The following is a 57,671-nucleotide window of genomic DNA, read 5'->3' on the forward strand; positions in this document are numbered from 1 at the left end:
CATCACGACGTAGTCCTTGTCCTTCTTGAACAGGGCGTTCGCCTTGATCGCGTTGTTCAGGAACGAGATCAGCGGGGTGTTCGCCGATTCGTAGAGGTTGTCGATGCCGAGGTAGTCCTCGACCTTTTCGATGCCGGGTTCGAGCACGCCGACGGTGCGCTTCTTCTCGTCGACCTCGAAGTCGACCTCGGGGACGAGCCGTTTGGTCAGGCTCGCGAACTCGGTGAACCAGCGGTTCGCCTCGCCAGATGCCTGACCGGAAATGATCAGCGGCGTACGCGCTTCATCGATCAGGATCGAGTCGACTTCGTCGATTACAGCGAAGTTAAGCTCGCGCTGGAACTTGTCTTCCATGCTGAAAGCCATGTTGTCGCGCAGGTAATCGAAACCAAATTCGTTGTTGGTGCCGTAGGTGATATCCGACGAGGTACTGGTCATGGCGCTGCGCGGGGGTCTGGCCGGACAGGATGCACCCGGTGGTCATGCCGAGGGCACGGAACACGCGGCCCATCAGCTCGCTCTGGTAGCTCGCGAGGTAGTCGTTCACGGTGATGATGTGCACACCGCGGCTTGTGATGGCGTTGAGGTACGCCGCGGTCGTCGCGACGAGCGTCTTGCCCTCACCGGTCTTCATCTCGGCGATGTTGCCGAGGTGCAGGGCCGCCCCGCCCATGAGCTGCACGTCGAAGTGCCGCAAGCCCAGGGTGCGGGTCGAGGCCTCGCGTACGGCGGCGAACGCCTCTGGCAGCAAGTCGTCGAGCGACTCGCCGTTCGAGTAGCGTTCCCGCAGCACGACGGTTTCGTTCTTCAGCTCCTCGTCGGTGAGCTGGCTGAAGTCTTCTTCCAGCGCATTGATGGCTTTCGCATACTGCTCGAGACGACGCAGGACGCGTCCTTCACCAACACGAAGAACCTTTTCAAGGATTGAGGCCACGAATGCACTCCACTAGTCACGGCGCCGTTACGCCTGTCGTCTCGGTGAGATGAACCAGGGTCTGGCTGCTCACGCGACGGATTGAACCACGCCGGCACTGTTGTGCGCCGGTGTGCGGCAACTATAACAATGCTAGTTGGTCAGGGAGTGCACTCGACGGCCTACCGGACGCCTTACTCGGCGGCGACCCGCAACTCCTCGCTGTTCTCGGCCAGTTCGATGACCCCGTAGTCCCAGCCCTTGCGGCGGTAGACCACACTCGGCCGGTTCGTCTCGGAGTCCTGGAACAGGTAGAAGTCGTGCCCGACGAGTTCCATGAAGTACAGGGCGTCGTCGACGGTCATCGGGGCGGCGGAGAAGACCTTGCGGCGGATGACGACCGGCGTGTACACCTCGTCCGCTTCCTCCTCGGCGGCGGTGGCCGCGGCGGCCGCCTCCGACTCGGTGGGGCGGATCACCCGAATGACTCCGGTGCGCACCTCGTCGAGGGTTTCGGCGTCGGCCGGCTTGATGTCGACGACGCTGAAGTCAACGGATGCCGCGTCGTGCAGCGAGGTGGGGCGGTGCGCTCCGCCACGGTGCAGCTTCTGGCGGTCCTTGGCGCGGCGCACGCGCTCGAGGAGCCGTCCGAGTGCCACGTCGAAGGCTGCGTACTTGTCCGAACCGTCCGCTTCAGCGCGGACGATGGGACCCTTCCCGATCAGGGTCAGCTCGACCCTGTCATTGCCGGTGGCTGAACCCTTTTCGCGGTTCCGGCTGAGCTTGACTTCGAGGGCGAGGGCCTTGTCGGCAAGGCCGGCGATCTTCTCAGCCTTTTCCGACGCATATGACCGGAAACGATCAGTGATCCCCAGGTTTCGTCCGACGATGTTCGTTTCCATGACGACCTCCAGATCTGGCGAACCGCCCGGTCCCGGGCGATTGGTGCGCGCCTTTAGCTCCACCGTAGCCCTGCCGGCGGGAGAAGTCACCGCAATTTGTCAATCGGTTTCTGATGAACGATGTGTGACAGGTAGGCGTCTCCGGGTTTCCGCGAGGGCGGCCACGCCCACGACCTCTCCCCCGGCGGCGAGGATGGCGCGGCGGGCTTCGAGAACGGTGGCGCCCGTCGTCACGATGTCGTCGACGAGCAGGCAGCGCACCCCGGTCAGGGAACGAAGGGCGCGCAGCGAACCGTCCCGGTTCCTGGACCTGGCGGCACGGTCGAGCCCGACCTGGTCGGCGGTCTCCCGGCCGGTGAGGACCCGGTGCGGTGCGAGTCCGGCCCGGCGGAGCAGCAGCTCGACCGGGAGGAAACCGCGCGCCCGCCAGGCCCGTCGCGACGAGGGAATCGTGACCAGGCGGATGCCGGTCTCCGCAGCGCCGCGGGACTCCACTGGTCCGCCGGACTCCACTGCGGCGAGCGCGGCCACGACCGCGGCCAGGAGCGCAGGGGCGAGCGCGGCGGCGGCATCCGTTCGCCCTCCGTCCTTGAAACTCGCGATCACGCGTCGCGGAACGCCGGCATAGTCGAGCCCCGCCCAGACCCGCAGGCCGCCGCGCTCGGTCACGCGCACGGCAGGCACCAGGAGGGCGCGGCAGGCCGCGCAGAGGGCGCGGTCCGGCGCCCCGCAACCGCTGCACGCCGTGGGCAGGAGAACGGCCCACGCGTCCAGGACGGCCCGCCACGCCTCCCGTGCCGTTCGTGCCGTTCGTGCCGCGCCGGTCCCGGTCATGCCGCCAGACTGCCCGACCTGACGCGAGCGCATGATCGCGAGCGCACGGCGGTGCGCGCGCGGCCGTGCGCCGGCGCTGTGGAGGACAGGCCCGCGCCTACCCGCCGATTCCCTGCTGGGTGGCCACGAGAGTCACGTCGTCGATGCGCTCCTGCCAGCCGACTCCGCGCTGCATCATCAGGCCGCCCGTTGTGGCGAGTGCGCGCACGTCCCTCAGGGTGTTGCTTCCCGTGATCGTCGCACTGCCCGGCGCTGACTCGATGCTGGAACTGACGCCGCCGAGCTGCTGGGTCACGATGCGGTCCTCTCCGGTCGGGAGCGCGACGAGGTAGGCGACCGTGAGCTCGTCGATCCAGGTGGCGTCGAGGGGGATGCCCGGAACGGACTGGAGCTGGACTTCGTCTCCGAGGGCGACCGGAACGGACTTGTCCCGCTTGATCGAGACGACCACGAAGCGGGTCTCCGTTCCAGAGGTGAGCAGCGCGATCAGCCGGGTACCGTCCCGGGACACCCGCAACGCCACGATTCCGGAGGCCTCCGGCCAGGAGGTCGGCACGGCCGTCGCATCCCCGTTCGGGCTGTAGACGAACAGCTCACCGGGACGGTTCGAGGGCACGGACCAGACGTAGCCGAAGTTGTCGACGGCCGGTGCGATGAGGCCGGGCCGCGGATCGAGCAGCTTTGCGACCTCGCCGACCCGGACGGAGGAGACCCCGGTCGCGGCCCGCGCCGCCGCGACGGTCTGCCCCGGTGAGAGGGTGACCGCCGTCGGGCCGAGCGCGACGACCTGGTCGGAGAGCCCGGGGATCGGGGTGACCGTCTTCCCTGCTGCGGACAGGAACCCGAAGGCGCCCTGACGGAGTACGAGCGCCCGGGCGTCCACCCGCGGGTTGACGATCGGGGCGTTGGCGCCGAGGTCCCCGATGTCCTGGGAGTTCTGGTTGATCGAGATCGTGACGGTGATGCCCGTGGGGAGGCTGTTCGTGAGCTGCGCCCGCATCCGCTGCAGGGTGACCCTGTCTGCGTTCAGGGCTTCGCCGTTGAGGTCGACCTTCGCGTCGCGCGAGACGACCTGCACGGCATCCGCGGTGAGCTTGGTTCCATCGGGGAACGCGCTGACAACGGCCCCGCCCAGCCACGGGCTCGGCCCGTGCAGCACTCCGTTGACGATCTTGGTCAGGGTGGCGCCCCCGCGCGGGAACCAGCGCAGGTCTGGCACCAGGAACGCGAAGCTCGAATCGAAGAAGTAGAGCGCCTGGGAGCTGAACACGTCGCTGAACGTGGTCTGGTCGACGACGGTGCCGTTCGGCGCAGCGCTGATCCGCCACTGGTCACCGACCTTCTGGAACTGGTAGCGCAGCACGACGGGCGAGGGAGACTCGACCTCGTGGTATTCACCGATCCCGTCGACGTCGGCGATGGGATTCACCGAGAACTGCATGGTCTGGCCGTCGACGGGGATGATGGTGCGCGCCGTCCCGTCGTCGACCGTCACCCCGGCATCCGCCGCCCAGGCGCCGCTGAAACCGGGGGCGAGGAATTCGCGGGCGATCGCGTAGTCGTTCTCCGGGCTGGTCTGGGCGTCGATGAAACCGCGCAGGATGCTTTCCTGGCTGGCATCGGCCTGCGGGTGCGACGGCAGGAAGACGGGTGCGGGGTTGTCCCCGGCTGCGACCGCCTGCCCGGTGCGCACGCTGCCGCTCCGGGGAATCCCCGAGCATCCGCTGAGCAGGACCGCGAGCACGAGGAGGGCTGCCAGCGTGCCCCCTGCGCGCCAGGGTCCGCCTCCACGGGTTTCCCGGGTCGCATGGATTGCACGGCGGATGCCGTCGGTCCGGTCAGTCATGGATCGCTCCCTCACCGTGTTGGGCGCCCTTGACCCCGGCCCGGCCGACCTCGCCGACCGTGAGGCGCGGCAGGGTTCCGTCGGACCCGGCGTCCTCCGGCGGCAGCGGGCTCGGCGAGCTCGTGATCTCGCCGCGCGCGGTCCGGGGCAGGGTCAGCCGGAAGCACGAGCCCTTCCCGGGGCTCGACCAGACCTGGAGCCAGCCGCGGTGCACGGTCGCGTCCTCGAGTGAGATCGAGAGGCCGAGGCCCGTGCCGCCGATGGTGCGCTTGCGGGAGGGGTCTGCCCGCCAGAACCGGTCGAAGACGTGGTTGACGTCGACCTGGCTCATGCCGAGGCCGTAGTCGCGCACCGAGAGGGCAACGGCGGACTCGTTGCTGTCGACCGAGACGATGACGGGCTTGCCCTCGCCGTGCTCGATCGCGTTGCCGATCAGGTTGTGCATGATCCGGCGGATGCGACGGGGATCGACCTCCGCGTCGAGGTGTCCTCCCGGGGCGACGAGGTTGAGCCGGGTGCCCTTGGATTCGGCGAGCGACCGCAGGCCCTCGACGGCATCTGCGGCGAGGTGCACGAGGTTCGTCGGCTCGGCCTCGAGTTCGACCGACCCGGCGTCGTACTTGCTGATCTCGAGCAGGTCCGCGAGCAGGAGTTCGAATCGCTCGACCTGGGTGTGCAGGAGTTCCGCAGTACGACCCGTCGCAGGGGGAAGGCGGCCCGCTGGTCGTAGAGCATGTCGCCGGCCAGCCGGATCGTCGTCAGCGGGGTGCGCAGCTCGTGCGACACGTCGGAGACGAAGCGCTGCTGCACCTCGGAGAGGTCGGCGAGCTCCTTGATCTGGCTCTGCAGGCTGTCCGCCATCCCATTGAACGACCGGGCGAGGGTCGTGATGACGTCGTCGCCCTTGACGGGCAGCCGCACACCGAGGTCCCCGGAGGCCAGCCGCTGGCTGGTCTCGGCCGCGACCCGGATCGGCGTCACCACGAAGCGCACCACGATCCAGGTCACCGCACCGATCAGGATGATGAGCAGGAGCCCGGCGATGCCGAGGGTTCGCTGCACGAACTGCAGTGTCGTTTCCGCCTCGCCGAGGTTGTAGCCGATGTAGAGCTCGTACCGGCCGGCGACGGGGACGGTGATCTGCGAACCGACGACGATCCCGGCGACCTGGCCGTCGTCATCCGTCGCCAGGGCCACCGACTGCCAGAACTGGGTGCCCGGCGAGCCCTGGACGGCGGTGCGCAGCTCGGGCGAGATGACCTCGGTCGAGTCGCCGAATGTCGAGAAGTCCTGGGGCACGGACGTCGACGGGTCCTGACCGGGAACCCGGAACACGGCGACAAGCCGGCTCGAGGACGCCGCGGAAATGGCGCTCCGCGCCGAGGCAAGCAGGCTCTGCACCTGGACCCGGTCGGCCGCGTCCGAGGAATCCAGGATCCCCTGGGCCGCGCTCGTCGCCCGGTTCGAGTCGAGCTCGACCTGGCTGAGCCGGGACTGGAAGAGATCGTTGCCGACGCTCACCGAGACATACACGCCGACCATGACGATGGCGATGCCGGACAGCACGACCGTGATGGTCACGGTGCGGAACTGCAGGGAGGACCGCCAGGTGCGAAGCAGGCGGGCACGCCAGGATCTCCAGTCGCGCCAGTCCCGCCACCCCCTGCGCCATGTTCGGGCAAACCCGGTCGGTTCGGCCATGCGGAGCCTAGATGGCCGCGCCGGCCCGGTACCCGACACCGCGGACCGTCATCACGATGCGGGGGTTGTCCGGATCGTCCTCGACCTTGGCGCGGAGGCGTTGCACGTGCACGTTCACGAGCCGGGTGTCGGCCTTGTAGTGGTAGCCCCACACCTGCTCGAGCAGCATCTCCCGGGTGAACACCTGCTGGGGACGGGACGCGAGGGTGAGGAGGAGGTCGAATTCGAGTGGGGTCAGGCCGATCTGCCGGTCGCCGCGGCGCACCTCGTGCCCGGCGGCGTCGACGGTGAGGTCGCCGATCGAGAGGTTCGCGGGAGAATCCGTTGACACCGGCCGCAGCCGCGTGCGGATCCTGGCGACGAGTTCCTTCGGGTTGAACGGTTTGACCATGTAGTCGTCCGCGCCGGATTCGAGGCCCTTGACCACATCCGTCGTATCGGTGCGAGCGGTGAGCATGATGATGGGCGTTCCCGATTCGGCGCGGATCAGGGTGCACACCTCGATGCCGTCAAGGCCGGGCAGCATCAGGTCGAGAATCACCAGATCCGGGTTTGATCGTCCGGAATGCGTCGAGCGCGAGTGAGCCGTCTTCGCAGAAGTGCGGGTCGAAACCTTCACCCTGCAAGACAATGCCGATCATTTCCGCCAGCGCGGTGTCGTCGTCGACGACCAAAATGCGTGCGTTCATCCAACCGTTTTCTGCTTAGGTCACCGGAGGGAATACTCCCGGTGAGTCATGCAATCACTGACACCAGAGTAGTCGAGGGGGCTGGCATTGCCCGTCGCGCCCGTTTCGATGCCGAGTATGCCAGCATAGGTCTCGTGACGGACCCGCAGAACTGGCACGCACCGACAGGTGACGCGTACGATCGACCGCGCTACGGCGAATACGCGCCGCCGCCGGCGTCCGGTGCACCCCAGGCCTGGGGTCCTCCTCCCGCGTGGACCCCGCCGCCGCGCCCCGGCCTCCTCCCGTTGCGGCCGCTCGGTTTCGGCTCCCTGCTCTGGGCGCCCTTCCAGGTGCTGCGGCGCAATCCCAAGGCCACGTTCGGAAGCGCACTCCTCGTGCAGGGCGCGATCCTCCTGGTCACCCTGCTGATCGTCGGCCCGGTGACGGTGCTCGCCCTCGGCAGGGTCGACAGCGCCCCGCTCGCGGACAGGGACGCGGTCCAGGCCGGCGCCAACCTCACCATCGTGTTGTCGGCGATCGTGCCGATCCTCCTCTCCGTGATCGCCTCCGCGATGCTCCAGGGCGTCATCGTCGTCGAGGTCTCCCGTGCCATGCTCGGCCAGAAGCTCCGGCTCGGCCAGCTCTGGCGGGCGGCCGGCCGACGCCTCTGGCCGCTCGCACTCTGGTCCGCGATCCTCAGCGGAGCCCTTCTCCTCGGCCTGGCCATCGTCGCGGGGGTCGTCGTCGTGTTCGTGTTGCTCGGAGGAGCCGGCGTCGTCTTCGGGATCGTCTTCGGCATCCTCGGCGCACTCGGCATCCTCGCGCTCTCGGCCTGGCTGGCCACGAAGACGTCCCTCGTCCCGAGCCTGATCGTGCTCGAACGCCTCGGCATCGGGGCGGCCATCGCCCGATCGTGGTCGCTCACGAGGGGCTATTTCTGGCGCACGCTCGGAGTGCAGTTCCTTGTCGCCGCGATTGTGAACATCGTCTCGCAGATCGTCTCGACACCGCTGTCGCTGCTCGGCGGCGTCGCGGTCTCCCTCATCGACCCGACCGGCGCCATCGACTCCTGGATCCCCGTGATCGTGCTGTACGTGCTGACCATTCTCCTGAGCCTCGTACTCGGGGCCGTCGCCGCGGTGGTCCAGTCCGGCACGACAGCGCTGATCTACATCGACCTGCGGATGCGCAAGGAAGGCCTCGACCTCGACCTGCAGCGCTTCGTCGAGTCTTCCCCGGCAACGACGCTGCCGACCCGTACCTGATCCCTGCCGGGCGGATGCCGGCGGCCCCGCAGTCATGACCGGTGCGGGGGGCACGTGGTCTGGTCCGTTCCTGGGGGCATCCCTGTCGATCCCGATGCCCCGACGGCCACGGCCTGGTTGCGGGATGAGCTCGCCAAGCCGCCGTACCAGGCCGCGCGGCCGACCTGGTTCGACCTGGTCAGCAAGGCCTTCTTTGACTGGTTCGCTTCACTGGGCGTGCCGTCTGGCGCGGGCCTCGGACCCTGGGTCCCGCTCGTCGTGACGCTTGTCGTCGTCGCCGTCGTCGTGGTCGCCGTGCTCGTCTTCGGGTTGCCTCGGTGGAACAGGCGCAGCGCCCTGCAGCACGAGATGTTCGGCAGGAACGACGCCCGGTCCTCAGACGAGTTGCGCCGGGCGGCGCTGTCGGCAGCATCGCACAAGGACTGGAACCTCGCGATCAGCGAGATGTTCCGGGCCCTGGCACGGTCGCTCATCGAACGCACGGTGCTCTTCATCACGCCCGGCACGACCGCGCACAACTTCGCCGACCGGGCGGCAACGGCGTTCCCGGAGGAGCGGGTCAGCCTCCGGACGGCGGCTGACCTCTTCGACGGCGTGCGCTACCTCAACGCCGAGGGCACCGAGTCCGGCTTCCTGTCCCTCGCCGCGCTCGAAAGCGCCCTGCGCACGCGGACGCCGACGACCCGCGAAGACCCGGCCCCGACGGCAATGCGGTGACCACTCTCGCGGGCGCCGATGCCGTAGCGACGACCCCGACCCTGCGCGCCGCCGCACGGCGCTCGCGGTTCTGGGTGCTCGCCGGCGTCGGCGCCCTGCTCGTCGCCATCGCGGCGACGCTGCTCGCGGGCGCCGGTTCAAGCGGAGGGACCCCGCTCGCCGCCGACAACGCCGCACCGGCGGGCGCCCGCGCCCTCGTCGAGGTGCTGCGCCAGCAGGGGTGCGCGTCACGACAGCGGACTCCCTGGACGAGGCCCGCACGATCGCCGCGGCGAGCACGGATCCGACCCTGTTCTTCAGTGACCCGAACGGCTATCTGACGAACGACCGGATCTCGGCCATGGCGGCCCTCGCACCCCGGACCGTCGTGGTCTCCCCCGATTTCCTCCTGCTGCAGACGCTGACCCCCGCAGTCGGCTTCGGCGGGGTCGCCGACAGCCTGGACGGCCCTGGCGATCGCTGCGACCTGCCCGCTGCGATCAGGGCAGGCGGCGTCGCCCCCGGCGGGAAGACGCTCAGCCTCCCCGCCGACTCCGCGGAAAGCGGTTGCTTCCCGTCCGGTCGGAACTCATTCGCCGTCGTCGGCGCGACCCTGCCGTCCACAGAGCTGACCCTCGTCGCCGATGGCGCCATCTTCAGCAACGACGAGATCACCGCCTCCGGTCACGCGGCGCTCGCACTCGGGCTGCTCGGGCCGAGCGCCGACCTGATCTGGTACCTGCCGACCCTGACGGATGTCGCGGTCACCGGCCCGCCGAGCCTCGGCGAGTTGACGCCGGGCTGGGTCACGCCCTCGATCCTGCTGCTCGCGGTCGTCTTCCTCGCCGCGGCCGTGTGGCAGGGCAGGCGACTCGGACCGCTCGTCGCCGAGAACCTGCCGGTGACCGTACGCGCGAGCGAGACGATGGAAGGCAGGGCCCGCCTCTATGCCCGCGGCAACGCGCGCCTCCGCGCCCTCGACTCCCTGCGGGTCGCCACCGTGCAGCGCCTCGCGACCCGGGTCGGGCTGTCCAGGCTCGCGAGCCTCGACGACGTCGTGCTCGCGGTGTCCGCACTGACCGGTCGGGCACCGGCCGACGGTGCGCTTCGTCCTCGTCGACGGAGTCCCGGCGACGGACCGCGACCTCATTGCCCAGTCCGACCTCCTCCAGGACCTGGAGCGAGCCGTGATCGCCGCGAGCGGCCTGCCCGCTGATCCGCCGGCATCCGCCCCACCCACCGCAACCACCCCCGGAAGAATGGACCCATGAGCACACCGACCGATACCATCGTTTCCCTTCGGGAATCGCTCGCGCAGGTTCGCACCGAGGTCGGCAAGGCCGTCGTCGGCCAGGACGGCGCAGTGACGGGACTCATCATCGCCCTGCTCGCGCGCGGCCACGTGCTGCTCGAGGGCGTGCCCGGTGTCGCCAAGACCCTCCTGGTGCGCTCGCTCAGCCACGCGCTCAGCCTCGAGACGAAACGGGTTCAGTTCACGCCCGACCTGATGCCGGGCGACGTCACAGGGTCGCTCATCTACGACGCGCGGGCCGGCGAGTTCGAGTTCCGGAAGGGCCCGGTGTTCACGAACATCCTGCTCGCGGACGAGATCAACCGGACACCGCCGAAGACCCAGTCCGCACTGCTCGAGGCGATGGAGGAACGCCAGGTCAGCGTCGACGGCCGGACGATTCCGTTGCCGGACCCGTTCATCGTCGCCGCGACCATGAATCCGATCGAATACGAGGGCACGTACTCGCTGCCCGAGGCGCAGCTCGACCGGTTCCTGCTCAAGCTCGTGCTCGACGTGCCGGAACGCGACGCGGAGTTCGAGGTGCTCCGCCGCCACGCCGCCGGTTTCAACCCCCGCGACCTCACCGCGGCCGGGGTCACTCCCGTGCTCGGCGCCGAGCAGCTCACCGCCGCGCAGGCCGCCGTCATGGAGGTCGGCTCGAGCGCGGACGTGCTCGCATACATCGTGGATCTCGCGCGCGCGACCCGGCGCAGCCCCTCGGTCAAGCTCGGCGTGAGCCCCCGCGGGACGACGGCGCTTCTCGCGGCGACGAAAGCCTGGGCGTGGCTCAGCGGCTACGACTCGATCACTCCCGACCACGTCCAGGCGATGGTCCTCCCGGTCTGGCGGCACCGGATCCAGCTCCAGCCGGAAGCCGAGCTCGAGGGCGTGTCCGTGGACGCCATCCTGCGCAGCGTGCTCCAGCAGGTCCAGGTTCCGATCTAAGGTGACGGTCTCCGGTCGGTTCACACTGCTCGTCGCCCTCGGCGTCGTGCCGATTGTGCTGCTCGGACGCAGCCAGGCGGCCGCGGGCGGCATCCTCGCCCTGTGGCTGCTGCTTTCGGTCGGGCTCGGCCTGCTCGACCTCGCGCTGGCCGGCTCGCCCAGGGCCGTGCGCCTCGAACGCAGGCTGCCGGCCAGGGTGCGCCTCGGCGAAACCGTGACGAGCCTGCTGTACGTCACCAATTCCGGCTCCCGTCGCCTCCGCGCCCTCGTGCGGGATGCCTGGCAACCGTCGGCCGGCGCAGGCAACAACCGCACCCCTCTGTCCGTCCCGACAGGGGAACGCCGGCTCGTGTCCCTCCCGCTGACTCCGTTCCGGAGGGGAGAACGACGGGTGGACCGGGTCACGATCCGCTCGTACGGGCCGCTCGGCCTGTGGGCGCGCCAGGCCACGCTCGAGGCGCCCGGGCGCATCCGTGTCCTGCCGCCCTTCAACGCCCGGAAGCACCTGCCCTCGCGCATCACCCGGCTCAAGGAACTCGACGGGCGCACGAGCGTGCTCGTGCGCGGACAGGGCACCGAGTTCGACTCGCTGCGGGAGTATGTGCGCGGCGACGACGTGCGCTCGATCGACTGGCGGGCTACGGCGCGGCACAACGACGTGGTCGTGCGCACCTGGCGACCGGAGCGCGACCGGCGGGTGGTCATCGTGATCGACACCGGACGCACCTCCGCCGCGCGGATCGACAACGAGACGAGGCTCGACACCGCGTTCGAGGCGGCGCTGCTGCTCGCCGCGCTCGCGTCGAAGGCCGGAGACCGTGTCGACATGGTCGCCTTCGACCGGCGGGTGCGCGGCCGGGTGCAGGGCGCGCAGGGCGCAGAACTGCTGTCGCGGATGGTCGACACCCTTGCGGTGATCGACCCCGAACTCCTCGAAATGGACTGGGCCGGAGTGCCGGCCCAGGTGCGCGCGATCACGAGCCAGCGCGCCCTCGTCGTGCTGCTGACCTCGATCGATGCCGCGGGGGCGTCGACCGGACTGCTCGCGGTACTGCCCCAGCTGACCCGCCGCCACACCGTCGTCGTCGCGTCGGTCACCGACCCGACGACCGTGCAGGCGACCCACGAACGCGCCGACCGGGAGCAGGTCTACCGCGCCGCCGCTGCCGAACGGGCGCTGCTCGACGTCGCCAGGGTCGCCGCGGCGATCCGCCAGCAGGGTGCCGACGTCGTCACCGGTCCGCCAGCGGACCTGCCGCCCCGCCTCGCCGATCACTACCTCGCCCTGAAGCTCGCCGGCCGACTGTAGCCCGCTCGCGGCCCTCAGGACGCGTAGATGCGGGTGCTGCCGGCCTCGAACTCACCGATGTCGCCGGTCTCGCCGGAACGTGCGGCCCGTCGGCCGAGCACGAGCATGTACGTCAGGAACGCACACAGCGCGGCGAAGCCGATGCCGATCTTGACCGGCCACGGCCACGGCGCCGGGGTCACGAAGCCTTCGATCACGCCGGAGACGAGGAGGACGAAGACGAGGCCGATCGCAACCGTCGCGAGGGCTCGCGAGTCCGCCGCGAGAGCCTGCCCGCGGGTACGCCCACCGGGGGCGATCCAGGACCAGAAGATGCGAAGCCCCGCGGCGGCAGCGACGAAGATCGCGGTGAGCTCCAGCATCCCGTGCGGCGCGATGTAGAGGAAGAAGACGTCGCCCTTGCCGTATGCGAACATCACCGCGGCTGTCGTGCCGATGTTCTGGGCATTCGAGAGCACGATGTACGGCACGTAGAGGCCGAGGATACCGAAGGCGACGCACTGCGCGGCGATCCAGGCGTTGTTCGTCCAGACCTGGCCGGTGAACGACGCGGCGGGGTTCGCGGAGTAGTAGTCGACGAATTCAGAGTTCACGAGTTGCTGGAGCTGGGCGTCGGAGCCGAGGTTGGCGAGCACCCGGGGGTCGCCGGTGATCCAGACGGCATAGAGCACCGCGACCGCGACCGTCACGACCGCGACGCACAGCGTGAGCCAGCGCAGGCGGTAGAGGGCGGCGGGCAGTTGAAGGACGAAGAACCGAGGCACCTGGGACACGACGTTCGCGCCGGCTCCGGTGAAGCGCAGCCGGGCGCGGGACAACGCGACGGAGAGCCGGTCCCCCGGGATCGTGGAGCCGGCCGTGCTCTTGATTGCGGACAGCTGGGTCGCGCCGGACTGGTACAGGCCGATCAGTTCGTCGGACTGCGCGCCGGAGAGCCGCCGCTCCCTGCCGAGCTCGGCGAGGCGGTCCCACTGGGCGCGGTGCGCCGTTGAATATGCGTCGAGGTCCATCTGCTCTAATAGTAGACATGGCACACCCCGGAAACGCGGCGGATCAGGGAGAAAGTTCTCCCTATGAGTACGAACTCGTCACTGGCGAGGCGGTCGCGCTTGATGTGCGGCCGGCGAGTTTCATCCTGCGCGCGGCCGGCGCCATCATCGACTGGCTCGCCTATCTCGGTTTCTTCGTGGGACTCGCCTTCGCGGTCGACTTCGTCATGGGCGACGCCCTGGATCCAGCGCTCGCACAGACGCTGGCGATTTCAGGGCTCGCGTTCTCGATCCTCGTCCTCCCGACTGTCGTGGAGACCGTGACCGGAGGACGCTCGCTCGGCAAGCTCGCGATCGGCGCCCGCATCGTGCGTGACGACGGCGGGTCCATTCAGCTGCGGCACGCCTTCACCCGCGCCCTCAGCGGAATCTTCGAGATCTACCTCACCTTCGGCGGCCTGGCCGCCACGACGGCTCTGCTGAACGGCAAGTCCAAGCGCCTCGGCGACCTGATGGCCGGCACGTACAGCCAGTATGAACGGGTGGCCCGGTTCGACGAGCCGGTCCTCGGGCTTCCGCAGGAGCTCACCACCTGGTCGTACACCGTCGATGTCGTGCGGCTGCCTGACCGGCTCTCGCGCCGCATCGCCCAGTTCCTCCGCCAGTCCGGACGCCTGACCCCGGAGACACGCGTGCGCGTGGCAAGTGACCTCGCGGCGGAAGCGGCGCCCTTCGTCTCCCCGGTTCCCGCCGTCTCCCCCGAGGAGTTCCTCGCCGGCGTCGCCGCCGTGCGCCGCAGCCGCGAGTACGCGGCACTCCTCCTGGAACGAGACCGCCTCGAGCGCCTCCGCCCGGTACTCACGCGCCTCCCCCACGATTTCCCCAACCGCTGAGCGGATGCTGCGCCGCCCCGCTACGGGTTGCGCGCCGGTTGCGCCGTTACGCGCCACGCGTGTCCGGGGCGTAGCGGCGCTGGTGTCGCGCGGGGCCAGTGCAGGGCGGGGCCAGTGCAGGGCTGGCTGGCTGGCTGGTGGTTGCGGTGTGCGGGTTAAGCAGAAAAGCCACCCCGTGGGGTGGCTTTTCTGGTGTTGCTAAGTTAAGTCCGGCGGTGTCCTACTCTCCCACAGGGTCCCCCCTGCAGTACCATCGGCGCTGAGAGTCTTAGCTTCCGGGTTCGGAATGTGACCGGGCGTTTCCCTCTCGCTATAGCCGCCGAAACATCTTTCGATGGATCGATTCTATATTTTTCAGTTATAGACCCCGGGTGTTATGCCGGGGTTGTTCTCGACCGTACGTCGAGAACCACATAGTGGACGCTTGCAGCTTATTCAAACTGGTGTGTTATCAAATTATTGGCTTATTAGTACCGGTCAGCTCCAAGGGTCTTTAGTCCCCTCTTCCACATCCGGCCTATCAACGCAGTAGTCTAGCTGCGAGCCTCTCCCCCGAAGGGATGGAAATCTCATCTCGAAGCCGGCTTCCCGCTTAGATGCTTTCAGCGGTTATCCTGTCTCCGAACGTAGCTAATCAGCGGTGCTCCTGGCGGAACAACTGACACACCAGAGGTTCGTCCATCCCGGTCCTCTCGTACTAGGGAGTAGATCTTCTCAAATTTCCTGCGTCGCACGGCAGATAGGGACCGAACTGTCTCACGACGTTCTAAACCCAGCTCGCGTACCACTTTAAATGGCGAACAGCCATACCCTTGGGACCTACTCCAGCCCCAGGGATGTGATGAGCCGACATCGAGGTGCCAAACCTGCCGTCGATATGGACTCTTGGGCAAGATCAGCCTGTTATCCCCGAGGTACCTTTTATCCGTTGAGCGACAGCGCTTCCACAAGCCACTGCCGGATCACTAGTCCCGACTTTCGTCCCTGCTCGACTTGTCAGTCTCACAGTCAAGCTCCCTTGTGCACTTACACTCGACACCTGATTGCCAACCAGGTTGAGGGAACCTTTGGGCGCCTCCGTTACTTTTTAGGAGGCAACCGCCCCAGTTAAACTACCCACCAGGCACTGTCCCTGAACCGGATCACGGTTCGAAGTTAGATATCCAATATGACCAGAGTGGTATTTCAACGTTGACTCCACCTGAACTAGCGTCCAAGCTTCACAGTCTCCCACCTATCCTACACAAGCCACACCGAACACCAATACCAAGCTGTAGTAAAGGTTCACGGGGTCTTTCCGTCCTGTCTGCGCGTAACGAGCATCTTTACTCGTAATGCAATTTCGCCGAGTTCGCGGTTGAGACAGCTGGGACAGTCGTTACGCCATTCGTGCAGGTCGGAACTTACCCGACAAGGAATTTCGCTACCTTAGGATGGTTATAGTTACCACCGCCGTTTACTGGGGCTTAAATTCTCAGCTTCGCCTTGCGGCTAACCGTTCCTCTTAACCTTCCAGCACCGGGCAGGCGTCAGTCCGTATACATCGTCTTGCGACTTGGCACGGACCTGTGTTTTTAGTAAACAGTCGCTTCCCACTGGTCTCTGCGGCCTTCGAACGCTCCAGGAGTAAATCCCTTCACGCCTCCGGCCCCCTTCTCCCGAAGTTACGGGGCCATTTTGCCGAGTTCCTTAACCACGATTCTCTCGATCTCCTTAGTATTCTCTACCTGATCACCTGAGTCGGTTTGGGGTACGGGTGACTAAAACCTCGCGTCGATGCTTTTCTTGGCAGCATAGGATCACTGATTTCGCCCTTACGGGCTACCCATCGGGTCTCAGCCTTATATGAGAGACGGATTTGCCTATCTCTCGGCCTACATCCTTAGACCGGGACAACCATCGCCCGGCTCAGCTACCTTCCTGCGTCACACCTGTTAATACGCTAACCGCACCAGCATAGGGTCGCACGCTAGGCCTCACGCTTCACCCCGAAGGGATCCATCTAGAGGATTCAGATGCTTAGCATTACTGGATTAGCTTGGACGGTTTTTCGCCAGTACAGGAATATTAAACTGTTTTCCATCGACTACGCCTGTCGGCCTCGCCTTAGGTCCCGACTTACCCAGGGCGGATTAGCCTGGCCCTGGAAACCTTGATCTTTCGGAGGACGGGTTTCTCACCCGTCTTTCGCTACTCATGCCTGCATTCTCACTCGTGTAGCCTCCACGGCTGGTTTACACCGCCGCTTCGCTGGCCACACGACGCTCTCCTACCCATCAACACGGCTGAACCAACACAACAAGTGTGCGGCTTACCAAAAATATCAATGCCACAACTTCGGTGGCGTGCTTGAGCCCCGTTACATTGTCGGCGCGGAATCACTTGACCAGTGAGCTATTACGCACTCTTTCAAGGGTGGCTGCTTCTAAGCCAACCTCCTGGTTGTCTGTGCAACTCCACATCCTTTCCCACTTAGCACGCGCTTTGGGACCTTAGTTGGTGGTCTGGGTTGTTTCCCTCTCGACGATGAAGCTTATCCCCCACCGTCTCACTGCTGCGCTCTCACTTACCGGCATTCGGAGTTTGGCTGACGTCAGTAAGCTTTTAGGCCCCATCGGCCATCCAGTAGCTCTACCTCCGGCAAGAAACACGCAACGCTGCACCTAAATGCATTTCGGAGAGAACCAGCTATCACGAAGTTTGATTGGCCTTTCACCCCTATCCACAGCTCATCCCCTCCATTTTCAACTGAAGTGGGTTCGGTCCTCCACGACGTCTTACCGTCGCTTCAACCTGGCCATGGATAGATCACTTCGCTTCGGGTCTAGGACATGCGACTGAATCGCCCTATTAAGACTCGCTTTCGCTACGCATTCCCCTCTCGGTTAAGCTCGCCACATATCACTAACTCGCAGGCTCATTCTTCAAAAGGCACGCTGTCACCAGAATCAGACTGGCTCCAACGGTTTGTAAGCAAACGGTTTCAGGTACTATTTCACTCCCCTCCCGGGGTACTTTTCACCTTTCCCTCACGGTACTTGTTCACTATCGGTCATGTAGGAGTATTTAGGCTTATCAGGTGGTCCTGACAGATTCACACGGGATTTCTCGGGCCCCGTGCTACTTGGGATACTCTTCGGGCGATTACTGCATTTCGACTACGGGGTTCGCACCCTCTATGACCAGGCTTTCAATCCTGTTCGTCTATACAACGCTCTAACCCTCACTGTTCGGCAGAATCAGCAGAAAAGTCCCGCAACCCCGACCATGCAACGCCTGCCGGCTATCACACATGATCGGTTTAGCCTCATCCGGGTTCGCTCGCCACTACTAAGGAATCACTATTGTTTTCTCTTCCTGTGGGTACTGAGATGTTTCACTTCCCCACGTTCCCTCTACCCGCCCTATATATTCAGGCGGGAGTCACCAGGTCACCTTACGGGCCTGGCGGGGTTTCCCCATTCGGACATCCTCGGATCACAGTTCGTTTATCAACTCCCCGAGGCTTATCGCAGATTACTACGTCCTTCTTCGGCTCTACATGCCAAGGCATTCACCGTTTGCTCTTAGAAATTTGAAATCACATGAGTTTGAATCGATTAAGAATCGTAAAACTTTCGTCTCACGATCGAAATTGACCAATGATCTATAAATAGATCTTTGTAATTTGCAGTCCGAAGACTGTCAAATTTAAGATGCTCGCGTCCACTGTGTAGTTCTCAAAGTACGGGCGGTACCCTCACCTGCCCACGATTGATGTGAACAGGAAAAGGTCCAGAGGAACAGTCCAACCAGGCAAAACCCAGTTGTTCCGGTCCCTCAGGACCCAACAGCGTGCATATATGTTTCCTTCATAACCGGACCTTTCCAACGAGGCACCGCAAGCGGTACCAGGCGTACTGGATCCAGAGATGATCTCTGCATATCAATGTCAATGTTCCACCCATGAGCGCCATCGAAGAACATTCGTCTTCGTATGGCTTGGCAGTGTTACTCCGCTGTATACAGACGGCACTGCTGTGCTCCTTAGAAAGGAGGTGATCCAGCCGCACCTTCCGGTACGGCTACCTTGTTACGACTTAGTCCTAATCACCGATCCCACCTTCGACAGCTCCTTCCCGTGAGGGTTAGGCCACCGGCTTCGGGTGTTACCGACTTTCATGACTTGACGGGCGGTGTGTACAAGGCCCGGGAACGTATTCACCGCGACAATCTGATTCGCGATTACTAGCGATTCCGACCTCACGCAGGTCGAGTTGCAGACCTCAATCCGAACTGAGACCGGCTTTTGGGATTCGCTCCACCTTGCGGTATTGCAGCCCTTTGTACCGGCCATTGTAGCATGCGTGAAGCCCAAGACATAAGGGGCATGATGATTTGACGTCATCCCCACCTTCCTCCGGATTGTCACCGGCAGTCTCCATAGAGTGCCCGCCATTACGCGCTGGTAACTAAGGACAAGGGTTGCGCTCGTTACGGGACTTAACCCAACATCTCACGACACGAGCTGACGACAGCCATGCAGCACCCTGTATAGAGACCTTGCGGGGCGACTGTTTCCAGCCGTTTCCTCTATATGTCAAGGCCTGGTAAGGTTCTTCGCGTTGCTTCGAATTAATCCGCATGCTCCGCCGCTTGTGCGGGCCCCCGTCAATTCATTTGAGTTTTAACCTTGCGGCCGTACTCCCCAGGCGGACAACTTAATGCGTTAGCTGCGCCACGGAGACCGTGGAATGGCTCCCCACATCTAGTTCCCAACGTTTACGGCATGGACTACCAGGGTATCTAATCCTGTTTGCTCCCACGCTTTCGCACCTCAGAGTCAGTTACGGCCCAGAGATCTGCCTTCGCCATTGGTGTTCCTCCTGATATCTGCGCATTCCACCGCTACACCAGGAATTCCAATCTCCCCTACCGCACTCTAGTCTGCCCGTACCCACTGCAGGCCCGAGGTTGAGCCTCGGGTTTTCACAGCAGACGCGACAAACCGCCTACGAGCTCTTTACGCCCAATAATTCCGGACAACGCTTGCACCCTACGTATTACCGCGGCTGCTGGCACGGAGTTAGCCGGTGCTTTTTCTGCAGGTACCGTCACTTTCGCTTCTTCCCTACTAAAAGAGGTTTACAACCCGAAGGCCGTCGTCCCTCCACGCGGCGTTGCTGCATCAGGCTTTCGCCCATTGTCCAATATTCCCCACTGCTGCCTCCCGTAGGAGTCTGGGCCGTGTCTCAGTCCCAGTGTGGCCGGTCACCCTCTCAGGCCGGCTACCCGTCGTCGCCTTGGTGAGCCATTACCTCACCAACTAGCTGATAGGCCGCGAGCTCATCCCTGACCAAAATTCTTTCCACCCCCAGAGATGCCTCCAAGGGTCGTATCCGGTATTAGACGTCGTTTCCAACGCTTATCCCAGAGTCAAGGGCAGATTGCTCACGTGTTACTCACCCGTTCGCCACTAATCCGAAGAGCAAGCTCTCCATCATCGTTCGACTTGCATGTGTTAAGCACGCCGCCAGCGTTCGTCCTGAGCCAGGATCAAACTCTCCGTAAATGTTTGATTGACTAACCAAGCAAGCCTGGCGTCACATCTAGTGTGCCGAGCCGCCGGAATGGGCGAACACGACACAAGTTTGAAACTGACAGAACAAATCATTACTGACTTGCTTTGTTGTTATAAATGTTTTCCAAAGGAATCTCCTGGCCCTTCACCGCTAGAAACGGATCCAAACCACGAGGTTTTTGGCATTTGACATTGTGCACGCTGTTGAGTTCTCAAGGATCGGACGCACCCGGCTTCAGGCCACACCGTAACCGGCTTAGTGGCTGTCGCTCCGAGGCAACTTGTCTAACTTACCGATCCAATCAGTCCCTGTCAAATCCGGTGAATCCCGCCCTCCGAGCACGCCAAAGCGAACCCGAAACACCGAACACCGACCCGACAAACAACCGAAAGGAAGGAGAGTTACCAGCCTAGACCTCCCACACCGGTTACCCCAGCAAAGGGGACAAACAAGGCGAAGAAGATAAAAACTGTGGTCCCACGTGAGGCCGGAAAGCACTGCGGCTTTTCCGCACCTTTGGGGTACGTGAAGACATTACGTGCCCCCACCACCCCCGTCAAAACCCGGACCACCCCGGGCGTGTCACCACCCCCGATGCCCGCCCACGAGCATCCGCGAGAGTACACATTGGGCCCTTAAACCCGCGGTTTAAGGGCCCAAAGTACGCTCTCGCGGCACGAAAGAAGCCCACCCGACTGCGGGCGGGCGGCGGGCGGGGACGCCGGCGGATACGACAGAGCGCCCGCAACCGCCGCAGGAGCGGTGGATGCGGGCGCTCTGAAACACGGCGTGCGGGTCAGTAGCGGTACTGGTCGACCTTGTATGGGCCGTCGATGGGCACGCCGATGTAGGCGGACTGCTCGGGGCTCAGCACGGTGAGTTCGACGCCGAGGGCGTCGAGGTGCAGCCGGGCGACCTTCTCGTCGAGGTGCTTCGGCAGCACGTACACACCGACCGGGTACTTCTCCGGGTAGCAGTACAGCTCGATCTGGGCGAGCACCTGGTTCGTGAAGGAGTTGCTCATCACGAAGGAGGGGTGTCCGGTCGCGTTGCCGAGGTTCATCAGGCGCCCCTCGGAGAGCACGAGGATGCTGCGCCCGCTCGGCAGGTGCCACTCGTCGACCTGGGGCTTGATCTCCACCCGCACGGCGCCTTCGAGGGTCTCGAGCGCGGCCATGTCGATTTCGTTGTCGAAGTGGCCGACGTTCGCGATGATCGCGAGGTGCTTCATCTTGAGCATGTGCTCGGTGCGGATGACGTTGAAGTTGCCGGTGCCGCTCACGAAGATGTCGACCTGCTCGACGACCGACTCGAGCCGGGCGACCTGGAAGCCGTCCATCGCGGCCTGCAGGGCGTTGATCGGGTCGATCTCGCTCACGATCACGCGCGCTCCCTGGCCGCGCAGGGCCTCGGCCGCACCCTTGCCCACGTCGCCGTATCCGGCGACGAAGACGACTTTGCCTCCGATGAGCACGTCGGTCGCCCGGTTGAGCCCGTCGGGCAGGGAGTGGCGGATGCCGTACTTGTTGTCGAACTTCGACTTCGTCACCGAGTCGTTCACATTGATCGCGGGGAAGAGCAGTTCGTGGGCGCTGGCCAGTTCGTACAGGCGGTGGACGCCCGTCGTGGTCTCCTCGGTCACGCCGGCGAGACCGGCGGCGATCTCGGTCCAGCGGTTGGAAGATTCCGCGAGCGAGTGACGGAGGACGTCCAGTACCACCCGGTACTCATGGCTGTCGGACGCGGTCGCCTCGGGGACGGCGCCGGCAAGTTCGAATTCGCGGCCCTTGTGCACGAGCATCGTGGCGTCGCCGCCGTCGTCGAGGATCATGTTGGCGTCCGGCCCAGGTCTCCCCCGCCGCCGCGGCCTCGATGCTCCAGTCGAAGATCTGCTGGGTGCACCACCAGTAGTCCTCGAGCGATTCACCCTTCCAGGCGAAGACGGGAACGCCGGCCGGGTTCTCCGGGGTCCCGGTCGGGCCGACCGCGATGGCCGCGGCGGCGTCGTCCTGGGTGGAGAAGATGTTGCAGCTCGCCCAGCGCACCTGCGCGCCGAGGGCCACGAGGGTCTCGATGAGGACGGCGGTCTGCACGGTCATGTGCAGGGACCCTGCGATGCGCGCGCCGGTCAGCGGCTTCGATTCGCCGAATTCGGCGCGGAGGGCCATCAGGCCGGGCATCTCGTTCTCGGCGAGACGCAACTGGTGCCGGCCCGCCTCGGCGAGCTGCGGGTCGGCGATCTTGAAGATGGGCGCGAGCGAGGGCGCGGTGGATACAGGGGACGAGGCGACAGTCATGCGACCATCATGCCATTCCCTGCGCCGCCCCGGCTGGGTGTGTCCCACGGCCGGGGTTCGCCCTCGCCCGCCCGGGGTTCAGGCGTCGGGGCCGCCCGGGGTGTCCGCTTCGCTCATCGCGCCCATCGTGCTGAGCCGGATGAGCTGCCAGCCGTGCGGGACGCTTGTCAGGCGGGCGTGCCGGTCGCAGAGGTCGAAGGCGTGCGGTTCACGCTCGATCGAAAGCGGGCCGAGCACGGCCATGGAGTCGCCGTAGTCGAAGGTGAGCGTCGCGACGGACTCGTCCGGACAGGCGACGCGGGAGCAAGGGCGGAATGACATTACCGTTCAGGCTACCCGCGTCGGCGCCAGAAGTAAGATGAAGGCATGTCCCGATCCCGTCGATCTGCCGCGCCGCCGCCCGCGCCGATGCAGCGCGGAAGCGGGCGCGATCGGCACGGGCGCGGCATCCGCAGCTCGGCGACGGGGCCGTTCCTGCCGCCGCTGAACACCCGGATCGACCTGTTCGACATGACCGTCGCCTCGACCGTCGACTACCTGCGTTCGGTCTGGCCGGACCAGCTCGCCGACGTGGCCTTCGAGGTCGCGGCAGGCCCCTATTCTGTCGTTCCGGGCGTCGGCGTCGAACGCTGGGCCGTGCAGGCCGCCGAGCGGCGCATCGTGTTCTACCGGCTGCCGATCCAGCGCCTCACCCGGCTGCACCGCAATGACGACCTGCACCGCCGCATGGTGATCGAGAGCTGCGTCTTCCGCGCGATCGCCGAGCTGCTCGGCAAGGATCCCTGGGACCTCGCGCCCGATCGCTTCCGGCACTTCTAACAGCACCACTTCTCACAGTGAATGCGGGTGAGCGGATGCCGCCCAAAAAGTAATTCCAAACCGATTCCGTGTCGGGGCCGAACCATTGTCAGCACCACAGACAACCACTTCCCCCACAGACACGAAGGATCACATCATGCGCACTTTCCAGAAGGCAACCATCAGCTTCGCCGCAGCAGCCCTCCTCCTCGGAGGCCTCGCCGCCTGCTCCAGCACCGCGACCGCAGGCTCCGCGGCGTCGACTCCCTCCGCAACCTCCTCGTCCGCTCCGACGCCCGTCGCCTCGATCCCCTCCCTCAAGGGCGTCGACACGGCCGTTCTCCTCGACGGCGACTTCGCCGCGGCGCTCACGAGCCTCGGCCTGACCCCCGGCACCGTCGGCACCGCCACCCTCACCGATGGCAGCCTGCACTTCCCGATCACCGGCGGAAACGTGGACTACTACGACCCCGCACAGAGCTACCGCCCGTTCGTCCAGGGTTCGATCAAGCACGAGGGTTCCGGCTTCTCGCTCACGGCCGGCTCGACCGTCGTCGAACTGACCAACTTCACGATCGACCCCGGCACCTCGAAGCTCTTCGGTGACGTGTCGGTCAACGGCACCTCCGCCGCCACCCAGGTCCTCCTTTTCGACCTCTACGGCGGAACCCTGAAGCCGCTGCAGATGGACGGCGACAACGCAATCCTCGAGGGCACGACCGTGCACATCTCGTCCGTCGCCGCCGGCCTGCTCAACAAGACCTTCGGAACCGACGCCGTCAAGGACCAGCTCCTCGTCGGCATCGCGAAGATCACCGTCGCCACCAAGTAACACCGCTCGAAGCGGGCCCGACCGGCCCGGTTGAATTGCGGACAGAGCACCTTCGTCGACACGACGAAGGTGCTCTGTCCGCAATTCGGCGTTAACTCGGCCCGTTTCTGGGGCGGGGTGCGCTGGCGGATGCTCAGCGCGGGGGGCGCAGGAAGCGCACGGCGCGGAGGGGCGCACCGAGCATCCGCGCCCGCACGGCTGGGTCGAGCCGGACGGCCGACCCGGCGAGAACGATGACGAGCGCAGCCGTGATCGCCCAGGTCAGCTCGAGCGAAGGCAGGATCTGCCGCAGTGTGAGCGCGAGCGGGATGGCGAGCCACTCCCAGCGACCGCTGAGCGCCACGAACGGCAGCAGCAGCAGCGCGTACCACGGGTACCGCGGGCTCAGGATGAGCAGGGTGCTGCCGATCATCACGAGCTGGCCGAGCCAGGGCCGATCGGGATCGGTCTTCCAGAACACGAGCGCCGCAATGATCACGAGCAGGCCGCCGGCAACGAAGACCGCGGCACCGCCGGGGGCCACGAGCGAGACGAGCGCAAAGCGTTTGCCGTTGTCGTAGCCCTCCTCGCTGAGATAGCCGGGCAGGTAGCCGAGCACGCCGATCCCGGTCGTGAGAACGTACGGCACGTAGAGCGCGAAGAACGTGACGACCGCGGCGAGGCCGACCTTCCAGCCCTGCCTGCGGAGCATCGCCGGGGCCGCGATCACGGGGACGAGCTTCACGGCGATCGCGATCCCGAGGGCGATGCCGCCCCGCCAATACCGCGCCCGGGTGACGAGAAGCGCCGCGGCGAGGGTGAACACCACGCCGAGCAGGTCGACGTGCGAATTCGTGATCGCCTCTGAGGCCACGAGCGGGCACCACGCCCAGTACGCGGCGTACCGCGGGTCGATGCCGCGGCGCCGCATCCCGGCGAGAAGGAGCACGGTCGTTCCGAGGCTGAGCACCAGCCCGCCGAGTTGCAGCGGCCAGTATGTCGCCGTCGGCGGCACCAGGAAGCGGATGCCCGCAAAGTAGAGCTCCGCCGCCGGCGGGTAGATCGTCGGGACGGTCGGCCGGTTGAGCGCGGTGCAGAGCACGGCGTCCGAGGCAGTCTTGTGCGTCACCACGATGCGCCGGCCCTGGCAGGTCTCCGGGACCGTGCCCGACGGCACCGTCGCCGGGAACAACCACTCCGGGCGAAGGGAGTCGAGCCGGTCGTCGGCCGGGACGTAGGCGTACGGCGAGATGCCGGCGTTCTGCACGATGCCGTCCCAGGCATACCGTGCCGAGTCCGTGCTCGTGTTCGGCGGCCCGATCATCGCCGCGACCCCGATGCCGAGCGACCCGGCGAGCACGAGCACCACCACGGCGCGCCCCCGGACCCGCCGCAGCAGGAAGACGGCCGCTGCGAACAGCGCCCAGAGCACCCCGGTGCAGACCAGGAGGGGGACCGTGTCCCGCGTCGGTTGGAAGAGCGAGAAGACCAGCACGCAGTACCCGGTCAGCGTCGCACTCGCGGCCAGGAGGAGGAGATGATCGTAATGCGCACGAGGCCATCCTGTCGGAGTTCCGCGGCGAGCGCCGCCGAATCCCGGTTCGGAGAGCCGAACGGGCCCGCCCCGTCACGGAACCGTAAGGTGTAGACCCGCCCGCGGGCATCCGCTGGATGGTGCAATGGAACATGCGCCAAGTGATGTACGAAGCCCAGCGAGCGCTGGCCTCCCCGTGCGAAACCCGCGGATGGCGACCGTGATCGGTCGACTGCTCGGGCTCGCCTTCGTGCTGTGCTTCGGCACCGGGCTGTACAGCCACTTTCTGCAGGAGCCGCTGCCGGGCATGCACTTCGCGACCCGGCCGGAGCTGCTCTACCAGTTCACCCAGGGCACCCACATCATCGCGGGCATCGCCTGCTTCCCGCTGCTGCTCGCGAAGCTGTTCATCGTCTTCCCCGACCTGTTCCAGCAGCCGCCGGTGAAATCGTTCCTCAATTTCCTCGAACGCGCGTCGATCGCCCTGTTCGTGGGCGCCTCGCTCGTGCAGATCACGATCGGCCTGCTCAACACCTACCAGTGGTACCCGTGGCCGTTCCCGTTCCGGGAGACGCACTTCGCGCTCGGCTGGGTGCTGATCGGATCGCTCGCCCTGCACATCGGCATCAAGCTGCCGATCATCGCCCGGGTCTGGCGCAAAGAGGCCGACGATGGCTCCGGCGACGACGACCACCTGACGGATGCCGTCGCCCGCGACCGCACGGCGACGCCGGAGGCCGTTCGCCTGTTCGGCTCGAGCCGGCCGACCGGGGTCACCGGCCGGCTGCTCGCCTGGATCGACGCGACACCGGACCTTCGGGCGGACGCCACTGCGGAACGCGCGCCGTCAGGGCTCGACACAGGATCCGCCTCAGCTTCCCGGGACGACACGGCCGACGCGGAAGACGCAGCGCGCACGGCTCACACGCGCCTCAGTCGGCGCGGCTTCCTCACCACGGTCGGGGTGAGCGTCGGCACGGTCGTCGTGCTGACCGCCGGGCAGACGGTCGCCCCGCTCGACGCGGTCAATGCCTTCGCACCGCGGAAGAAGGGCGTCGGTCAACAGGGGGTGCCGGTCAATCGCACCTCGAAGCAGGCGGACGTGGCCGCGGATGCCCTCGCGGCCGGCTGGGTACTGACGGTGGCGCACGCCGGGGTGGAGCGCAGCTTCAGCCGGTCCGAACTCCTCGCCATGCCCCAGACCGAGGTCGATCTGCCGATCGCCTGCGTCGAGGGCTGGAGCCAGCTGGCGCGGTGGCGCGGGGTTCGCCTGAGCGATCTGGCCGATCTGGTGTCGGCGGATGCCGCGGCATCCTTTCGCCTGACCAGCCTCGAGAAGAAGGGCGCGTACCGCCAGACCACGATGGGGTCGGAGTACGTGCGCGACCAGCTCACTCTCGTCGCTCTCGAGCTCAACGGGGAGACCCTCGACCTCGAGCACGGTTACCCGGCCCGGATGATCGCCCCCGGGCGGCCCGGGGTGCTGCAAACCAAATGGCTGAGCCGGATCGAGGCGATGGACGTATGAGTACCGCACGCACTGCAGGAAACCGAAGCGTCGAAGCATCCGGATCCGGCGAACTGGGGCCGGCCCTCCGCGTCACGCGGATCGTGCTGATCACGCTCGGCCTCGCTGGTCTCGCCTGGGGCGCCTATGTACTGTTCGACAGCGTGAAGCCCGCGCGGATTCCCGGTATCGCCATATGGATGGGCGCGGCGATCGTGTTGCACGACGGGGTGATCTCGCCGCTCGTGTTCTTCTGCGGGATCCTGCTGCGCCGGGCCGGGCACCGAATCAGCGGAACGGTCATCCTCGTCGTGCAGGGGGCGATTGTGGTCGGCTCCGTCATGAGCCTGATCGTGGTGCCGTTGCTGATCGCGCAGTCGCGCGGCACCGGCAACCCGACGGTGTTGCCCCTCGACTACGGCGTGAACTTCGCCGTGTTCTGGGCAGCTGTCGCCGTCGTCACCGCGGCCGTGTCGTTCGGCCTCTACGCGCGGGGCCGGCGCCGGCTGCGCTGACCCGCGTCGCGCGAGAACCGTAAGGTCGGACAAATTCGCGACACACCTCATCCGCTGCCGGAGGTGACGGAGTGTCGCGAAAAACTCCGACTTCACGCCGATCGAGACGACGGGCGAATGCCCGGTTGCGGGCGCGGGGCGAGCGCGGGGACTCAGGCGTGGAGGAGGCGGGCGAACCAGCGGCCATCCAGGCGCCAGTCGTGCGCGACCCGGAGCCCCGCGTCGGCGGCATGGCCGGCGAGGGCGTCGACGCCGACCTCCGCCCAGGGGAAGACGTCGCTGAGGAGGCCGGAGGCATCCTCGAGCCGGCCCTCGTAGCGTTCATTGCGCGCCGGGTCGTGGCTGACCTCGACGAGGAGCGCGCCCCGGGGCGCGAGAAGTTCGGCGCAGCGGGTCAGGAGCGCGGTCACGTCGCCGCCGATGCCGATGTTCCCGTCGACGAGGAGCGCGCCCGCCCAGCCGCCCTCGAGCGGCATCGGGTCGAAGACGCTGCGCTTGAGCACGCTGAGGCCGGCGTCGACGGCGATCCGTACGGCGGTCGGCGAAACGTCGATTCCAAGCGCGGACAGGCCGCGGTCCATCGCGGCACGCACCATCCGGCCAGGGCCGCAGCCGATGTCGAGGACAGGACCGGTCAGGCCGTCGAGCAGGAGCTGGTCGGTGTCGTCGGCGTCGGCGCTCCACCGGGCGGCGTCCATGGTCGCGGCGGCGATGAGGCCGCCGTCCCGGGAACGGCGGAGGTAGAGAACGTTGTCGGCGTTGCGCAGCGCGGCCGCATAGGGTTCCGCCCCGCCAGCGCCGAAGGTCGCGGGGGCGAGGTCGAGGGCGGATGCCCGCTCGCCGGGGACGCGATCGAGGCGATCGGGTTCGAGGATGTCCCATTCGAGGATGCGGGCGGCCTGCGCGTTCATGCGCGCACCGGAATTCCGGTGGCGACAGCGCCGGTCGCGTCGCGATCGGCGGGGCGGGCGTCCGTGCGGGCGGCCGTAGCGCCGGGGAGCAGGGCGGCGAGGGTGCGTGCGAAGCGCCCATTCGGAACCGTGGCGGCGACGGAGTGCGCATCTGCGATCGTGTCGACATCGGTGAGCAGGGGCAGGTGCCGCACCCGGAGGCCCGCCTCCTCCAAGCGATCGAGCTGCCGGGCCCCGGTGTCGTCCATCGACATCGCGACGCCGCGAATCAGGTCCCCGCGCCGGGAGTGACCGTTCCGGGAGTGACCACGGCTCGACCCTCCGCGCGGCGCGGCGAGCGCGAGCGCCCAGAAGCCGCCGTCGTCCGCGAGGCCGAGCCAGGCATCCGTGTCGTCTGGCCAGTCGGTGAAGACCGGCGCGAGCAGCTCGGTGGTCACCTGCGGGGTGTCCATGCCGATCAGGACGGTCGGTTCGTCGAGCCCGTCGAAGATGGCGGCGAGGCGCTCGTCGAGGCCGCCGGCGACCTGGGGCAGGATCTCGAACTCAGCGGCCAGGCGCGGCGGGGTGACCCCGTCGAAGGCGAGGATGCGGCGCGAGGCCGGGAGGGCGAGCGCTGCGGTCAGGGTGTCGTCGAGGCTCGCGGCGGCGAGCTCGGCGGCCTGCTCGAAGGAGAGCGCCGGGTGTAGGCGGGTCTTGACCCGGCCGGGCAGGCACTCTTTGGCGATCACGACGAGGGCCGTCATTTCCGGGCCTCGCGCAGCAGGGCGGACATGTCGCCGATCGCGGTCACGGTGCCGCGGATCGTTCCGGTCACTTTGCTGCGTCCGACCCGCGGCGAATAGGCGGTGTCGACCTCGCGGATGCTCCATCCCGCGTCGGATGCACGGAGGAACATCTCGAGCGGGTAGCCGCTGCGTCGGTCCTGGAGGTCGAGGGACAGCAGCGCCGGGCGCCGGGCGGCCCGCATGGGGCCGAGGTCATGTATGTTCACACCGGTTATTCGGCGCAGGCGCCAGGAAAGACTGGAATTGGCCAGGCGGGCGTGCAGCGGCCAGGATCCGCGGGTCGTCGGACGGCGGCGGCCGAGCACGAGGTCGGCATCACCGGCGAGGATCGGGCCGACGATGCGCGGGAGTTCGGCCGGGTCCATCGACGCGTCGGCGTCGCAGAACGCTACGATCGGGGCGGTCGCGGCAAGGAGCCCCGCGTGGGCGGCGGCGCCGAAGCCGCGGCGCTCCTCGTGCACGACGAGGGCGCCCGCCGCTGCGGCGATCTCGGCCGACCCGTCGGTCGACCCGTTGTCGACGACGATCGCCCGGTAGCCCTCCGGCAGGCGCGACAGCACCCACGGCAGGGCGCCGGCCTCGTTGAGGCACGGGAGCACGAGGTCGACCTGGATCGGAGTCATCTTCCGACCCTAAAGGGGCGCCGACCCGGAACAGGGCCGAGAACATTACGGACTGAGGAAGAACACCGGGAGCAGCCCCGCGGCGTTTCCGGCCGGCCGGGGCCACCGTATCCTGAGACCGTGACAGCCCCTTCCACTCCCACCGCCCCGGTTCCCCCCGCTTCCCCTGAGGAACGGCGCATCCTCGTGGTCGACGACGACCCGACCGTGCTCGAGATCGTCTGCCGGTACCTCCGCGCCGCCGGGTTCCTGGTCGATGAGGCCCCGGACGGGCTGAGCGCGCTCCGCCTCGCCGAGGAGAAGCGGCCGCACCTCGTGGTGCTCGACCGGATGCTTCCGCTCCTGGACGGGATCGAGGTGTGCCGCCGGGTGCGCAGCACCTGGGCCATCCCCGTGATCATGCTCACCGCCCTCAACCAGGAGGACGACCGCATCGACGGCCTCGAGGCCGGTGCGGACGACTACCTCGCCAAGCCGTTCTCGCCGCGCGAGCTCGTGCTGCGGGTGCAGGCCGTGTTGCGGCGCACCGGCCAGGCCGCAGCCCAGGCCGCCGCGCAATCGGCCGGGCAGGGCGCGGGCGGGGCATCGGGCCTGCCGACCGTGCCGCTCGCGATCGGCGACTTCACCCTCGACACCGCCGCACACGAGCTGCGCCTGCACGGAACGCCGCTCGTGCTCACGGTGCGCGAGTTCGACCTGCTCTCCTACCTGCTCCGGCACCCGCACACGGTCCTCGGCCGGGAGGACCTGCTCCGCTCGGTGTGGGGGTGGGAATTCGGCGACCTCTCGACCGTGACCGTGCACGTGCGGAGGCTGAGGGAGAAGATCGAGGCCGACCCGGCGCATCCGCTGCTGTTGCAGACGGTGTGGGGCGTCGGCTACCGGTTCGACCCTGTCCCGCTCGGCCCGTCGGGAACCCGCGGCGGTGCGGATTCCGCGACCGCAGCAGACCGGACGATCTCGTGACGACCGAGGTGCTCGTCATCGTCGCGCTCAACGCCCTTGCGTGCGCGGTCGTCACCGGCGCGCTCGGCCTGCTCGCGCTGCGGATGATGAAGCGGTCCTCGTTCGTGGTGCAGCTCATGCTCGTCGCCCTCGCGGCGATCGTCTCCGTCGTCGGGGGGATGTCGGCGGTCGCCACCCAGATGTACGTCTCGACCCACGACCTCGGCGTCTTCTACTCAGTCGCCGCGGTCGCCGGGCTCGTGTCGCTCGTCATGGCCGCGCTTCTCGGGCGCACCCTCGTGCGCGACAGCAGGCACCTGCGCAGCGCGGCCGAACGCCTCGGCCGCGGCGAATCGGTCGCGGCCGACGGCGACGCCGCTGCCCCGCGGCACAGCACGACCGAGTTCAGCGACCTCGCCGGGGAACTCGCCGCGACGGGGGCCCGCCTCGCCGAGTCCCGGGCTCGCGAACGACGCGTGGAGGAGTCCCGGCGCGAACTGATCGCGTGGATCTCGCACGACCTGCGGACGCCGCTCGCCGGCATCCGCGCCATGGCGGAGGCGCTCGAGGACGGGATGGTCGAGGACCCCGCCCGGTATTACCCGCGGATGCGCGACCAGGTCGACCGGTTGAGCGGGATGGTCGACGACCTCTTCGAACTGTCGCGGATCCATTCAGGGACGCTGCGCCTCGCGCTCGAGCCGGTCGCGCTCTACGACCTGATCAGTGACACCGTCGCGGGCTTCGGACCCGTCGCGCACGCGAAGTCCCTCGACCTGCGATTCGCCGGCGAGACGGGGCTGACGGTCCTCGCCGATCCGCGCGAACTGTCCCGCGTTGTCGGGAACCTCGTGATGAACGCGATCCAGCATTCGCCGTCCGGGAGCCCGATCACGGTGTCGGTGCGCGAACGGGGGACGGCGGGGCCGTGATCTCCGTCGAGGACGCGGCAGGCGGCATCCCTGAGCAGGACATCGACCGGGTGTTCGAGGCCGGCTGGCGGGCGAGCGAGCCGCGCACCCCCGGTGGGGCCGGGCTGGGACTCGCCATCGTGCAGGGCATCGTCACAGCGCACCAGGGCGAGGTGATCGTGCAGAACGTGCCGAACGGATGCCGTTTCGACGTGTTGCTGCCGCGGCGCGCGGTCGCCGTCTAGGCATCCGCTCTCGCCGGCACCCGGACGTCAGCGGCGGACGGCAGCCCGGAGCGGAGCGGTCGCGAAGGCGCGCATGCCGTCCTCGAAGGTGACGGCGGGCATCCAGCCGAGCTCGGTGCGCAGCCGCTCGGAGGACGCGGTGATGTGCCGCACGTCACCGAGCCGGTACTCCCCCGTCGTGACGGGGTCTGGGCCGCCTGCCGCACGGCTGAGCGCCCCGGCCATGTCCCCGATCGTGTGCACGACCCCCGAGCCCACGTTGAACGCCCGGAACAGGGCGGCGGGGGCGTCCGCGGTGTGCTCGAGCGCGGCCAGGTTGGCGGATGCGACATCGGCGACGTGTACGAAGTCGCGGCGCTGCCTGCCATCCTCGAAGACGCGCGGTGCCTCTCCGCGTTCGAGGGCCGACCGGAACAGGGACGCGACCCCGGCGTACGGCGTGTTCTGCGGCATCCCCGGCCCGTAGACGTTGTGGTACCGGAGGGCGATCGCGCGCCCGCCCGTCGAGCGGGCCCAGCTGCTCGCGAGGTACTCCTGGCCGAGCTTGCTCGAGGCGTAGACGTTGCGGGGGTCGAGCGGGTCGTCCTCGGTGACGAGCAGCGGTTCGAGGGGCTCGCCGGTTTCCGGGTCGAGCGGGTCGAACCGGCCGGCGGCGAGGTCGGCCTCCTGGCGCGGGCCGGGCCGGGTGAAGCCGTGCGGGCCGCGGTAGCTGCCCTCGCCGTAGACGACCATGGAGGAGGCGAGCACGAGCCGGCCGATGCCCGCGGTGGTCATGCCCGCGAGGAGCACGGCCGTGCCGACCTCGTTGCTGCGGACATAGTCCGGCGCGTCGGAGAAGGCGACGCCGAGCCCGACCTTCGCGGCCTGGTGGCAGACCGCGTCGACTCCGGAGAGGGCGAGGTCGACCGTCGCCGGGTCCGTCGTGTCGCCGACGAGGAGGTCGACCCGCGCGTCGATCGACGGCAAGCCGCCGTGCACGTCGGGGCGCAGGGAGTCGAGCACGCGCACGTCCCAGCCGCGCCCGAGTGCCTGGCTCACGATGACGCCGCCGATGAACCCGGCGCCGCCCGTGACGAGCAGCCGGGGGCTCACCGGGCGGGCCCGGGTTCGGTCGTCGGCGCGGGCACGGGAACGGGATGCGGAACCGGAGGAGGGCCAGGGGACGGCCGGGGATCCGGCGTCGGCACAGTGCCGGGCTCCGTTTCGGCGTCCGTTGCCGTCTCGGTCGAGAGCCGGGTGGGCTGCCCGGGCCGGACCGGTCGCACGGGCCGGTCGAGCACGGTCCGGACCAGCTCGGGATCGATCAGGGTCCGCGGGGCGTACCCGGCGGGAATGCCGCGGAGGATGCCGTCGATGGCCGCGAGGATCCGGGGCTGCGCCGCGGCCAGCCGAGCGAAGACGAGCTCGGCCGTGACGGCATCCGTCTCGGTAGTCCCGGGCAGAGCTGTCTCGGTCAGGGCTGTCTCGGTTAGGGCTGTCTCGGGCAGGTGCGCCTCGAGAGCGGATGCCGCCGCGTCCGCGCCGGGTTCGGCGGGGGCGAGTCCGGCGTCCGCATCGGTGACGAAGGAGAGGTTGACCGTTCCGATGCCCAGTTCGGATGCGAGGACGACCTCGGGGTACTGGGTCATGTTGACGATGTGGGCGCCGGCCACACGGAACCAGAGCGACTCCGCCCGGGTGGAGAACCGGGGGCCCTGGATCACGACGACGGTCCCTGTGGGCGCGAACCGCTCGCCGAGTGCGTTCAGGGCGGCGACCGCGGTGCGTCGGAGCACCGGGTCGAAGGGGTCGGCAGCGGCGAGGTGCGCGACGACGCCTTCGTCGAAGAAGGTGTCGGCGCGGCCGCTCGTGCGGTCGATGAACTGGTCGGTGACGACGAGGAGCCCCGGCGGGTACTCAGGGCTGACGCCGCCGACGGCGGAGGAGGAGATGATCGCGCGGACGCCGAGGGAGGCGAGCGCCCAGATATTGGCGCGGTAGTTGATCCGGTGCGGCGCCTCGGTGTGCCCCGCTCCATGCCGGGGCAGGAATGCGACCCGACGTCCGGCGCGCTCGCCGACCGTGATCGGCGCGGAGGTCGGCCCGTACGGGGTGTCGACGATGATCGAGGTGACGGTGCCGGCGTCGAAGAGCCGATACAGTCCGGATCCGCCGATCACCGCGATCTCCACCGGGGCATGTGCGAGTGGTTGCGCGGGAGTCTGCTCGGTCACTCTGTGCTCCTCGTTCGGCGGGCGGGGTGTCCAGTCTTGCATCCCGTGGGGCGCACGGCGCGATGGCAGTACGCCCATGATTTCGTTATGTCGGAGAAAATCGCGACACGCAGCATCCACTGACCGCGAAGACGGCGTGTCACGAAAGACTCCGACGTTGCGCTCCTCAGCGGAAAGTCGTCGACCGGAAAGGCGACCGTCAGTGCGTGTAGACCCGGATCGCTTCTGCAAGCGGGCCCGGCGGGCGCACCGGGAACGAGGCGACCATGCCGGCATCCGCATAGCCGACCGACGACACCGTCTCGGAGCCGCCCGACACGATGTACCGCGTCGACGCGAAGAGCGGCAGCGCTCCGGCCGCACCGGCCGCGACCGTCACGCTGCCGGATGCGCCGTTCTCGGCGGTCGCCGTATAGGTCACGTCCTTGGTGCCCTGGTTCAGCAGGTTGAGCAGCGGCGAGGGTCCTGGCGCCGTGACGACGGCGAAGTCGCCGGTGAGCGCGGCGGAGGACGCGAACCAGGCGAAGTCACGACCATTGGTGCCGGTCGCCGAGCTGAGGGCAGAGGCCACGACGGGCTGGTCGCTCGAGACGGTGAGCGAATAGCTGCCGACGGCGAGTCCGGAGAGCGGCACGTCGGTCGCGAGGCCGGGCTGGAGGGTGACCTCGACGGAGGTGCCCGCGGCCTGGCCGCCCGCGCTGATCACTCCGATCTGTACGGTCGCCGCCGTGTCGCCGGGGGCGAGCAGACGCACAGAGGGTGTGTCACTCGCGACCCCGCCCGCGTCGCTTCCGGCGTCGTCCGCGGGAAGGTTCTCGATGCGCAGGCCGGCGATGCTCTGCTCGAGCCTGGGGTCGACGGATGTCCCGAGCAGGTCGACCCCGCCCGTGGCGAGGCCGCGCACGATGCTCTGCTGCAGGGTGGCCACGACCTGGCCGCCGTGGGTCGTCACGTGCACGACGGGAGAGCGGAGGTTCGGCGCGAGGCCGGCGAGGGAGACGACGCGCTGGGCGCCGGGCTGGACGAGGATCCCGGTCGAGCCCGGCGCGGCGACCCGGCCGGATTCGCCGAAGACGTCGAGGTCGACGGTTGCAACGACCGTTGTCGGGTTGCTGAGCAGCACGAGGGTCGTGCGGCCGACATCCGTCGACCCGCCGACGAGCCAGGATTCGCCGGTGGCCTCGCCGCAGGCCGCGACGGCGAGCCCGCCGAGGACGGCCTCCGCTGCGACGGACTGGGACTGGCTGCCGGCCACGAGCGGTGCCGTGGACGCGCCCTTCGCGACGGGGATGTTGAGCTTGACGGGGGCGCCGTCCGTGGTCTTGCGGTTGTCGACGGCGCTGAGCAGGCTCGCGGACGGTGCGCTCCATGCGCCCGCGGGGACCGCGGCCTTGGATGCGGTCGTGGCGGGAGCCCAGGCGCCGGATGCGGTGTCCGGGCGCCCGAGCGAGCTCGCGGACTTCGCCTGCGTCGAGTCCTCTGCGAGGGTGAGCAGCGGACCCGGGCAGACCCGGACCTGCTCGCTCGGAACCGGCGCGACGGCGAGATAGGCCGGGGCGGTGCCGAAGGCTGGCCAGGGCACGACGACGGCGGCCGCTCCGAGCACGCCGGCGACGCCGAGCACGCCGAAGGCGATGAGGAACCGGGCACCGGTCCGGGCGATGGCGCGCTTACCTGGCATTGTTCGGGTCCTCCTGTCCACTCGGACGGTCGGCAGGCTCGACGGGGTCCGTCGCCTTCTCCTCGCGGGGTGACGCTGCCGGTTCTTTTTGCGGAGCTGTGCTGGGGGCGACGTGCTCGGCAATCTCGCCCGCGGTCACGTCGGCAGGGCCGTCCTCGGTCTCGTGGCCGTGGCCCGAAGTGAGGGCGAGGTCGGAGGAGCGCTCCCGTTCCGCGGCGTGCGCGAGTTCGACAGCGGCGGCGAGCTCGCCGGCCTCCGCGGCCTCGGCGGCTTCGGCGGCTGCAGCAGACTCGATCGCCTGGGCGGCCGGGGTGCCCTCGGCCGGCACGATCGCGCCGGCCTTCACGCTGCGCCGCAGTGCGGCGCGAGCCTCGGAGCGGGCGGACCGAGCCTCGGACTTCGCACTGCGTTCTTCGCGGTGGAGATCCCGTGCCTCGGCCTTGCGGTCCTGGGTGTCCGAGCGGGCCGAGCGGCGCATGGCGTCGCGGTTCGCCTGGCGTACGGCTTCGGGGCCTGCCCCGGTCGGGATCGACAGGAGCAGGGCTGAGCCGATCGTGATCGCGGCAAGAAGCAGGGCGGCGAGAGAAGACTCCCCCGGCGTGGGCCGGGACCTCGCTCGCCGTGACACCCGCTGCGGAGGCCGGCCCGTCATGGCGCCAGAGCCGCCCGTACGCGGTGTCCCCGACGGGCACGAGCGCCGCCTCGCCGTCGAGCGCGGTCGTCGCCCTGGCGAGGGTCTCCGTGGCCGCGACGCTTGCCGCCGCGGTACCTCTGCCGGTGTCGGTGAGGGCGGCCGGCCGCAGCAGCACGAAGCGGATGCCGAGGTCGGCCAGTCCGGCCGAGGCATCGAGTCCGCTGCGTGAGGCGAGGTTTCCCGCGAGCGTGGCGAGTTCCTTATCCGCCGCGGAGAGCGTGGTCGTGGTGTTGACGAGGGTGCTCTGCTCGTTGAGGGTGGTGCCCGCGCCGCGCACGATCGTGGCAAGGATGCCGCCGTTGGACTGCGGGACGATTTCGAGGGTGCCGACCCGGGCATCCGTCTGCGCTTCTGCCGTCACGAAGGCGGGCTGGGTGCGGTCGCTGCCCTCATGGACGGCGCTCAGCTCGAGCGGGAGTGCTCCGGCGAGCGGGACGACGGCGACAGCGAGAAGGACGGTTGCGGCGACGGCGGGGGCGACGGCGAAGCGGCGGAACTCGCGCAGGGCGAAGATCACGGCGCCGACGAGGCCGAGCCAGTACAGGCTCAGGCCGGAGCCGGGCCAGATGCTGACGCTCGCGGCGCCCGTCGTCGCGAGGCTGAGCTGCGTCGCGGCGATCGCGGTGCCGGCGCCGAGCAGGGCGGTCAGGACCGCGACGCTCGCGCTGCGGATGCTGGGCAGGAACAACGAGAGTGCGGCGAGGATCGCGAGCGGGGCGAACAGGACCGGGATGATCCAGGACAGCGGCAGGCCCTGCAACGCGGGGGCCTGGCCCAGCAGCGTGCTCCAGCCACCGAAGTCGCCGGTCGGGAAGCCGAGCAGCAGCTGCCAGTCCGGGGCGGGGGTGCTGGGCACCGGCACCCCGGGGTCGGCGAGGAGCGCGAGCCACGAGCCGCGCAGGCCCTGGTCCAGGATCAGCGGGAGCGCGAGGGCGACGGCGGGCAGCGGGATGCCGATGAACCGGGCGATGCCGCGTCCGCTGGCGACCGAGCAGAGCAGCCACAGGATGAGCAGCGCGGGCGTGAGCGAGGGGGCGCAGAACAGCACGGCGGCGAAGAGCAGGGATGCTGTCGCCGACGCGGACCACGACCGGCCGGCGGAATAGCCGGCGAAGAACAGCCAGGGCAGCAGCAGGTGCGCGAGGATCGCGGCAGGGTGACCAGCCGAGAACGCCGTGAGGAAGGTCGGGGCGAGCACCCACAATGCTGCGGCGGTGAAGCGGAGGAGCCCGCGGTCGGTCAGGCGGGTCGCCGCGAGCCAGGCGCCGAGTGCCGCGAGCGGGAGGGCGACGAAGTAGAGCAGCACGAGCGAGTACGACGGGGCCCAGAACGTGAGCGAGCCGAGCACGGCGAGCACGGCGGCGAACGGATCTGCGGCGCCGACGAAGCCGAGGCCGAGGTCGCGCCAACCATAGCCGACGCTCGCCCAGAGCCCGGCCGGGGTGCTCGACAACGGCAGGAGTCCCCCGCCGGCGAGGTTCTGCGCACCGAGCAGTGAGGCGAACATGATGATTCCGACGAGCGCAGCCGCGAGCACGGTCCAGGCGCCGCCGCTCGCGAAGAAGCGGATCTCCGGACGGTCAGCACCGATGCCGACGAGCACCGCTTCGCGCTTGAGGGCGTGCCTGCGGCGGACCTCTGCATTCGTCAGGCGCAGGGACGCGATCGACCCCCAGCCGAGCGTGCGGGTCTCGGCGAGTCGACGGCGGGCGTTGTGCACCCGGGAGCCACTGAACGCGGTGCGGAATGCGGCCGAGAACTCGCCGGGAATCGCGCCGGGCTCCTTCTGCAGCAGCGCTCCGATGGAGCGGAAGAAGGCGAAGGGCACGAGCGCGATCCAGTGCAGGGGGATCAGCCACCCCGCGGAGTAGACGAGGCGCCGGTGCAGCTGTGCGGTCCTGGCCACCCGGAGTCGCTTGCGGCGGGCCCGTCCGCGCGAGGACCCGCTGAGCCCGGCGACACCGTCGCCCGCCGAGGCGACGCGCGCCGCGGCGACGACGGACACCCGGCGGCCGGACAGGCGCACGCGCACGCAGAAGTCGAGGGCGTCGTCCGCGGACGGCAGGCCGGGGTCGAAACCGCCGAGCTGGTTCCAGACGCTGTGGCGCACGAGCATTCCGCCGGCGTCGACGGCGAGCACGTCGCTCATGCCGTCGTGCTGGCCCTGGTCGAGTTCGCTCTCGACGAGGGTCACGGTCGCCCCGCCGGGCGTCATCGACAGGCCGACGTCGTGGATGTAGTCGTGGGCGCGCCAGTCCATGATCTTGGGTCCGGCGACGGCGACGGAGGGTGCGATCTCGAGTTCGCCGAGCAGCGCTTCGAGCGCGCCGGGTTCGGGGGCACTGTCCTGGGCGAGCAGCCAGAGCATCTCGCTGTCGGATTCCGGCGGCGCCATCACGCGCACGGCGGCGGCGATCGCCTGCCCGAAGGTCAGGTCGGAGTCGGCGGAGATGAAGTGCGTCGGACCGTGCGCGGCGAGGAGCTGGGCCGTCGCGTCGCTGGATCCACAGTCGACGGTGATGACGACATCCGGCTGACGGGTTTGCCGACTCAGAGCCTCGAGAGTGCGCTCAAGGTGTTTCGCGCCGTTGCGGGCGACAAGGATGGCTGTGACTCGTGCATGCATATCAAGCCAAGCCTAGGTTGCATCGTCGTTGTGCGGTGGCCCCTGGACGGGCGTGCCCGATATGCACGGCCCGATTCACGCGGCCGATGTGGGTGGGAACGGCGTCAGCTGGCGCGCTTGCGCAGTTTGCGCCGCTCGCGTTCGGAGAGACCGCCCCAGATGCCGAAGCGTTCGTCGTTGGCGAGCGCGTACTGCAGGCACTGGGTGCGCACCTCGCACGAGGTGCAGATCTTCTTCGCGTCCCGGGTGGAGCCGCCCTTTTCGGGGAAGAACGCCTCGGGGTCGGTCTGGGCGCACAGCGAATCCGCCTGCCAGGCGAGGGCGTCGCCTTCGTCGGGAAGGGTGTGTCCGGTGCTGTCCTTGCGAATTCCGGGAATGCCCAAGCGAACGGGATCGACGAACCAGTCCTCGGGTACTCCGGAACGATACTCGGCTTGCGTCATATCGTCTCCCACCCCTTGCAATACGTGCCCTAATAACTCGTCCGCACTAATTACAGCCGTGTAATTCCCCCACGTCAAGTCGCCGATAATAAACCCTCAATGTCGGCTGGAGAGTTTCGACTCGCCCAAAGACTGAAAATGTGACCTCGCCGGGGGCTTGACGAATATGCGTCCAGAGCCCTATGAAACGGATGCCGCCTGCCGCGATTCCCAGGCGCTGCGCACCATTTCTTCGAGGCTGTGCCGCATCTTCCAGTCGAGGTCGCGTGCCGCGAGCGCGCCGCTCGTGACGATGCGGTCGGGGTCGCCGGCCCGGCGGGGACCGATGTCTGGCGTGAAGTCGATGCCGGTCACGCGGGCGACCGTCGTCATGATCTCGCCGACGGAGACGCCGTCGCCGCTGCCGAGGTTGTAGACGGGTTCGATCGCCGTGCCGGCGTCGAGGAGTCGGGCGGCCGCGACGTGCGAGACGGCGAGGTCGGCGACGTGGATGTAGTCGCGCACGCAGGTGCCGTCGGGGGTCGCGTAGTCGTTGCCGTTGATCCGCGGGGTGCGGCCGGCGAGGAGCGCGTCGAAGATGATCGGGAACAGGTTGTGCGGGCTCGTGTCGCGGAGCTCGCGAGCACCGGAGCCGACAACGTTGAAGTAGCGGAGCGCGGTGTAGCTGAGTCCGGCCGCGACGGCCTGGTCGCGGAGCAGCCACTCGCCGATGAGCTTGGTCTCGCCGTACGGGGACTCCGGGCTCTTCGGGGTCTCCTCGGTGACGAGCGAGGTCGTCGGGGTGCCGTAGACGGCCGCGCTCGAGGAGAACACCATCCGCTTCACGTCGGCTTCCTGCATTGCAGCAAGGAGGGTGGCCATGGCCGTGACGTTCTGCTCATAGGTGTGCAGCGGGCGCTGCACCGAGACCCCGGCGTACTTGAAACCGGCGACGTGCACGACGCCCGTGATCGGGTGATCGGAGAAGGTGTTGAGGAGAAGGGGGCCGTCGAGCAGGTCGCCGTGAACGAACGGCACGGACTCAGGGACGAATTCGGCGTGGCCGCTCGAGAGGTCGTCGACCACGACGACGTCGATGCCCTCGGCGAGGAACGCGCGGACGATGTGGGATCCGATATACCCGGCTCCGCCGGTGACAAGCCACGCCATGTTTACCCTCGCAGGATCGCTCGGCAACCTAGCGATGCCGGTGCTGCCAGCCTAGCGTTCGGGCCGATTCCGGCGCTGCGCGCCCCTGCGCCGCTTCGCGCCAGGCGTGCCAGGCGCGAAGCAGCGGAAGTAGCGCGTGTGGGTCAGGGCCAGTCGTCGTCGGGGCCGTGGGTGCGCCGGGCGATCTGCGGGTCGCCGTAGCCGTCGCGGGTCACCGTGCTGAACGTCGCGACGGCGCTCCAGAGGGTGAGGAGGGCGAGAACCAGGACCAGGAATGTCGTCATGGCAGGAACTCTAGGCATTGCGATATCCTGCCGCGAGTGGCAGTCTTGCCAGTGTTCGACCATTTCCTGCCAATGCCGTTTCCGGAGGTTCGCATGCCCGCCGCGCTCGCCCCTGCCTCGCTCAACAAGGTCGTCTGCATCGCCCTGCCCGACATGGCGCCGTTCGAGTTCGGCGTGATCTGCGAGGTCTTCGGCATCGACAGGAGCGACACCGGCGGTCCCGTGTTCGACTTCCACGTGACGGCCGCCGAGCCCGGGCCGATCCGCACCAAGCTCGGCTTCGACATCATCGTAACGGAAGACCTCTCCGCGGCGGCCGACGCCGACCTGCTCGCGATTCCCGCATTCGACAAGGGCACGCCGGTGCATCCCGCCGTGCTGCAGGCCGTGCGCGACGCCGAGGCCCGGGGCGCCTGGGTGCTGAGCGTCTGCAGCGGCGCGTTCGTGCTCGGCGAGGCGGGCATCCTCGACGGCCGGCGCAGCACCACGCACTGGATGTACACGGATGCCCTCGCGCGCCGATTCCCCCAGACCCGGGTCGACCCCGACGTGCTCTTCGTCGAGGACCGCCGCGTGGTGACCGGGGCCGGTACTGCGGCCGGCATCGACGCGTGCCTGCACATCGTGCGGAAGGTGCTCGGGGCATCCGTCGCCAACAACATCGCCAGGCGGATGGTCGTGCCGCCTCAGCGCGACGGCGGCCAATGCCAGTTCATCGAGGCACCTGTCGTCGACTGCGACAGCGACTCGTTCGCGAGCGTGACCGCGTGGATGCTCGAGAACCTCGACCGCGAGCTGCCCGTCGAGGAGCTCGCCCGGCGCTCGCTGATGTCGCCGCGCACCTTCGCCCGGCGCTTCCGCGCGGAGCTCGGCACGACGCCGACGGCGTGGCTCAACCGGCAGCGCCTGCTGCGGGCGCAGCAGTTGCTCGAGGAGAGCACGCGGAGCCTCGAGGAGATCGCCGGCGACACCGGGTTCGGCGGGGCCGCCGTGATGCGGCACCACTTCCTCAAGGTGCTGCAGACCACCCCGACCGCGTACCGGCGCACCTTCGGGGCCCGCCGCGCCGGCTGACCGTCGTGCTCCTCCCCGCCCCGCCCCCTGACGAATTCGACGGAGATTTTGCCCGGAAAGCGCTTCAAACGCGTCCTAACGTGCCAAGAACTCAAAAAGTCCGTCGAATTGGTGAGCGCTCGACAACGGATGCCGCGGCGCGGGCCGGCCAGCCCTGCTCGCGCGAGGCTAGACGCGCGTTTCGCCCTCGGAAGACTCGGCGGATGTCCGGCGCGGCCGCATCCGCCCCGGGAAGGCCGGGAAACCCGTCACCCGGGAGAGCTGATAGTCATCGACGAGTGAGCACCGCATCGCGCGCTCGCAGAGTTCCCACTTGTGGCGCATCAGTTTGTAGCTGAAACGGAGCGTGCGCCCGTTCCGCGCAACCACCGCGAGGACTCGCTCGCGGTCGGCCTCGAATGCCGCCGAGTCGTTATGCCATTCCTCGCCGTCAACTTCGACGAATGTCGACGGGCCGATCTGACCGTCAAGGCGGCCGACTCCCACGACGACGGGTTGCGGCACGAAAGGGATGCCCGCGTGCAGGCATTTGAGTCGGAACTCTGTCTCGCCGCCCGCCTCGGCCCGCGCGTCGACCTCGGACCGCCACGATCGGGTGCGGCGCGGCGCCCTGGCAAAGATGACGTCGAGATCCTCCTCCGTGATACCGATCTGGTGTTCACGGGCACCATGCAGAGCCGCGTCGATACAGACAATCGCGGTCACCCGGTCGTGGGTGCAGAGGATGTGGACAAGCGTGTCGGTCAGGCTCGTTCGCCAGACGAAGGGGCCCCGGCGCGGGTTCGGCTCCTCGGTCCAGGTCACGCGGATGTTGCTGTCGCCCACGTTCAAGCGAGCGCGCATATCGCCTGGCCGGCGCAAACCCCGTGCGGCGACCGGCACCGCGACGTGGAGCTTTCGCGTCTGCGGCGTCCAGAGGCCGTAACTGCGAAGTGCGCTCAGCCCAGTGAGCCGGCCACCGATCCGCACCGCCTCGACCGCGGACGGCGGTGCCCAGGGGACCGTGTACCAACCCTTGCGCACCCGGACGATCTCCCCGCGCAGCCCCGCACCCCTCAGCGCGCCATCGCCCCAGCCTCGGTCACGGAGCCAGGCCCGCTTGGCGAACAGGCCGAGGCCCACGATGTCGGCGGTGAGGGTGCCCATGCCGGAAGCCTGCAGTGCCAGGCGGACCCGGCCGCCGGCATCCGCCACTCTGTGGACAACCGCGGACACCCACCCCCTGTCGAGGACAGCCGCGCCCGCCGTCCCCTAACGAATTCGACGGAGATTTTGACGGGATAGTGCTTCAAACGCGTCCTAACGGGCCAGAAACTCAAAAAGTCCGTCGAATTGGTTGGGCGAATAGTCGGGGCGCCGGGGCACCTCGGAGCGGACCGAGGCTATGAGCCGAGCGGGGACTAGGGGGTTGTGGCGAGGAAGACGTCTCCGGCGCCCGCGAAGGTGAGGGTGCCCTCGTCGGGGGTGATGTAGACCGATTCGCCGCGCTTCAGGGTGACGGATGCCGTGGCACCGGCCACGAGGAAGCCTCCGGCCGTGCAGAGCGCGATTCCCGGTCCCGTGAGCGTGAACTGGCGCATCGGGACCCCGGCGGCGGGAGCGGCAGCATCCGCCGCAGAGGCCTCGATGTGCACGAGCGCGAAGTCGTCCACGTCGGGCCGGTACTCGGACACGCCGGGCGTGTGCACGATCGGGGCCAGGTAGGGCACCGGAACCGGAGAGAAGGCGAGCACGTCGAGAAGTTCGTCGACGTCGATGTGCTTGGGGGTGAGCCCGCCGCGGAGCACGTTGTCCGACGCCGCCATGAGTTCGATGCCGAGCCCGAGCAGGTAGGCGTGGATGTTGCCGGCCGGCAGATAGAGGGCCTCTCCGCGTTTCAGGGAGACCCGGTTGGTCAGGAGGGAGATCACGATGCCGGGGTCGCCGGGGTACGCCACGGCGAGGTCGCGCACGGTCGCGAGCTCGAGCGGGAACCGGATCGCGGCCCCGCCCTCCGCGAGATACACGGCGTCCTTCGCGAGGCTGACCACGCGCTCGACGAGCCAGGAGACCTCGCCGGTGTCGCCGCCGCGCCCGTCACGCAGCAGCCAGTCCACGGTGTCCCGCAGGCCGGTGTCACCGAGCAGCCGGCTCTCGAGGGCGTCGAGGGCTCCGGGCTGCGGGTTCTCCGACGCGGCGTCGAGGGCGCGCAACTCCCCCACGATGCGCCGCACCTCGCCGAGCTCGCGGAAACCGCAGAGCGCCTCGAAGGTCTCGCTCAGCGCGAAGATGATCTCGGGCTTGTGGAACTGGTCGCGGTAGTTGCGGTCGAAGGCATCGATGGGGACGCCCGCGGCGTTCTCGAGGGCGAAGCCGGTGCGCGCCCGCTCACTCGTGGGATGCGCCTGCAGCGAGAGCGGGCTCGCGGCGGCGAGCACCTTGAGCAGGAACGGCAGCCGCGGCGGCACCGACCCTGCGTCGGTCTCCCGCTCCGCGAGCGCGGAGCCGAGCGCCCTCTCGGGGTCCGCGAGGATCCAGTCGACGAGGGTCCTGGCCCCGCCCGTGCGCGAGGGATCCTCGATTACCGACGGCGACCCCGGGTGCGCCCCGAGCCAGAGTTCGGCCTCCGGCTTGCCAGATGGAGTCGTGCCGAGCAGCCCCGAGATCGCGGTCGTCGAGCCCCACGCGTAGTCCCGCGGTGTATTGCTGATGCCCACAAACATGACTGCTCCTGTACGTCTCGTGCGACTCGGTTGAGTCCAAACTATCAAGGCGCCCACGGATGCCCGGCGACGGTCCCTCTTGACACTCGCGACCTTAACCGGTTTAGTTGGGAGTGCTGAACCGGTTCAGTACTCAAAGGAGAGTCACGCATGACGCACAATGCCGTTCGTTTCCGTTTCACCCCGCGCCGATCGGCGCTCGGCTCCGTCGCCCTCGCGAGCGCGGTCTCGCTGCTGCTGTGGGGAGCCGGTGCGGGAGCCGCGGCCGCGCAGCCCGGCCGGCCGGCCGCATCCGTCGCCGGCGGCACCGCAACCGCTGTCGACAGCACCACAACGCCACCGGCCCCCGTCGCAGGCCAGCCGCTCACCAACCTCGCACACCTGGACTTCCTGCTCGACGCAGTTCCGCTCACGCAGACCGCGGAGCACACGACCTACCGCCTCGCCGAGCAGCCGACCGCGCAGGCGCCATGGACCTACGCCAACCGCAACGCGGACGGGAGCTACACTCGCATCGGCGGCGGCTCCCTCGACGCAGGCACCGGCCACTGGAGCCAGGGCGCATACAACGCCGACGACATCGCCCGCACCGCCGTCGTCTACCTGCGGCACTGGAAGCTCACCGGCGACGCCTCGAGCCGCGACCACGCGGTGCAGACCCTGCGCGCCCTGACCTACCTCCAGACCGCGACCGGACCGAACGCCGGCAACGTCGTGCTCTGGCAACAGGCCGACGGCACGCTGACCCCGAGCGCAACGCCCAAAGAGCTTCCGGACCCGAGCGACTCCGCGGAGTCGTACTGGGTCGCCCGCACCCTCTGGGCCCTCGGCGAGGGCTACGCGGCCTTCTCGGGCACCGGCGCCGGCGGAGACCCCGCCTTCGCCGCGTTCCTCCAGGACCGGCTGCACCTCAGCCTCGACGCGCTCAACCGGCAGTCCCTCGCCCGGTACGGCACCTTCGACGTCGCCGACGGCGTGAAGGTCCCGGCCTGGCTCATCGCCGGCGGGGCGGATGCCTCGGCAGAGGCCGCCATCGGCCTCGCCACCTTCAGCGCGGCCGACCCCGGCGACACCGTGGTGCGCACCGCGCTCACCCGGCTGACCGAGGGCGTCGCCGCGATGTCCTCCGGTTCGCTCACCCAGTGGCCGTTCTGCGCGATCCTGCCGTGGAACAAGTCGCAGTCGCTCTGGCACGCCTGGGGCGGCCTGGCCCCTGCCGCCGTCGCGACGGCCTCGACCGTGCTCGGCCGGCCCGACCTACTGAAAGCCGCCGTCGCCGACTCCGCCCAGTTCACCCCGCAGCTCCTCGCCGCCGGCGGGGCGGACAACGCGTGGAGCCCGACCCCCGGCGAGGCGCAGATCGCCTACGGCGTCGACTCCCGGGTCGAAGGCCTCGTCGCGACCGCGAAGGCCGCGAACGCGCCCGGCCTGCTCGACGTCGCCGCGATCTACGCCGGCTGGTTCTTCGGCGCCAACCGCAGCGGCCTCCCGGCATACAACCCGGCGACAGGCACCGCGATCGACGGCATCGAGCGCGACGGCCGGGTCAACCCGAACTCGGGCGCCGAATCCACGATCCACACCCTGCTGACCATGCTCGCCCTCGACGCGAACCCCGAGCTCAGGGCCAAGGCGCTCGGAATCGAGAAGACCGTCGCAACCGCAGGACTCAGCGTCGTCGAAGCCGAGTCCGGCACGATCACCGGCGGCTCGGTCGTCACCCCCGCATCGGCGTGGACCGGCGAGGCCAACCTCTCCGGCGGTGCGTACGTGAGCCTCACGAAGGGCGGGTCGCTCAGCGTCCCCGTCCCGGCGAACGACCAGGCCCGCAACGTCTACCCGATCGTGAACCAGACCGAAGCCCGCTCAGGGAACACGAGCTGGGCATCCGCCCGGGCAGCGCTCGGCAGCACGGCGAACGGTGGCGCGGGGGCGCAGGGAATCACGGATGCCCCAGGCCGCCTGCTGCCGCTCTCACTGTCCCGCACGCTGCCGGCCGGCTCGACCGCTGTGACCGGCACGTCGAGCGGGGCTGCGGCGATCGACGCGCTGCTGCTGCAGCCGCTCGTGTCCACAGTCACGGTGACCGGACCGGCCGGCGATTCGACGCTGTACGTGAGCGCCGCGCGGGAGTCCAGTGTGCGGCCCGTGCTCGTGCCGCGCGGGTTCCGGCTGGAGCAGGCCGCTTACGATGCCGCTGGCCGGCCGATCGCCCACGCGGATGAGCGGGGGAACCCGGCTCGCGCATCCGTCACGGTCGCCCCCGGCGGCTTCACGGTCACGCACCTGACCCGGCGCTGATGCCCAGCCCGCCCCTGACCTGTGGTCAGGGGCGGGCGCGCGGGGGTCAGGCGAGGGTGAGGAAGAGCTTCTCGAGTTCGTCGACCGTGAGCGCGTTCGGGGTGTCCGGGTTGTCGATGCAGTCGCGCATCGCGGTCGACACGATCACGAAACCCGCCTTGTCGAGGGCGCTCGACACCGCGGCGAGCTGGGTCACGACGTCCTTGCAGCTACCGCCGGATTCGACCGCGGCGATCACCGCGCCGAGCTGGCCCTGTGCCCGGCGCAACCGGTTCAGGATCTTCTTCTGGTTCGCGGCGTGCGCGGCCCCTGCACAGCGGTGGGCTGAACGGCGGCATCCGCTACGGCGACAGTTTCAGTAGTCATCTCAGGCCTTTCCGGAAACGGGCAGCCCGGCGCGCTGCCACGCGTCCATGCCGCCGACGACGTTGATCGCGTCGATGCCCTGCGCCGCGAGGAAGCCGGTCGCCTGGGCGCTGCGCCCGCCGAGGTGGCACACCACGTAGACGGGGCCCGTGCGCGGCACCTCGTCGACGCGCTGCACGAGCTCGCCGAGCGGGATCAACCGCACTCCCTCGGCGTGGACAGTGTCGTATTCGGACTGTTCGCGCACGTCGACGACGGCGGGGTGGTCGAGCGCGGCGAGTTCCGTGACGGTGATTTCCTTCATGCGACGATCCTTTCGGTGGAGAGAGCGGGAACTACGGGGGAAACAGGAGGAGCAGGAGCGACCGCGGCGCGGGGCGACGCGGCGAGCGCCGCGGCCCCCGCCGCCCAAGTCTTGTAGCCTCCATCGAGGTTACGCACCTCACGGCCGAGCTGGCTGAGCAGCCGCGCGGCGGTGTGCCCGCGCTGCCCGACCTGGCAGTGCACCACGAGCGGCCCGGCCGGCAGGTCGCCGAACCGGTCGCGGAGCTCGTCGAGCGGCACATTGACCGCCCCCGGGATGCTCCCGGCCGCGAACTCGCCCGCCGTGCGCACATCGACCAACGCCTCGCCCGCGGCGAGCGCCGCGGACAGTTCGTGCCACTGCAGGCTGCGGGTGGTGCCGGCCGCGAGGTTGTCCGCGACGTAGCCGAGCTGGTTGATCGGATCCTTCGCCGAGCCGTACTGCGGCGCATAGGCGAGCTCCAGCCGGCTGAGAGCGGATGCCGTCAGCCCGCCGGCCATCGCCGTCGCGATCACGTCGATCCGCTTGTCGACCCCGTGACCGCCCACGATCTGGGCGCCGAGGATCGCGTCCGTCGCGGCATCAACCAGGAGCTTGACCGACATCTGCTCGGCCCCCGGGTAGTAACCGGCGTGGTCGCTCGGGTGGGTGTGCACGACCCGGTGCCCCCGGCCGGAGGCCAGCAGGCGCCGTTCACTCCAGCCGACCATGGCGACGGTCGTGCCGAAGACGCCGACGATCGCGACGCCGAAGGCCGGCTCCGCGGCGACGGCGACCCCGGAAGCGCCGGCTGCGCTGTCGGCAATGCTGTCCGCGGCGGCGCGGCCGTGCCGGTTGGCGAGCCCGGCCATTGCGATCCGGGTCGGCCCGCCGCTGATCGCATCGATCTTCTCGGCGCCGTCGCCTACGGCATAGATGAGCGGGTCGCTCGTCCGCTGGGTGTCGTCCACCCAGATCGCACCGCTCTCGCCGATCCGCAGTCCGGCCGCAGCGGCGAGCGAGGTGTCCGGAAGCACTCCGGTCGCCTCGATGATCAGGTCAGCCGCGACATCCGTTCCGTCGCTGAGCAGCACGCGCCCGGCGGATGTGCCCCGCACCGAGGTGTCCACCCGCACGTCCACGCCGTGCGCTTTCAGCACCGCGGCAACCGGGGCCGCCATCTCGGGGTCGAGCGGCCCGAGCACCTGGCCGGCGAATTCGACGGCCGTGACCTGCACGCCGCGCAGGACGAGGTTCTCGACAGCTTCGAGGCCGATGAAGCCGGCGCCGATCACGACGGCGGCGACCGTGGCGGCGGGGCCAGTGACAGCGGAGCCCGGCCCGGACGCGCGCGTGAGGAGCGCGGTGATCTGGTCGACGTCGTCGACCGTGCGCAGGGTGTGCACCGGCAGGTCCGACCCGGCAGGGAGCACGCTGCGGGTCGTCGCCCCTGCCGCGAGCACCAGACGGTCATAGCCTTCGGTCGTGATGGTCCCCGTCACCGTGTCCCGCACGCTGACCGTCCGGGCCGCACGGTCGATGCCGGTGACCTCGTGGTCGATGCGCACGTCGAGGCGGAAACGACTCGCGAGTGACTCGGGCGTCTGCAGCAGCAGCGCCGACCGGTCTTCGATGAGGCCGCCCACGTAGTACGGCAGCCCGCAGTTCGCGAAGGACACGTAGTGCCCGCGCTCGAATACGATGATTTCTGCCGCTTCGTCGAGCCGGCGCATCCGCGTCGCAGCGGACATGCCGCCGGCCACTCCGCCCACAATAAGAATCTTCATGGCTGAACTATACCCCCATGGGTATAAAAATGTCTGGGTGGCTGTGTGCTCGACAGCAGCCGGGCGGGAACCCCGGCAGTACTCTAGGACTCATGCCCGCCGTACAGAGCCGTTTCGTCGTCCGGTCCTTTGCGACGCTCGTGTTCTTCACGGCCCTCGCCGGTCAATTCTGGCGCAACCTGCTCGGCTGGTGGGGCTTCGGCGCCATCGCGGTCGTGGTTCTCGTCGGCAGCGTGGTGTTGCTCGTCCGCCTGAAGCCGGACTGGGTCTGGTCGAAGTTCCCGCGCTCGATCGGCGTCTTCCTCGTGATCACGACGCTGTCCATCGCCTGGTCCTTCTACCCGGGCGCCTCGGCCATCGGCGTCGCCGTGCTCTGGGCCACGACGATCGCCGCGCTCTTCCTCGCCCTCGTGCTCAGCTGGGCCGAACTGCTCCGCACCCTGGCCGCGGCGCTCCGCTGGGTGATCGCCCTGTCGCTGCTCTTCGAAGTGATCGTCGGCGCCTTCGTGCGGCAGCCGGTGCTCCCGCTCTGGGTGTCCTACCCCGGCGAGAAGATCCCGGACGCGTTCTACTGGTCCCGCGGCCTGCTCTTCCACGGCGGCCCGATCGAGGGCATCGTCGCCAACCGCAACCTGCTCGGCTTCGTCGCTCTCCTTGCGGTCATCGTCTTCGCGGTACAGCTCGCCGCCCGCACAGTCCGGCGCGGCTGGGGCATCGCCTGGCTCGCCGCCGCCGCGGTCGTGCTGGTGCTGACCCGCTCGGCGACCGTGACCCTCGCCGCCGGCTTCGTCGCGATCGTGCTGATCTTCGCCCTCTGGACCCGCCGCCGCGGCCCGCAGCGCCGCCGTCCCGTCTATGTCGCCGCCACAGGCCTCATCGTCGCCGGCTGGGTCGCGGTGGCAACCCTGTCGCCGTGGCTGCTCAGCCTCTTCGGTAAAAGCGAGGACCTCACCGGCCGCCTCGACATCTGGGCGAGCGTCACCGGCCTCGCCGAGCAGCGGCCGGCATTCGGCTGGGGCTGGGTCAGCTACTGGGTGCCGTGGGCCGAACCCTTCGCGGGCCTCGCGAACCGCAAGGGCGTCGTCTACCTGCAGGCGCACAACGCCTGGCTCGACGTCTGGTTCCAGGTCGGGGTGATCGGCCTCATCGCCTTCGTCGCGATCGTCGCCGGCGCACTCTGGCGGTCCTGGTTCCTCGCGGTCGACCGGCCGCGCACGACCGTCTCCGACACCGCCCCGTACACCGTCTCCGCCCTGCTCCCGCTGCTCCTGATGGCCGCGCTCATCGCCCAGAGTGTCGCAGAGAGCCGGCTGCTCATCGAATACGGCTGGGTTCTCCTCGTGCTCGTCAGCGTCACCACCAAGAGACAGCAGGCCTTGAACCGGCCGATGCCCTAGGCATCCGTGTGACTGCGAAACACGCCAGACCGGGCGGGGCGGATGCCGGCGGGTAGCCTAGGAAGCCCATGAACTCCCGCGCGCACTCCCCCGAACTACCGAGGGCACTCATGCGGCTCTTCCGGGGCCCGCACTTCGCCACGGCGCTGACCCAGGCGACGATCGCGACAGCGTTCGGCTCGGTCTTCCTGCGCGGGCTGGTCGGCTGGCCCGGCCTGATCGGCGTGCTCGGCGGACTCGTCGTACTCGCCGCGTTCTCCCTCGTCGCCCGCAGGAAACAGATCGAATGGCACGGGCTGCTGCCGATCTCGATCCTGGTCTTCCTCGGCTGGTGCGCACTGTCCTTGCTCTGGACCGGGTACCCGTTCGCGACGGCGATCGGGCTCATCTACCAGCTCGCCTTCGCCTTCCTCGCGCACTACATCGTGCTCGCGCGCACCATGATCCAGATCGTGCGGGCGACAGGGGACGTGCTCCGGGTGCTGCTCGCGACCTCCGTCGCCCTCGAGATCGTCGCCGGACTGCTGCTCGACGCGCCGATCCGGTTCCTCGACATCCAGGGGCATCTTGACGAGCTCGGCCCGATCCAGGGCATCTTCGGCTCCCGCAACGCGCTCGGGTTCGCTGCCCTCATCGCGGGTGTCACCTTCGTCATCGAGCTGCGGACCCGGTCGGTGCGGCGCGGGGTGGCGATCGTCTCGCTGATCGGGGCGACCGCCTGCCTCCTGCTCACCGGGTCTCCGGTCATCTTCATCGTCGCGGTTTTCGTCGGTTTCGCCGGTCTCGCCCTGACCTGGCTGCGCAACACTCCCCAGCCGCGCCGCCGGTTGCTGCAGTTCGCCCTCCTCGGCGTGACCGTCGTCGCCGGGGTCGTCGCGTTCCTCACCCGCGGGGCCATTGTCGAAGCGCTCAACGCCCGCAGCGAATTCGGCGTGCGCGCGACCCTGTGGCGGGAGATGTGGCGCCTCGTGGGTCTGCACCCGCTCGAGGGCTGGGGCTGGTCGGGCCTGTGGCCGGGGACCGCGACCCCGTACGGGTGGCTCGACTTCAGCACCCGCCGACACTACGAGACCGGACTGAACGCGTTCCTCGATGTGTACTTCCAGCTCGGCCTGATCGGCTTCCTGAGCTTCCTGGTCCTCGTCGTGCTCGCCTTCTGGCGGTCCTGGGTGCTCGCCTCAAACAAGCGCACCCTCATCTACGCGTGGGCGCCGCTCATCCTCGTGGTGCTGATCGTCACGAGCCTCGCGGAGAGCACTGTTCTCGTGGAGGCCGGCTGGCTGCTGCTCCTGATCTGCGCCCTCACGGCCGCGCAGGGCAAGAGCTGGCGCAGCGGGCTGCAGCCCAGGCCCCGCCCGCCCGAAACCGACGACGGGGCCGAGTAGAGCTGTCGCTAGCGCGGGCGACGGATGTCGATGGACAGGATCCCGAGGAACATCCCCGACATCGCGGTCTGGAACCCGAGCATCATGAACAGGGCGGCCGGAACGGCGAGCCGCATCGTGTCGACGGGGTCCTGGGCGCCGAATCCGGAGGCGGCCCAGACGCTCAGCTGGAGGATGGCAACGGCGAAGCCGATCACGAAGAGGATCAGGCCGACGATCACGCCGCTTTCGAGGCTCGCCCGCTGGGCGAACCGTTCGAAGGCCCGGCTGCGCGGCAGGTGGAAACCCTCGTGTTGCGCGTAGAGCTTCGTCAGCAGCGCAAAGAGCATCGCCTGGTAGCCCACGACGGCGAGCGCTGCGAGATAGACCTGGCTGGACACGTCGAGGCCCACGGTGCCGATCTGCACCGGCCCGAAGGCGAGCAGGATGGAGCCGAGGATTCCGAGGGCGAACGCGACGGAACCGGGGATCAGGAACAGCCAGCGCGGGTTGAAAAGCAGCAGGAACCGGAGGTGGCGCCAGCCGTCGTGCCAGCTGCGGAGGTGCGGCGGACGGCTGCGTCCGTCCTTCTTGAGCGTCGTGGGCACTTCGCTCACCCGGAGGCCGTCGAGGGTCGACTTGACGACGATCTCGCTGGCGAATTCCATGCCGGTCGTGATCAGGCCGAGGTCGAGGATCGACTGCCGGTTGAAGCCGCGCAGGCCGCAGTGGAAGTCGCGGATCTCCGAGCGGAACAGCATCCGCCCGATGGTCGAGAGCACGGGATTGCCGAGGTACTTGTGCAGGGGCGGCATGGCGCCGGGCTCGATGCCGCCGCGGAACCGGTTGCCCATCACGAGTTCGTCGCCGGCCCTGAGCCGTTCGACGAACTGGTCGAGGGAACTGAAGTCGTAGCTGTCGTCGGCGTCACCCATGATCACATAGGTGCCTTTGGCGGCTTCGATGCCGCCCATCAGGGCGTTGCCGTAGCCCTTGGCCGCGACGTCGACGACGCGGGCGCCGTGCTCCATCGCGATCTGCTGGGATCCGTCGGTGCTGCCGTTGTCGGCGATGACGACTTCTCCGCGGACTCCTGACCGCGCCAGGTAACCCTGGGCTTTGTCGATGCAGATCGCCAGCGTCTCGGCCTCATTCAGGCACGGCATGACGATGGACAGTTCGAGCTCGGCGACAGACGTGTCGGACATCATTTCCTTCGGGACGGCGGTTACAGCTAATCCTTCACCCTAGACGAGTGGAACACGGATGCCGCGCGGGGCATCCGCCTGCACGCGCCCGAACGATGCGGCGATGACCCACACTGCGGTCACGGTATACCCGGAGATGACTCCGGCCACGGCCGCCCACGACCCGGTCAGTACCGGCGTGCCCGCGACCATGACGATCAGGCCAACGACCAGGCCGACGACCGAGGCGGCCGTCGCAACCCAGGTGCGCCCCGTCGTCAGCAGGTATGCCGTGGCGACCAGGGAGATCGAGAAGGCGAAGACCCCGATCAGGAGGAAGGCCATGATCGGTGCGGCTTCCCGGTAGGTCGCGTGGAAGACGACGTCGACGACGATCGGGCTGGCGAGGGCGACAGCTCCGAAGACGGCGCCGAGGCCGAGGAACATCACTCCGAACACCATCAGGTACCGACGCCGCGAGGCGACCCGATCGGCCGCCACCCACTCGGTGAAGCGCGGGATGAGCACCTGGGTGATGGCCTGGCTGAGCATCGACGCGGGGGTGGCGAGCGACATCGCCGCGGCGAACAACCCGGCCGTGAGCGGTGGCTCGACGATGAATACAAACACCATCGCGAACTGGATCAGCCCGTTCGAGGCGAGCAATCCGAGGGAATTCCAGGAGATGAACTTCAGGACGCGCGCCGGCTCCAGCCCGCTCTCCTGCCGGAGCTCGTCGTGGCCGAGGTGTGCGCCACGGAGCGAGTGCAGCGCGAAGACGGCGTAGCCGATCGCGATCGGCCAGAGGAGCGCCCCGGGAAGGCGTGTCACCAGGACCATCGTGAGGAGCCCGATCGTCGTCGCCGAGGAGATCACGTCCCAGATTGCCGCAGACGTGATCCGGCCGAGGCCGACCTCGATCCCCCGCGCGAGGACATAGCCGGACCACGTCACGATCAGCACCCCGATCGCGATGGTGTCGCCGATGTCCGCCCCGAGCGCGATCATGGCGACAGGAAGCCCGATCAGCAGCATTCCGGCGCAGGAGATCCAGAACGAGCGCTGGATCAGGCGGAGGGCGGGAACAGGAGAATGGCCGAGTGCACGCTCGTGCGCGAGGAAGTGCGCTGCCGCGTTTCCCGCCCCGGTCGGCCAGAGCAGCGAGAGGATCAAGGCCAGGGCGATCCAGGCCGAAACGTGAGCCAGATCCTCCGGCCCCATCACGCGGCCGATCAGCACCGTGTAGGCAAAACGGGCCAGTCCCTGAGCGAGGACACCACCGGTGGAGATGGCTGCCTGGGACATGAGCGAAGATGGTTTCACCTGTGAATGCTACTCGGCGAACACGGAAGCAGCGGTTCCGAAACCGGATGCCGCGAGGGAGAACCGCGTGACACTCGACATCATGATGCCGTTCTACGGCCGCGTCGACCATTTCCGCATCGCCGTGGAGAGCGTCCTCGCGCAGACGGATCCCGACTGGCGTCTCGTCGTCATCGACGACTGCTATCCCGACGTCACGGCCGGCGAGTGGCTCGTTGGCCTCGCAGATCCGCGGATCGTCTACCGGCGCAACCCGGTGAACGCGGGCATCAACGTGAACTTCCAGGCCTCGATCGACCTGGCAGTGAACGAGTGGCTGACCATCTTCGGCTGCGACGACGTGATGCTGCCCGGCTATGTCGCCCGGGTCAAGGCGCTCGGCCAGGCGCATCCGACCGCGGACTTCATCCATCCGGGCACCCGGGTCATCGACGGCGACGGCCGGGTCTACCGGCCGCTCGTCGACCGGATGAAGGCGCTCTACCGCCCGCACGTGCGCGGCACCATCGAGCTGGGCGGCGAGAAGCTCGCCGTGAGCGTGACGAGGGGCAACTGGATGAACTTCCCCGCGATCGCCTGGCGCCGCTCGGCCGTTGCCGCGGTGGGGTTCCGGCCGAACCTCTCGGTCATCCAGGACCTCGGCCTCGCCCTCGACGTGGCGTTCCAGGGCGGCAGCCTGCTGCTCGACGACGAGGTCGTCTTCGAGTATCGCCGTCATGCCTCGAGCGTCTCGTCGTGGCGGGCGGCGGAGGGCAGCAGATTCGTCGAAGAGCAGCGCTTCTTCCGGGCACTCGCGGCCGAGTTCGAGGAGCACGGCTGGCCTCGGGCGGCCCGCACGGCCCGCTGGCACATCTCCTCGCGGATCAATGCCCTCACGCGCCTGCCCGAGGCCGTCTCCGCCCGCCAGACGGCCGGCATCCGCATTCTGGCCAGGCACGCCCTCGGCCTGAGCCTCGCAGAGCTGGCCGAACGCCAGTAAGTGCCGGCGAGAGCCGGGCGGCGTGTTTCTAGCGCGGGACGACCTGGTAGATCTCCAGGGTCGCCTTCGGCAGCTCGAAAGCCTGCACGGGCTTCAGGCAGGTCGAGTCAAGACGGTGGTCGTCTGCGAGCACGTAGCCCACGTTCGCCTGCGCGAACGCGGAGCAGGCGTCGAAGGTGACCCGGATCTGGTCCTCAGCGGGATTGGAGACAACGGGCTCCCCGGGGCCCGCGACCCAGCTCACGCCGGCGAGTCGGTTCCACTGGAAGGCGTACTGGTTCGCCGGGTCGATGACGCCCCACATTGCGCGGGAGGGTGCACCCTGGAAGCCGTTCTCCGCACGCACGCCGGACTCCAGCAGCACCGCAGTCGTGAGTCCGCCGCCGATACCGACCCAGGTCTTCGGCGCCGGAAGCGTCGAGGGCGACGACGGCCCGGGACACCGCCGTCTCGCGCAGATCGAGCACCCCGCTGTAGATCGGGTTGGTCAGGCCAGAGCCGGCGATCGTCACGATCAGGAACGCGGTCGCGGCGAGCCTCGGCTGACGCCGCGCGGCGAAGTAGATGGCCGCCGCTGAGAGCAGCGCCCAGAGCCACCAGAGCTGCACGGCCTCGAGCATTCCGGGGAGGTGCCGGATGGCCACGTATCCGATCGCGGCCTGGGAGAGCGCGAAGAGGCCGGCCGAGATCGCGGCGATCCAGAAGCCTGCGCGCACCCGGTGTTCGTCGAGGTAGCGCAGCACGTAGGCGAGCAGGCCGAGGGACGCAAGCCCCATGCCCAGCCGCACGCGGTTCTGGCTGGTCTTGTCGAGCAGCAGGAGCCGGGCGATCGCATCCCATCCGGGCACGTACAGGTAGGCGAGCAGCAGCAGGACCACGGCGGTGAGCCCGATGAGCGTCCAGGGCAGCTTCCGCTTCGCCCTGGCCTGCCTGAACACGATCCAACCGACGACAGGCAGCAGGTAGATGCCGATGTAGAAGAAGGTCGATGCTTCAGAGCCGTTCGCTCCGAGCAGGCCTGGGCGCTGCGCATTGAGAGTCTGCGTGAACGAGGATCCGATCGCCGAGGCGAAACTCAGCAGGCTGCCGCCACCGGTCGGTGTCACCCGGTTGCCCGGGTACGTGGTGCCGAGGAACGCCTCGACGGTCGTGAGTTTGGTCGCGAGCCAGAGAACCGTGACGGCGGATGCCGCGACGCCGGCCACGAGCACCGGTCCGACCCGAGAGAGCACTGCCCGCAGCCCAGGGTTCTCCCGGCGACGCTCGACCACGAGGCCGATCGCGAAGAACAACACGACAAGTACCGCCGGAACGATGAAGGGCACGTAGATGCCCGTCGCCATGACCACCGTGAGGTAGCCCACGAGGGCCGCCCAGCCCCATCGGGACCGCAGGGAGCTGCTCGAGAACGCGTGGATCAACGACGTCATGGCGGTGAGTGCCCACACGACCGGCCACAGCGTCGTGGACAGGTACCACCACTGGAAGAGCGGGCTGTAGAGGAATCCGACTGCGATCATCGCGGAGACGCCGGGCCGCCTGGGCAGCAACGTGACGAGGAACATGTACGCGGCGGCCGCCAGTGCGAGCCCGGGGAGCCACCATTTGAAGGCGATCGCGTGGTCGACGTCCATGACCATGAATCCCCAGAGGTGCGGCCGGAAGGCCACCGTCCAGTCGACCCGGGGCAGGTCCTGCGGCAACGTCGCATCCATCCCGCCGGGGAACGTCTCGTTCACGAGCGGAAGCCCCTGCTGCACCTGGGCGATCGCCCACACGGTCTGCACGTTCCATTCATCGGACCTGGTGAGCTGTGGCGTGCCCGCGATCAGGCTCGAGTCGCTGCCGTAGGCGATCTGGCTGTGGAAGACGCCTGAGGACGACCCGTTGATTCCGAGTGCGACGAGCACGATGCCCAGGATCAGGAGCAGCGCGGGGAAGGCGAGGAGGACCCGCATGCGCGGCAGGCCGTCCGTACCCGGTTCGGTGAACCGCCGATAGCCGTCGCGCCAGGCGTGCAGTCGCGATCGCCCGACAACGGGCGTCAGATCCTGTGGCACGGCGAGTTCCTCCATCACTTGCGCGGAATACGTCCGCATCGGGGCCACGGGCACCCC

General features: G+C 68.3%; 45 protein-coding genes, 3 rRNA genes and 4 pseudogenes (1 of these 52 cut by a window edge). 19 read left to right on the forward strand and 33 right to left on the reverse strand.

Going from position 1 to position 57,671, the window contains the following annotated elements:
- From secA to mtrA, 7 genes and pseudogenes are all read right to left on the reverse strand, one after another.
- Positions 1–934 (reverse strand): annotated as a pseudogene (secA, locus tag RGU41_RS12415) (preprotein translocase subunit SecA) (it extends 1,890 nt beyond the left edge of the window).
- 173 nt (positions 935–1,107) lie between these two features.
- Positions 1,108–1,815, reverse strand: a complete 708-nt coding sequence (gene hpf / locus RGU41_RS12420) for a ribosome hibernation-promoting factor, HPF/YfiA family (protein ID WP_134449756.1) — start codon at positions 1,813–1,815, stop codon at positions 1,108–1,110.
- A gap of 99 nt (positions 1,816–1,914) precedes the next feature.
- Positions 1,915–2,649, reverse strand: a complete 735-nt coding sequence (locus RGU41_RS12425; protein WP_166787411.1) for a ComF family protein — start codon at positions 2,647–2,649, stop codon at positions 1,915–1,917.
- 97 nt (positions 2,650–2,746) lie between these two features.
- Positions 2,747–4,495, reverse strand: coding sequence for an LpqB family beta-propeller domain-containing protein (locus tag RGU41_RS12430; RefSeq protein WP_322136354.1), 1,749 nt, complete (start codon positions 4,493–4,495; stop codon positions 2,747–2,749).
- The gene (locus RGU41_RS12435; protein ID WP_322136355.1) at positions 4,488–4,940 is read right to left on the reverse strand and encodes a HAMP domain-containing sensor histidine kinase; all 453 of its coding nucleotides are present in this window, start codon (positions 4,938–4,940) and stop codon (positions 4,488–4,490) included. The genes RGU41_RS12430 and RGU41_RS12435 overlap by 8 nt, the downstream gene beginning before the upstream one ends.
- Positions 4,928–6,196, reverse strand: coding sequence for a HAMP domain-containing protein (locus tag RGU41_RS12440; RefSeq protein ID WP_322136356.1), 1,269 nt, complete (start codon positions 6,194–6,196; stop codon positions 4,928–4,930). Before RGU41_RS12440 ends, RGU41_RS12435 begins: the two co-directional genes overlap by 13 nt.
- 7 nt (positions 6,197–6,203) lie before the next feature.
- Positions 6,204–6,885 (reverse strand): annotated as a pseudogene (gene mtrA / locus RGU41_RS12445) (MtrAB system response regulator MtrA).
- A 134-nt stretch (positions 6,886–7,019) separates the two neighbouring features.
- Between mtrA and RGU41_RS12450 the strand changes: the two are divergent.
- The 6 genes from RGU41_RS12450 to RGU41_RS12475 are packed head-to-tail and all read left to right on the forward strand — an operon-like array spanning position 7,020 to position 12,376.
- Positions 7,020–8,132 carry a hypothetical protein gene (locus tag RGU41_RS12450; protein ID WP_322136357.1) on the forward strand — a complete coding sequence of 371 codons (1,113 nt, stop codon included), beginning with the start codon at positions 7,020–7,022 and terminating at the stop codon, positions 8,130–8,132.
- A 54-nt stretch (positions 8,133–8,186) separates the two neighbouring features.
- Complete coding sequence (locus RGU41_RS12455; RefSeq protein ID WP_322136358.1) at positions 8,187–8,849, forward strand: DUF4129 domain-containing protein; 663 nt, start codon at positions 8,187–8,189, stop codon at positions 8,847–8,849.
- Positions 8,846–9,169 carry a hypothetical protein gene (locus RGU41_RS12460; RefSeq protein WP_322136359.1) on the forward strand — a complete coding sequence of 108 codons (324 nt, stop codon included), beginning with the start codon at positions 8,846–8,848 and terminating at the stop codon, positions 9,167–9,169. Before RGU41_RS12455 ends, RGU41_RS12460 begins: the two co-directional genes overlap by 4 nt.
- Positions 9,070–10,044, forward strand: coding sequence for a DUF4350 domain-containing protein (locus tag RGU41_RS12465; RefSeq protein ID WP_322136360.1), 975 nt, complete (start codon positions 9,070–9,072; stop codon positions 10,042–10,044). The genes RGU41_RS12460 and RGU41_RS12465 overlap by 100 nt, the downstream gene beginning before the upstream one ends.
- A gap of 51 nt (positions 10,045–10,095) precedes the next feature.
- The gene (locus RGU41_RS12470) at positions 10,096–11,067 is read left to right on the forward strand and encodes an AAA family ATPase (protein WP_134561901.1); all 972 of its coding nucleotides are present in this window, start codon (positions 10,096–10,098) and stop codon (positions 11,065–11,067) included.
- A 1-nt stretch (position 11,068) separates the two neighbouring features.
- The gene (locus tag RGU41_RS12475) at positions 11,069–12,376 is read left to right on the forward strand and encodes a DUF58 domain-containing protein (RefSeq protein ID WP_134449747.1); all 1,308 of its coding nucleotides are present in this window, start codon (positions 11,069–11,071) and stop codon (positions 12,374–12,376) included.
- A gap of 14 nt (positions 12,377–12,390) precedes the next feature.
- On the opposite strand, the gene RGU41_RS12480 is transcribed toward RGU41_RS12475, so the two are convergent.
- Entirely contained in the window at positions 12,391–13,386 is a 996-nt protein-coding gene (locus RGU41_RS12480) for a stage II sporulation protein M (RefSeq protein ID WP_134449746.1), read from the reverse strand.
- Between the two features lie 17 nt (positions 13,387–13,403).
- On the opposite strand from RGU41_RS12480, the gene RGU41_RS12485 reads away from it, so the two are divergent.
- Positions 13,404–14,258: an RDD family protein gene (locus tag RGU41_RS12485; RefSeq protein WP_322136361.1), complete on the forward strand. Its 855-nt coding sequence runs from the start codon at positions 13,404–13,406 to the stop codon at positions 14,256–14,258.
- Between the two features lie 207 nt (positions 14,259–14,465).
- Here RGU41_RS12485 and rrf read toward each other — a convergent pair.
- The 5 genes and pseudogenes from rrf to RGU41_RS12510 all read right to left on the reverse strand — a co-directional run bounded on the left by rrf (position 14,466) and on the right by RGU41_RS12510 (position 22,437).
- Positions 14,466–14,582: ribosomal RNA gene (rrf, locus tag RGU41_RS12490) — 5S ribosomal RNA — on the reverse strand.
- A 123-nt stretch (positions 14,583–14,705) separates the two neighbouring features.
- Positions 14,706–17,838: ribosomal RNA gene (locus tag RGU41_RS12495) — 23S ribosomal RNA — on the reverse strand.
- 450 nt (positions 17,839–18,288) lie between these two features.
- A 16S ribosomal RNA gene (locus tag RGU41_RS12500) occupies positions 18,289–19,809 on the reverse strand.
- Together the 16S, 23S and 5S rRNA genes form the textbook arrangement of a ribosomal RNA operon.
- A gap of 806 nt (positions 19,810–20,615) precedes the next feature.
- Positions 20,616–22,116: pseudogene (gene ahcY / locus RGU41_RS12505) on the reverse strand (adenosylhomocysteinase).
- 78 nt (positions 22,117–22,194) lie between these two features.
- Positions 22,195–22,437 carry a DUF3499 family protein gene (locus RGU41_RS12510; RefSeq protein WP_134449013.1) on the reverse strand — a complete coding sequence of 81 codons (243 nt, stop codon included), beginning with the start codon at positions 22,435–22,437 and terminating at the stop codon, positions 22,195–22,197.
- 45 nt (positions 22,438–22,482) lie between these two features.
- Between RGU41_RS12510 and RGU41_RS12515 the strand changes: the two genes are divergently transcribed.
- Together RGU41_RS12515 and RGU41_RS12520 are read left to right on the forward strand one after the other, a co-directional pair.
- Complete coding sequence (locus tag RGU41_RS12515; protein WP_322136362.1) at positions 22,483–22,935, forward strand: metallopeptidase family protein; 453 nt, start codon at positions 22,483–22,485, stop codon at positions 22,933–22,935.
- 136 nt (positions 22,936–23,071) lie between these two features.
- A complete protein-coding gene (locus tag RGU41_RS12520; protein ID WP_134449015.1) occupies positions 23,072–23,746 on the forward strand; it encodes a hypothetical protein in 675 nt (224 codons plus the stop codon).
- A 133-nt stretch (positions 23,747–23,879) separates the two neighbouring features.
- On the opposite strand, the gene RGU41_RS12525 is transcribed toward RGU41_RS12520, so the two are convergent.
- Positions 23,880–25,220, reverse strand: coding sequence for a glycosyltransferase family 87 protein (locus RGU41_RS12525; protein WP_322136363.1), 1,341 nt, complete (start codon positions 25,218–25,220; stop codon positions 23,880–23,882).
- A 259-nt stretch (positions 25,221–25,479) separates the two neighbouring features.
- Between RGU41_RS12525 and RGU41_RS12530 the strand changes: the two genes are divergently transcribed.
- Both RGU41_RS12530 and RGU41_RS12535 read left to right on the forward strand, forming a co-directional pair.
- Positions 25,480–26,787 (forward strand): molybdopterin-dependent oxidoreductase, encoded by a 1,308-nt coding sequence (locus RGU41_RS12530; protein ID WP_322136364.1) that lies wholly within the window; start codon positions 25,480–25,482, stop codon positions 26,785–26,787.
- The gene (locus tag RGU41_RS12535) at positions 26,784–27,281 is read left to right on the forward strand and encodes a hypothetical protein (protein WP_322136365.1); all 498 of its coding nucleotides are present in this window, start codon (positions 26,784–26,786) and stop codon (positions 27,279–27,281) included. Before RGU41_RS12530 ends, RGU41_RS12535 begins: the two co-directional genes overlap by 4 nt.
- Positions 27,282–27,433: 152 nt before the next feature.
- On the opposite strand, the gene RGU41_RS12540 is transcribed toward RGU41_RS12535, so the two are convergent.
- From RGU41_RS12540 to RGU41_RS12550, 3 genes are read right to left on the reverse strand one after another with little or no spacing between them, the layout of a single operon-like run.
- The gene (locus RGU41_RS12540; RefSeq protein ID WP_322136366.1) at positions 27,434–28,192 is read right to left on the reverse strand and encodes a class I SAM-dependent methyltransferase; all 759 of its coding nucleotides are present in this window, start codon (positions 28,190–28,192) and stop codon (positions 27,434–27,436) included.
- Positions 28,189–28,935: a TIGR04282 family arsenosugar biosynthesis glycosyltransferase gene (locus RGU41_RS12545; protein ID WP_322136367.1), complete on the reverse strand. Its 747-nt coding sequence runs from the start codon at positions 28,933–28,935 to the stop codon at positions 28,189–28,191. Before RGU41_RS12545 ends, RGU41_RS12540 begins: the two co-directional genes overlap by 4 nt.
- Positions 28,932–29,600, reverse strand: coding sequence for a glycosyltransferase family 2 protein (locus tag RGU41_RS12550; protein ID WP_322136368.1), 669 nt, complete (start codon positions 29,598–29,600; stop codon positions 28,932–28,934). The genes RGU41_RS12545 and RGU41_RS12550 overlap by 4 nt, the downstream gene beginning before the upstream one ends.
- 120 nt (positions 29,601–29,720) lie before the next feature.
- On the opposite strand from RGU41_RS12550, the gene RGU41_RS12555 reads away from it, so the two are divergent.
- Genes RGU41_RS12555 through RGU41_RS12565 form a run of 3 tightly spaced genes read left to right on the forward strand, consistent with a single transcriptional unit; the run spans position 29,721 to position 31,701 of the window.
- Positions 29,721–30,566 carry a response regulator transcription factor gene (locus tag RGU41_RS12555; RefSeq protein ID WP_322136369.1) on the forward strand — a complete coding sequence of 282 codons (846 nt, stop codon included), beginning with the start codon at positions 29,721–29,723 and terminating at the stop codon, positions 30,564–30,566.
- Positions 30,563–31,477: a HAMP domain-containing sensor histidine kinase gene (locus tag RGU41_RS12560; protein ID WP_322136370.1), complete on the forward strand. Its 915-nt coding sequence runs from the start codon at positions 30,563–30,565 to the stop codon at positions 31,475–31,477. Before RGU41_RS12555 ends, RGU41_RS12560 begins: the two co-directional genes overlap by 4 nt.
- On the forward strand, positions 31,474–31,701 hold the full coding sequence (locus tag RGU41_RS12565) for a sensor histidine kinase (RefSeq protein ID WP_322136371.1): 228 nt from the start codon (positions 31,474–31,476) through the stop codon (positions 31,699–31,701). Before RGU41_RS12560 ends, RGU41_RS12565 begins: the two co-directional genes overlap by 4 nt.
- Before the next feature lie 27 nt (positions 31,702–31,728).
- Here RGU41_RS12565 and RGU41_RS12570 read toward each other — a convergent pair whose 3' ends face one another.
- The 7 genes and pseudogenes from RGU41_RS12570 to RGU41_RS12600 all read right to left on the reverse strand — a co-directional run bounded on the left by RGU41_RS12570 (position 31,729) and on the right by RGU41_RS12600 (position 40,791).
- On the reverse strand, positions 31,729–32,793 hold the full coding sequence (locus RGU41_RS12570; RefSeq protein WP_322136372.1) for an NAD-dependent epimerase/dehydratase family protein: 1,065 nt from the start codon (positions 32,791–32,793) through the stop codon (positions 31,729–31,731).
- Positions 32,790–33,914 (reverse strand): MTAP family purine nucleoside phosphorylase, encoded by a 1,125-nt coding sequence (locus tag RGU41_RS12575; protein WP_322136373.1) that lies wholly within the window; start codon positions 33,912–33,914, stop codon positions 32,790–32,792. The genes RGU41_RS12570 and RGU41_RS12575 overlap by 4 nt, the downstream gene beginning before the upstream one ends.
- A 199-nt stretch (positions 33,915–34,113) precedes the next feature.
- Positions 34,114–35,595, reverse strand: coding sequence for a DUF5719 family protein (locus tag RGU41_RS12580; protein ID WP_322136374.1), 1,482 nt, complete (start codon positions 35,593–35,595; stop codon positions 34,114–34,116).
- 2,612 nt (positions 35,596–38,207) lie between these two features.
- Positions 38,208–38,915, reverse strand: a pseudogene (locus RGU41_RS12585) (glycosyltransferase family 2 protein); the annotation flags it as partial.
- A 104-nt stretch (positions 38,916–39,019) separates the two neighbouring features.
- A complete protein-coding gene (locus tag RGU41_RS12590) occupies positions 39,020–39,358 on the reverse strand; it encodes a WhiB family transcriptional regulator (protein ID WP_134449029.1) in 339 nt (112 codons plus the stop codon).
- 180 nt (positions 39,359–39,538) lie between these two features.
- Positions 39,539–40,507, reverse strand: a complete 969-nt coding sequence (galE, locus tag RGU41_RS12595) for a UDP-glucose 4-epimerase GalE (RefSeq protein ID WP_134449030.1) — start codon at positions 40,505–40,507, stop codon at positions 39,539–39,541.
- A 143-nt stretch (positions 40,508–40,650) separates the two neighbouring features.
- A complete protein-coding gene (locus tag RGU41_RS12600) occupies positions 40,651–40,791 on the reverse strand; it encodes a hypothetical protein (protein WP_322136375.1) in 141 nt (46 codons plus the stop codon).
- 93 nt (positions 40,792–40,884) lie between these two features.
- Between RGU41_RS12600 and RGU41_RS12605 the strand changes: the two genes are divergently transcribed.
- A complete protein-coding gene (locus tag RGU41_RS12605) occupies positions 40,885–41,865 on the forward strand; it encodes a GlxA family transcriptional regulator (RefSeq protein ID WP_134449031.1) in 981 nt (326 codons plus the stop codon).
- A gap of 168 nt (positions 41,866–42,033) precedes the next feature.
- Here the strand turns inward: RGU41_RS12605 and RGU41_RS12610 are convergent, their stop codons facing one another.
- Together RGU41_RS12610 and manA are read right to left on the reverse strand one after the other, a co-directional pair.
- On the reverse strand, positions 42,034–43,011 hold the full coding sequence (locus RGU41_RS12610) for a hypothetical protein (protein WP_322136376.1): 978 nt from the start codon (positions 43,009–43,011) through the stop codon (positions 42,034–42,036).
- 254 nt (positions 43,012–43,265) lie between these two features.
- Positions 43,266–44,567: a mannose-6-phosphate isomerase, class I gene (manA, locus tag RGU41_RS12615; RefSeq protein ID WP_134449032.1), complete on the reverse strand. Its 1,302-nt coding sequence runs from the start codon at positions 44,565–44,567 to the stop codon at positions 43,266–43,268.
- 150 nt (positions 44,568–44,717) lie between these two features.
- Between manA and RGU41_RS12620 the strand changes: the two genes are divergently transcribed.
- On the forward strand, positions 44,718–46,868 hold the full coding sequence (locus RGU41_RS12620) for a hypothetical protein (RefSeq protein ID WP_322136377.1): 2,151 nt from the start codon (positions 44,718–44,720) through the stop codon (positions 46,866–46,868).
- A gap of 46 nt (positions 46,869–46,914) precedes the next feature.
- Here the strand turns inward: RGU41_RS12620 and RGU41_RS12625 are convergent, their stop codons facing one another.
- From RGU41_RS12625 to RGU41_RS12635, 3 genes are all read right to left on the reverse strand, one after another.
- Positions 46,915–47,148, reverse strand: a complete 234-nt coding sequence (locus RGU41_RS12625; protein ID WP_322137348.1) for a metal-sensitive transcriptional regulator — start codon at positions 47,146–47,148, stop codon at positions 46,915–46,917.
- A gap of 87 nt (positions 47,149–47,235) precedes the next feature.
- The gene (locus RGU41_RS12630; protein ID WP_322136378.1) at positions 47,236–47,538 is read right to left on the reverse strand and encodes a rhodanese-like domain-containing protein; all 303 of its coding nucleotides are present in this window, start codon (positions 47,536–47,538) and stop codon (positions 47,236–47,238) included.
- The gene (locus tag RGU41_RS12635) at positions 47,535–49,304 is read right to left on the reverse strand and encodes an FAD-dependent oxidoreductase (RefSeq protein WP_322136379.1); all 1,770 of its coding nucleotides are present in this window, start codon (positions 49,302–49,304) and stop codon (positions 47,535–47,537) included. The genes RGU41_RS12630 and RGU41_RS12635 overlap by 4 nt, the downstream gene beginning before the upstream one ends.
- A 92-nt stretch (positions 49,305–49,396) precedes the next feature.
- Here RGU41_RS12635 and RGU41_RS12640 point away from each other — a divergent pair, with 92 nt between their 5' ends.
- Together RGU41_RS12640 and RGU41_RS12645 are read left to right on the forward strand one after the other, a co-directional pair.
- On the forward strand, positions 49,397–50,701 hold the full coding sequence (locus RGU41_RS12640) for an O-antigen ligase family protein (RefSeq protein ID WP_322136380.1): 1,305 nt from the start codon (positions 49,397–49,399) through the stop codon (positions 50,699–50,701).
- 68 nt (positions 50,702–50,769) lie between these two features.
- A complete protein-coding gene (locus tag RGU41_RS12645; protein WP_322136381.1) occupies positions 50,770–52,086 on the forward strand; it encodes an O-antigen ligase family protein in 1,317 nt (438 codons plus the stop codon).
- 8 nt (positions 52,087–52,094) lie between these two features.
- Here the strand turns inward: RGU41_RS12645 and RGU41_RS12650 are convergent, their stop codons facing one another.
- Complete coding sequence (locus RGU41_RS12650; protein ID WP_322136382.1) at positions 52,095–53,276, reverse strand: glycosyltransferase family 2 protein; 1,182 nt, start codon at positions 53,274–53,276, stop codon at positions 52,095–52,097.
- A 36-nt stretch (positions 53,277–53,312) separates the two neighbouring features.
- A complete protein-coding gene (locus tag RGU41_RS12655; protein ID WP_322136383.1) occupies positions 53,313–54,557 on the reverse strand; it encodes a lipopolysaccharide biosynthesis protein in 1,245 nt (414 codons plus the stop codon).
- Between the two features lie 85 nt (positions 54,558–54,642).
- On the opposite strand from RGU41_RS12655, the gene RGU41_RS12660 reads away from it, so the two are divergent.
- Entirely contained in the window at positions 54,643–55,554 is a 912-nt protein-coding gene (locus RGU41_RS12660; RefSeq protein WP_322136384.1) for a glycosyltransferase family 2 protein, read from the forward strand.
- Between the two features lie 28 nt (positions 55,555–55,582).
- On the opposite strand, the gene RGU41_RS12665 is transcribed toward RGU41_RS12660, so the two are convergent.
- The gene (locus tag RGU41_RS12665) at positions 55,583–55,798 is read right to left on the reverse strand and encodes a hypothetical protein (protein ID WP_322136385.1); all 216 of its coding nucleotides are present in this window, start codon (positions 55,796–55,798) and stop codon (positions 55,583–55,585) included.
- Positions 55,749–57,614: a hypothetical protein gene (locus tag RGU41_RS12670; protein ID WP_322136386.1), complete on the reverse strand. Its 1,866-nt coding sequence runs from the start codon at positions 57,612–57,614 to the stop codon at positions 55,749–55,751. Before RGU41_RS12670 ends, RGU41_RS12665 begins: the two co-directional genes overlap by 50 nt.
- Positions 57,615–57,671: the final 57 nt, after the last annotated feature.

The sequence above is a fragment of the Cryobacterium sp. 10C3 genome, from assembly GCF_034314285.1.
Lineage (GTDB): Bacteria > Actinomycetota > Actinomycetes > Actinomycetales > Microbacteriaceae > Cryobacterium > Cryobacterium glucosi.

Bases quoted from the DNA above. Each gene is read 5' to 3' on its own strand.
- RGU41_RS12600 (WP_322136375.1), bottom strand. From the start codon at position 40,791: ATGACGACATTCCTGGTCCTGGTTCTCGCCCTCCTCACCCTCTGGAGC.
- RGU41_RS12605 (WP_134449031.1), top strand. From the start codon at position 40,885: ATGCCCGCCGCGCTCGCCCCTGCCTCGCTCAACAAGGTCGTCTGCATC.
- RGU41_RS12630 (WP_322136378.1), bottom strand. From the start codon at position 47,538: ATGAAGGAAATCACCGTCACGGAACTCGCCGCGCTCGACCACCCCGCC.
- galE (WP_134449030.1), bottom strand. From the start codon at position 40,507: ATGGCGTGGCTTGTCACCGGCGGAGCCGGGTATATCGGATCCCACATC.
- RGU41_RS12515 (WP_322136362.1), top strand. From the start codon at position 22,483: ATGTCCCGATCCCGTCGATCTGCCGCGCCGCCGCCCGCGCCGATGCAG.
- RGU41_RS12635 (WP_322136379.1), bottom strand. From the start codon at position 49,304: ATGAAGATTCTTATTGTGGGCGGAGTGGCCGGCGGCATGTCCGCTGCG.
- RGU41_RS12545 (WP_322136367.1), bottom strand. From the start codon at position 28,935: ATGACGGCCCTCGTCGTGATCGCCAAAGAGTGCCTGCCCGGCCGGGTC.
- RGU41_RS12535 (WP_322136365.1), top strand. From the start codon at position 26,784: ATGAGTACCGCACGCACTGCAGGAAACCGAAGCGTCGAAGCATCCGGA.
- RGU41_RS12425 (WP_166787411.1), bottom strand. From the start codon at position 2,649: ATGACCGGGACCGGCGCGGCACGAACGGCACGAACGGCACGGGAGGCG.
- RGU41_RS12480 (WP_134449746.1), bottom strand. From the start codon at position 13,386: ATGGACCTCGACGCATATTCAACGGCGCACCGCGCCCAGTGGGACCGC.
- RGU41_RS12590 (WP_134449029.1), bottom strand. From the start codon at position 39,358: ATGACGCAAGCCGAGTATCGTTCCGGAGTACCCGAGGACTGGTTCGTC.
- RGU41_RS12610 (WP_322136376.1), bottom strand. From the start codon at position 43,011: ATGGGCACCCTCACCGCCGACATCGTGGGCCTCGGCCTGTTCGCCAAG.
- RGU41_RS12580 (WP_322136374.1), bottom strand. From the start codon at position 35,595: ATGCCAGGTAAGCGCGCCATCGCCCGGACCGGTGCCCGGTTCCTCATC.
- RGU41_RS12650 (WP_322136382.1), bottom strand. From the start codon at position 53,276: ATGATGTCCGACACGTCTGTCGCCGAGCTCGAACTGTCCATCGTCATG.
- RGU41_RS12640 (WP_322136380.1), top strand. From the start codon at position 49,397: ATGCCCGCCGTACAGAGCCGTTTCGTCGTCCGGTCCTTTGCGACGCTC.
- RGU41_RS12620 (WP_322136377.1), top strand. From the start codon at position 44,718: ATGACGCACAATGCCGTTCGTTTCCGTTTCACCCCGCGCCGATCGGCG.
- RGU41_RS12540 (WP_322136366.1), bottom strand. From the start codon at position 28,192: ATGAACGCGCAGGCCGCCCGCATCCTCGAATGGGACATCCTCGAACCC.
- RGU41_RS12510 (WP_134449013.1), bottom strand. From the start codon at position 22,437: ATGTCATTCCGCCCTTGCTCCCGCGTCGCCTGTCCGGACGAGTCCGTC.
- RGU41_RS12470 (WP_134561901.1), top strand. From the start codon at position 10,096: ATGAGCACACCGACCGATACCATCGTTTCCCTTCGGGAATCGCTCGCG.
- RGU41_RS12485 (WP_322136361.1), top strand. From the start codon at position 13,404: ATGGCACACCCCGGAAACGCGGCGGATCAGGGAGAAAGTTCTCCCTAT.
- hpf (WP_134449756.1), bottom strand. From the start codon at position 1,815: ATGGAAACGAACATCGTCGGACGAAACCTGGGGATCACTGATCGTTTC.
- RGU41_RS12440 (WP_322136356.1), bottom strand. From the start codon at position 6,196: ATGGCCGAACCGACCGGGTTTGCCCGAACATGGCGCAGGGGGTGGCGG.
- RGU41_RS12550 (WP_322136368.1), bottom strand. From the start codon at position 29,600: ATGACTCCGATCCAGGTCGACCTCGTGCTCCCGTGCCTCAACGAGGCC.
- RGU41_RS12435 (WP_322136355.1), bottom strand. From the start codon at position 4,940: ATGCACAACCTGATCGGCAACGCGATCGAGCACGGCGAGGGCAAGCCC.
- RGU41_RS12655 (WP_322136383.1), bottom strand. From the start codon at position 54,557: ATGTCCCAGGCAGCCATCTCCACCGGTGGTGTCCTCGCTCAGGGACTG.
- RGU41_RS12430 (WP_322136354.1), bottom strand. From the start codon at position 4,495: ATGACTGACCGGACCGACGGCATCCGCCGTGCAATCCATGCGACCCGG.
- RGU41_RS12645 (WP_322136381.1), top strand. From the start codon at position 50,770: ATGAACTCCCGCGCGCACTCCCCCGAACTACCGAGGGCACTCATGCGG.
- manA (WP_134449032.1), bottom strand. From the start codon at position 44,567: ATGTTTGTGGGCATCAGCAATACACCGCGGGACTACGCGTGGGGCTCG.
- RGU41_RS12520 (WP_134449015.1), top strand. From the start codon at position 23,072: ATGCGCACTTTCCAGAAGGCAACCATCAGCTTCGCCGCAGCAGCCCTC.